We start from the raw sequence: 57,671 nt of genomic DNA on the forward strand, positions 1-57,671 counted from the left end.
CTCGTGTGTGGGGGAGGGTGGGGCGCCGATGCTGGCACATCCGGCGCATCCGGCGGGCAGGCGGGCTGTCCGCGCTTGGGTGGGGGTGGGGTTTGGTTTGGGTCGGAGGACGGCTGATTGCCGAGGGGGCGGAGGATGGGCTCGGGATGGGGACTAGCGGCGGGGGGAGTGAGCTCTATTCTCGTGGGCCACGGGGCGGGGGATCTGCATGTGGGTCGATCCGGGTCGGGTATCGGCGGCGATGTCTATCCGCGGATGGGGTACGTAGGGCTGTTTTAGCCGCGTATGCGCTGGTAAAAGTCGATCAATCGAAAACCCTTGCGATCGAACGCATGTGCCTGGAAGTTGGTGGGCAGACAACGACAGTTCGGGGGGAATTCAATCGGTCGCGACGCGGCCGCCCCGGTATCGAGGCCCCGGGAGGTGACCCCGATGACCGTGACCGCTTCGACCCTCGCCGGTGCCGCCCGTGCTGGGCCGGCGACTCCGCGTGTCCGTCGGGCCGCCTCTCTTGTGCAGACGATCTCGGGCGCCTACGGGGAGCTCGCGGACCTGATCGGCCCGTCGGTGGAGGCCCGGGAGTTCACCGCGATGCTGCCCTCTCTGATCGACCTGGAGAAGACGCAGGGGTCCAAGACCGCTGTGGACGACGCCGTGGCCCATCTCGCCGGCCTGCATCACGCGGGCAACCTGACGGGGACGCGCCGCGTGGACCTCTTCCCCGCGGAGATCTTCGACCTGACCCGTCGTGAGGCCCGCGCGCGTGGACGGGGCGGAGAACATCTACGGCCCGGCCCGTCCGGCGGGCCCCGCTCCGGCGCAGGAGACGGATGGTCTGGATGTTGATGGCCCGGATGTGGGCGATCCCTCCTCGGAGCCGGAGTCGGATGGTTCGGGGTCGGGCGAGGATTCTGGTCCGGGCCAACAGCCGGGATCCGCCGATGCGGCTGGGGCCGGTCGTGGTGCCGATGACGACGCCGTCCCTGGTGGGGTCGGCAGGGACGCGGAGGACGCCTCCGAGCGTGCCCGCAGAGAACGCGAGGAACGCGAGAGCGTCGAGCGGGAACGAGAAGAAGCGGAGCGGGCTGAGCGCGCACGCAAAGAGAAGGAAGAGGCTGAGCGGAAGAAGGCTGAGTGCCGGGCCGCGGAGGAGCGCCGGCGCAAGGCTGAGGCCGACCGTCGGGAGGCCAACCGTCGGGCCCGTGAGAAGAAGCTCGCGGCTGAGGAACTGCGCATCATCAACAACGAGCTGCGCAGTCTCAAGGACGGCGCCAGCGTCGGTGCGGAGGAGCTGCGTCGCCTCGCTGTGGAGGAGGCCGACAAGCGCGGACCGGAGGATCTGCGCGACTGGCTGCGCGCCCGCGTAGCAGAGGCTAACGGCGCCTTCCGCGACCCGCTGACCGCCTACATGGACCGTTGGCCCTGGATGTCGGAGCCTTACGCGGACGGCGGCGCCTGGATCAAGGGCTACATCCCGCCGGCCACCGTGGCCGTACTCAAGCACCTCTTCATCAAGGTGAAGCCGGGCTTCGACCGACCGGGCGAGGGCGATGACACCGTGGACCTCTCCGGGCTGTCTATTCCGGGCCTGTCCGGCGTAGCCGCTACGCACGGTCCCGGCTGTGGCGAGCGGGGCGTGCCGGACCGGCGCACCCCGGGCCAGCGCAGGGCGGACCTGTTCCTGCACATGGCCACCGCCTACGCGTCGGGCCAGACCTGCAACACCGGGTGCGCGAGCATCGTCGCGTCGCTTGTCGCGGAAGATCTCACGAACATCGACATGGCCGCCGGCACGGCGGTGATGGATCCGGAGGCCGCCGGCCGACTCTGGGGGAAGACCTTCCCGACGAACACTGGGGTGCAGGTCAGGCTCTTTGACTTGATTGTGCTCAAAGCCGGGGCGCACGACTTCGTGGTCCTGCACGGAACCGACGGCAACCCGCTGATCGCGGGTAGGGCACGAAGACCGGCGAGCTTCGTCCAAAAAGTCGCGGTATTCGCCAGAGACCAGGTCTGTTCCTATCCGGGGTGTACCGCGTCAGCCGACGAGTCCGAACTCCATCACCTGGTCGCGTGGTTGAACGGTGGGCGCACCGACATCGAGAACCTGACGTTCCGATGTAAGGACCACCACGGAGACAACAACGACAAGCGGGACAGGTATGCCTCGCGCGGCTGGGCCGAGCGGGATCCGGAGACCGGGCGAGTGGGGCACACCCCACCGGCGGTGTCCTCGGACACGACCAACGTGATCGTCAACGAGACCGAGATGGCGTCGACGTCCGCGGGCGAGCGGATCAGGAGGAGGTACCAGAAGAAGTCTGTCTCCGATGAGGAGGAGACGTGGATGGCCGACTACGAGGACTGTCACGCCGAGGAAGCGGGAGAGGGAGCGGCCGGGAGCTATGGCGGAGACGCATCCGGGTGGTCCGGTGGTGCCGTCAGGGACCTCTACGGGGAAAATGACACCTTCGACGACACCGATCCCGAAGACGGTGAGCTCGGCGGGGGAGCGCCTGGAAGCGGAGCGCCGGGAGGTCGAGCGCCGGGAGGCGGCGGCCCGGAAACGGCCGGCGGCCGGCCGACCCTCTTCAGTGCCTGAGATTCAGCGCCTGAGGCGGGATCGCGTCGGGGAGGAGCCGCAATGAGCCAGGATCCGATGTGACAGGATCGGACGGCATCGTTACGTAACCGGATCGGGGTCTGCAACCGTCGTGGGGAGTGCTCCCCGAGACGGCCGAAAAGGTCCATTTTGAAGCTCCGCGGGGCATGTGTGACGAAGCGCACAATATTCGTTCGGATGCATGCCCGCACATTTTCGGCGACGCGCATGCATGCGCGGGGTCGTCAATTTTCCGCGCCGTTCATGCAGTACACGGGCCTATTTCGCTGATGTGTCAGCGGAAGTGAGGGTCGGTGGTCGAGGTTGGTGTAGGAAGTGTCGCGATTTGATAACGGACCGATAACGGCTTCGTGTTTGCCTGTCGGTTGGACACGACTTGTTGCCGTTTCGTAACCTGATCGAGACCTTGCCGCCGGGGGAACGCCCCGGATGCATGAAACGAACGAAGAAGCCAAGCCGCGCTCCGCGAAGAACCAACAACCTTCGGGACCGGTACGCGAGAGCAAGACTTGAGATTGGGAGAATCATTCGTGGCTAAGCACCGTCGGCAGACCAAGACCACCCGCCGTATCGCCATTGCCTCCACCGCCGTCGCGATGGGCGCCACCGCCATCAGCCCCGCCGTCGCGGGCGCCGCCGAGGTCCAGATCCCGAACGCCGGCTACACCGTCGACGTTCCGGGCCTCGAGAACGTTCCGGGCATCCAGGAGGTCCCGGGCTACAGCGACTACGTCGTCCAGAACAACACCGCCGCCGGCTCGGCCGCCCCGGCTTCCCAGAGCCAGCGCATCGTCGAGATCGCGCAGTCCAAGATCGGCTCGCCGTACGTCTACGGCGCCGCCGGCCCGAACGCCTTCGACTGCTCCGGGTTCACCTCCTGGGTCTACGCCCAGGTCGGCAAGCAGATCCCGCGCACCTCGCAGGCCCAGGCCTCCGCGGGCACCCCGGTCGCCTACAACGACCTGCAGCCGGGTGACATCGTCTCCTTCTACGGCGGTGCCTCCCACGTGGGCATCTACATCGGTGACGGCAAGATCATCGACGCCCTGAACTCCGGCACCCCGGTCGGCGTCCGCACGCTCGACTACATGCCGTTCAACAACGCGGTCCGCTTCTAAGAGTCAGGACCCCGCGTCACTGACGCCACCGGCCGAGGCAAGCGGTCGGTGAGCGTGTCGCAGGCCCCCGCATCCCGGGTACGTCCCGGGGCGGGGGTTTCGTGCTGTCCGGGGTCGGCGTCAGTTTCAGAGGGTCGCCTCGGCGTCGGCGTCGCCGTCAGTGTCCGCCTCGGCATCGGCGTTGGCGTCGCGGTCGGGCTCGGCACCGGCGCCAGCGTCGGCGTCGCGGTCGGGCTTTGTGTCGGCGTTGCGGCCGAGCAGTCGCTGGCGCGGCCGCCCGCCGGCGCACCCCTCTGACCTCAATTTTCACACCGGTCACGACGTCCCGGTTCCCGTTAACGTTCCGTGACCTTGCAGGCTATAGTCTCTCTTTGTCCACGCACAGCGTCCCCGTTCCGGACCGACCGGAATCCGACCGGGCCGACCGGCCCACCGGACCCCGCCCGGAACCCCGACCGAAGCCGCAGGCACCTCGGCCGACCACGGCGGACCCGCGTGCCCTAAGTTTTCGTCCCGCCTTCCCGGAGGTAGCCCCCGTGCGCTCTCACTTCATTCGACGCGGCCTGTCCGTCGTCGGCGTCCTCGCCGTCCTCGGCGGCTCTGCCCACGTCGCCCAGGCCGACGAGGTCGACGACCTCCTCTCCGAGATGGACGAGCTCTCCCAGGAGGCCTCCGCGAAGAACGAGGAGGTCAAGGACCTCGAGGACCAGGTCGAGGAGTCCCGCCGCAGCGTCGACGAGCTCGACGGCAAGGTCGCCGCGACCCGCGAGGCCGCCGACCGCGCCCTGGCCGAGGAGCGCGCAGCCCGCGAGGGCGTCGACCTTGTCGCCGGCTCCCGCTACCGCGGCAGCTCCACCGGCGACGCGGTGAGCGTGCTCGGCGCCGACAACCCGCAGATGGCCCTCGACCGCTCCGCCTACCTGTCGACCCTGGGCCGCCAGGCCGAGAAGTCGGTCAAGGCCCTCGAGGACGCCACCGCCACCGCCGACCGGGAGCGCGACCGCGCCGCCCGCGCCCGCGCGGAGGCCGAGTACCGCAGCAACCGCCTGGCCATCCAGCTCGAGGACCTCAACGAGGAGAAGGAGGAGCTCGAGGCGCGCACCGCCGAGCTCAGCGAGCGCATCGACGGCCTCGACGAGGAGGCCCGCGCCCGCTGGGAGAGCAAGTACGGCCCGCTCGCCCCGACCCTCGACCCGGCCGCCGCCGAGGGCGTGGTCGGCGCCGCGCTGAGTAAGCTGGGCTCGCCCTACAGCTGGGGTGCCGCCGGCCCCGACGCCTTCGACTGCTCCGGCCTGATGTTCTGGGCCTACCAGCAGCAGGGCAAGTCGATCCCGCGCACCTCGCAGGCCCAGATCGCCGGCGGCACGCCCGTCTCGCGCGCGGACCTGCAGCCCGGCGACATCGTCGGCTACTACCCGGGCGTCACCCACGTCGCCATGTACATCGGCAACGGCCAGGTCGTCCACGCCTCGGACTACGGCATCCCGGTCCAGGTCGTCTCCGTCGACTCGATGCCCTTCGCCGGCGCGTCCCGCTACTGACCCGTACCCCCTCCGGAGGCTCGCACAGACTGCATGTCCAAGGTCCTGCTGGTCACCAACGACTTCCCGCCGACCGTCGGCGGCATCCAGTCCTACCTGCGTGACTTCGTCGAGCACCTCGGCGCCGACGAGATCGCCGTCTTCGCCTCCACCCAGGACGCCGAGGCCGCCCGCGCCCACGACGCCGCCGTCGGCTACCGCGTGCACCGCTGGCCGCGCCGCGTCATGCTGCCCACCCCGGCCACAGCGCGCGAAATGGCCCGCGTGATCGTCGAGGAGGGCGCCGAGACCGTCTGGTTCGGTGCCGCCGCGCCCCTGGGTCTGCTCGCCGACGCCGCCCGTCGCGCCGGCGCGCGGCGCATCGTCGCCACCACCCACGGCCACGAGGTCGGCTGGTCCATGCTGCCGGGCGCGCGCCGGCTGCTGCGCCGCATCTTCCGCCGCGCCGACGTCGTCACCTACATCTCCGACTACACCCTCCGTCGCCTCGCGCGCCTGCTGAGCGGAACCGAACTCGTCCACCTGCCCTCCGGCGTGGACACTGACCTCTTCCGCCCGATTGACGACGCCGCGCGGGCCGACGTGCGCGCCTCCTTCGGCGTCGGCGCGGACGCGCCGTTGGTGGTGGTCATCTCCCGCCTGGTGCCGCGCAAGGGCCAGGACCAGCTGATCCGCGCCTGGCCGGCCGTGCGCGGCAAGGTGCCCGGCGCCCGCCTGCTGGTCGTCGGCCGCGGCCGCTACGAGTCCACCCTACGCATCCTCGCCCGCCGTGCCGGGGAAGGCGTGGAGTTGACCGGCCCGCTCGACTTCGACCGCATGCGCGCCCTGCTCGCCGCCGCGGACGTGGCCGCCATGCCCGCGCGCACCCGCTTCGGCGGCCTCGACGTCGAGGGGCTCGGCATCGTCTACCTCGAGGCGCAGTCCAGCGGCGTGCCCGTGCTCGCCGGGCGCTCGGGCGGCGCGCCAGAGACCGTCACCCCGGAGACCGGCGTCGTCGTCGACGGCTGCGACCTGCCGGCCATCGAGGAGGCGCTCGTCGGGCTGCTCTCGGACCCGGAGCGCCGCGCGCGGATGGGCCGGGCCGGCCGCGCCCACGCAGAGGGCGCCTGGAGCCGCGGTGAGATGGACCTCCGTCTGCGTCGCGCGTTGGGGCTGGGGGAGGGCCCTGGCCTATAATTTCCACTTTGACCGAACGCGACCCCGCAGCTGCGGGGTCCTGAGGCGAACCGAAACCCTGACCCGACCGGAAAGGTCCAGCCGCACATGATCGCGAGCCCGCGCACCGACGCCCAGGCCCTTTCGGGCCTCACCGTCGGCTTCGACATCGGGGGCACCAACCTGCGTGCCGCCGTCGTCGACGCCGAGGGCCACATCGTCGACTCCGCGGCCATGGCCTCCTCGGGTACCGCCACGGGCCTCGAGGACGGTATCGTCCGGCTCGTCGGCGAGCTCTCCGCGCGCAACCGCATCGAGGCCGTCGGCGTGGCCGTCGCCGGCTTCCTCGACGCCGAGTGCGAGACCGTCCGCTTCGCCCCGCACCTGCCGTGGCGCGACGCGCCGGTGCGCCGCACCTTGGCCGACCGCCTGGGGCTGCCGGTGCGGCTCGAGCACGACGCGAACTCCGCGGCCTGGGGCGAGTACCGCTTCGGCGCCGCGACGGGCGTGCGCGACTGGGTGCTCTTCGCTGTGGGCACCGGCATCGGCACCGCCCAGATGCACGACGGCGAGATCTTCCGCGGCGCCTACGGCACCGCCCCGGAGCTCGGCCACCTGACCGTGGTGCCGGGCGGGCGGCGCTGCCCCTGCGGCAAGCTCGGCTGCCTGGAGCGCTACTGCTCGGGCACCGCGCTCGTCGTCAGTGCCGTCGAGATCGTCCACTCGCACCGCTTCCACGGCTCCAAGCTGGCCGAGCACGTCCGCCGCGACCCCTCGGCCGTGACCGGCGAGCAGGTCATGGCCGCCGCCCGTGCCGGGGACCCGGCCGGCAAGGCCGTCGTCGACGACTTCTCCGACTGGTTCGGCCAGGGCCTCTCCGTGATCGGCGACCTCTTCGACCCGGAGCTGATCCTGCTCGGCGGCGGGGTCTCCCGCGACGCCGACCTCTACCTGCCCGAGGCGATCGAGACCTTCGAGTCCGGGGTGGTGGGCACCGGCTACCGGCCCACCGCGCGCGTGGCAGTCGCGGAGCTGGGCGCCGACGCGGGTATGATCGGTGTGTCCGATCTGGCGCGTCGCGCCGCGCGAGCGTGACCTGGTTCGTGCGACCATGTGGCCAACGTGGCCGTGTCGCAGAAGCACGGGGCAGCGCGGGCACGTGACCTCAAGGAGCGCAACGCGTGCACTCCGACCGCCGAAACCCCCGCGCCGGCGCGGGGCAACGAGGGAGAGCTATGCATAACAAGTGGTACTGGACGTTCAAGCACATCCTGATGGGGCCGTTCCTGCGGGTGTGGAACCGTCCGGTCCTGGAAAACGGGCAGAACATCCCGGAGGAGGGCTCCGCGATTCTGGCCTCCTCGCACCAGGCGGTCATGGACTCCTTCTACTTCCCGCTGCTGTGCGACCGCCAGCTGACCCACCCGGCCAAGAAGGAGTACTTCACCGGCAAGGGGATCAAGGGCGCGATCAAGCGCTGGTTCTTCACCACCGTCGGCCAGGTCCCCGTCGACCGCCAGGCCAAGGGCGCCGGCGAGACTATGGCCGCGGCGGCCCAGAAGGTCTTCGACCGCGGCGACTTGTTCTGTATCTACCCGGAGGGCACCCGCTCGCCCGACGGCCGCATCTACAAGGGCCACACCGGCATGGCGCGCATCGCCCTGTCCACCGGCGAGACCATCATCCCGGTCGGCATGGTCGACACCCGCAAGGCCAACCCGATCGGCACCACCTTCCCGCGGCCGCACAAGGTCCGCGCGATCGTCGGCGCCGGCATCGACCCGCTGGCCTGGGCGCGCAACCGCCGCATGGACCCGGCCGACCACGAGACCGCCCGCGCGCTGACCGACTACGTCATGCACACGCTCTCCAAGATCACCGGCTACGAGTACGTCGACGCCTACGCCTCCGAGGTGCGCGCCTCGCTCGAGGCCGGCAAGGGCTACCCGGCCAGCACCGAGCCGAAGGGCGACCCGGCCGCCCGCCGCCCCGGCCACTACCCGAAGAACGGCGAACACGCCGTCAAGGACGCAGAGAAAGCCGCCGAGAAGGCCGCGGAGAAGTCCTCCGAGAAGGGCGCCGACTAGGGCACAGGTGGCCCGCGCCGCCAAGCGGTGGGCAGCACTCCGCACTCCACCGCGGGGGCGGCCCCCGCCGGGCCCCGCACGCGCCCCGGCACCCCGTCAACCAGGGCGTTCGCGGAGCCGGATAAACCGGCCCGCATGCCCCGGGGCCGCCGAGCCATTTTCCCTGCAAGGGTTCCTGCGGCTATCCTGTGCCCCACGCGCGGCACCGAATCCGCCGCGACAGGTCCAGCACAGCCACCTCGAGGGAGCCCCATGATCCACGCGTCCCGGCCCGCCACCGGGCTCTCCGCCGTGGCTCCCGAGCGTAAGAAAGTGCGCCTGGCCTGGCCGGACGTGGCTAAGGGCCTGTCGATCATCGGCGTGGTCGTCCTGCACGTCTGCCTCGAGGTCCCCAACGGCATGGAGACCGCGATCGCGGGCGTCAACCACGTCCTCGACCCGCTGCGGATGTGCCTGTTCTTCCTCGTCAGCGGCCTGTTCTCCGCGAAGGTCATGCAGATGACCTTCAGCGAGCTCTTCTGCCGCCGCCTCTGGTTCTTCATCGTGCCCTACGTGCTGTGGACGCCGGTGGAGATGTCGCTCAAGCGCCACCAGTGGGAGCTCCTCTTCGACCAGGAGATGCCCGGGCCCGGCACCTATATCGCGGCGGTCGTCTCCAGCGAGAACATGTACTGGTTCCTCTGGGCCCTGATCGCCTTCAACGTCTTCCTGTGGGCCACCCGCCGTCTGCCGCGGTGGGCCGCGCTCGCCCTGACGCTGACCCCGCTGCTGATCCTGCCGCTCAACCAGGAGTTCACGGCGGTGGCCCAGGCGATCATGTTCCTGCCAGTGTTCATGGTCGGCGTCCACTTCAGCCTGGCCATCCGCCAGTTCGCCACCGAGCCGGTCGCCCCGGTCAAGGTCGTCGCCTCGGTCGCGCTCTACATCGCCGGCTTCGCCGTCTACGCGCTGTGGCGCCTGGTCGCCGACTTCGGCCTCGACCCGGTGGCCTGGCCGCTGTGGCCGGGCGCGGTCATCCGCCCCGACGAGATGTGGATCGTCGTGCGCGCCGTCGGCCAGATGCTCATGCTCCCGGCCGCCGTCCTCGGCGCGCTCGCACTGTCGAAGGTCCCGTTCGTCTCGGGCTTCCTGCAGTTCGTCGGCCGCCACACCCTGCCGATCTACCTGGGCCACCCGATCGCGCTGACGCTGATCTTCACCCCGATGTTCCTGGCCACCGACGGCATGGAGATCGGCACCGGCAGCGGCGGGTTCGCCACCCGTACCGGCGTGTGGTTGGTCATCGGCATGCTGGCTGCCGCGCTCGGCTCCTTCGTCCTCTGGGCGCTGGCCCGGGTGCCGGTGATCGGCTGGTCGCTCAAGCCGCCGCCCATCGAGCCGCTGCGGCAGCGTATCCTCGCCCGGGTGCACCACAGCGCCCCGCGAGCCGAGGGCGCACAGCGAATCGGACAGCCCACCGGGAGGCGACACCATGACTGACAAGGCCAAGAAGATCGTCATCGTCAGGCTGGCCCTCGTCGTCGCCTTCACGCTGGCCTACGTCATCCTCGCCGCCCTCGAGTTCCACAAGGAGCTCGTCGGCTCGGTCGCGGTGGTCCTCATCATCGCCGCGATGTTCGTCCCCGTCCCCGGCGAGCGCGCCCGCAGGCACTGAACCCCCCCCAACTGACGACGCCCGCGGCACCCACCGCGGGCGTTTCCCTCACTCCTGGCGCGTGGCGGGCGCCGGGGCGCCCGCGGCCTGCGGCCACAGCAGCACGCGCGGGCTGAGAAGTGCGAGCACGATCAGGGCGACGGCCAGCAGCAGGTAGCTGGAGCCGGCCAGGTGCTGCCAGGCGGACCAGGCCAGCTCGACGTCGCTGCCGCGCGGCAGCCAGGTGTGCGGCTGCACGGCCATCGCGACAACGGCCAGCCCGGCCCAGATCCGTCCGGTAAGGGTGCCGGAGAGCGCGGTGACCAGCGCGGCGGGGATCAGCCACACCCAGTGGTGCGACCAGGAGACCGGCGAGCAGACCAGCGCGATCAGCGAGACAAGCACGAGCGTGCCGGCGGCCGCCCCGCGCGGCCGCGCGCGCTTCGCGGCCTCGGCGGCACCGGCCTCAGGGACCCCGGCACCGGCCCCGGTCGTGGCCGCCGCGCCGAGCGCCGCCGCGCCCCGGGCCCGGCGGGCGAGCAGGATACCGGCGACGGTGACCGCGGCGATGGTGGTCGCCACGGCCACCAGCCACACCCCGGTCTGCCGGTCGCCGGTCAGGCGCACGATCATGCCGGTGGCCGACTGGTTGGTCGAGTACGCCAGTCCGCCGATGCGCTCCGGGGAGCCGAGCGCGGAGAACCAGTACTCCTTCCACACCGCGACGTCCGGCAGGGCCGAGAGGAGGGTGAGCGCCACGGCGGTGGCCACCATGCGCGCCGCGCCGGCCCAGTCGCGGCGCAGCAGGAAGTACAGGCCGAAGACGGCCGGGGTCAGCTTCACCGCGGCGGCCAGGCCGGCGAGTATCCCGCGCGGCACGCGCCCGCGGCCCAGGGCGTCGTAGGCGACGAGCCCCATGAGCAGGATGTTGACCTGGCCGAAGTCGAAGGTCTGCGAGGCGGGCTCCAGGAACGCGCAGACGGGCGCGGCAACCAGCGCCCAGCGGCGCGACGCGACGTCGTCAAGCGGGGTGGCGGAACGCAGGAACAGCGCGATGACCACCCACAGCACCACGGCGCTCGCGAGGTTGAGCAACGCGCCGCCGAGGCCGAGCGGCAGCAGCCGCAGCGGGGCGAAGAGCGCGGCCGCCAGCGGGGGATAGGTGAAGGGCAGCTCGATGCCCTGGGTCTCGAAGCCCATCGAGTAGATCGGCAGGCCCTCCGCGTAGGCGTCGCCGCCGCCGCGGTAGACGCCGAAGTCCACGAGCCTGCGCCACATCAGTCCCTCGCCGCCGCGCAGCGCGCGCATGTCGATCATCCAGTAGACCGCGACGACCACGGCGGCGACCGCGCCGAAGGTCAGCAGGCCGCGCGGCGGCCCGGAGATCGGGCGGTCGCGGCGTGCGGTGGGCTCGGGGACGGGAACGGTGCTCACCCGGGTGAGTATAGGGTGCCCGGCCACGTCTGACGACGCCCCGGCCCGCCCCAGGTGTGACCGGCGCGCGCCTGGTCGTCCACGCGGTGGGACGTGGCCGCTAGACTGTGAGCACGGCCACCGTCTCCGGCCCCGCAGCGAGGTGGGCGGGCGGCCGAACCGCCGAGACGAGACACGGACGACGAGTAAAGGAAGCGGGCAGGCCGTTGCGGTACTTCTACGACACCGAGTTCCTGGAGGACGGTCGGGTCATCGAGCTGGTCTCCATCGGTGTGGTCGCCGAGGACGGCCGCGAGTTCTACGCCGTCTCCACCGAGTTCGACCCGTCCCGGGCCAACCCGTGGGTGCGCGAGCACGTGCTGCCGCAGCTGCCCCCGCCCGAGGACCGCGCCTGGCGCCCGCGCGCCCGCATCCGCAGCGACCTGACGGAGTTCCTCACCGGCGGGGAGGGCGTGCCGCGCCGCGAGCGGCTGCACCCCGAGCTGTGGGCCTGGGTCGGCGCCTACGACCACGTCGTGCTCGCCCAGCTGTGGGGCGACATGTCCGGGCTGCCGCGCTCGATGCCGCGCTACACCCGCGAGCTCAAGCAGCTCTGGGAGATGGCCGGCCGGCCCGGCCTGCCCGATCCGCCGCGCGGCACCCACGACGCCCTGGTCGACGCCCGGTTCAACCTGGTGAAGTTCCGCCGCTGCGTGGCCGCGCTGCCCCTCGGCGAGGACAACCGCGTGCTGCGCGGAGGCGGCGCCGGGTGACGCGGTTGATTCCTTTCGGAGCCAACATGCTTTAATGAATCGCGTGAGCTGGACTGTAGACATCCCCAAAGAAGCCCTGCCGGATCTGCCGCCGTTGCCGGACGGCATCAGGGAGGCGTGGGAGGACGTCATCTCCCGTGAGGCCCACCAGCAGCCGAACTGGGACCGGCGCGACGCCGACCAGGTGCGCAAGATCCTCGAGTCGGTGCCGCCCGTGGTGGTCGCCCCCGAGGTCTACGGCCTGAAGAAGCAGCTGGCCGACGTCGCCAACGGCAAGGCCTTCCTGCTGCAGGGCGGTGACTGCGCCGAGACCTTCGAGTCGAATACCGAGCCGCACATCCGCGCCAACATCAAGACGCTGCTGCAGATGGCCGTCGTGCTGACCTACGGCGCCTCGACCCCGGTCATCAAGGTCGCCCGCATCGCCGGCCAGTACGCCAAGCCGCGCTCCTCGGACCACGACGCCAACGGGCTGCTCAACTACCGCGGCGACATCGTCAACGGCGTGGCCCCCACCGAGGAGGCCCGCCGCCACGACCCGGCCCGCATGGTGCGCGCCTACGCCAACGCCGGTGCGGCGATGAACCTCGTGCGCGCCCTGACCGCCTCGGGCACCGCGGACCTCTACCGGGTCACCGAGTGGAACCGCCAGTTCGTCGCAAAGTCCTCGGCCGGCGCGCGCTACGAGGCGCTGGCCAAGGAGATCGAGCGCGGCCTGCGCTTCATGCAGGCCTGCCAGGTCGACGACTCCTCGCTGCGCACCGCGGAGGTCTTCTGCTCGCACGAGGCGCTGCTGGCCGACTACGAGCGCGCCATGCTGCGCCTGCACGAGGACGAGGACGGCCGCCTGCGCCTGTGGGACCTCTCCGCCCACCAGCTGTGGATCGGCGAGCGCACCCGCGGCCTCGACGACTTCCACATCAACTTCGCCGCCCTGATCGCCAACCCGGTCGGCCTGAAGATCGGCCCGACGATCACCCCGGAGGAGGCCGTCGCCTACGCCGACCGCATCGACCCGAACTACGAGCCCGGTCGCCTGACCTTCGTCTCGCGCATGGGCTACGACAAGGTCCGCGAGGTCCTGCCGGGCATCGTCAAGGCCGTCGAGGAGTCCGGGCACAAGGTCGTCTGGCAGTGCGACCCGATGCACGGCAACACCTTCACCGCCTCCAACGGCTACAAGACCCGCCACTTCGACAAGATCCTCGACGAGGCCCAGGGCTTCTTCGAGGTGCACCGCAGCCTGGGCACCCACCCGGGCGGCCTGCACATCGAGCTGACCGGCGAGGACGTCACCGAGTGCCTCGGCGGCGCCGAGGACATCACCGACGTCGACCTGCCGGGCCGCTACGAGTCCGCCGTCGACCCGCGCCTGAACACCCAGCAGTCCCTCGAGCTGGCCTTCCTGGTCGCCGAGATGCTGCGCCGCTAGGTGCGCCCGGCCCCGCGCGGTGCGTGGGGCCGTGATTGACGACGCCGGCGGTGTGCGCGTGTGCGTGCACCGCCGGCGTAGTCGTGTCCGGGGTGCCTGGGGCACCCCGGGCGCCTGCATCGCCGGCGCCGGGGCCGGCGGAGGAGCTGGGGCGTGCCGGGCGTGCGGCCTGTGGCGGGACCGGCCCGGCGGCGGCTAATCGCCCGTGGTGGAGAGCTTGACCGTGTCGTCGGGGGAGGCCGTGCCGCCCGCGCGCGGCGACTGGCGGTAGACGCGTCCGTCGCCGGTGGCCGGCGAGGGCTTCAGCCCGGCCTCCTCGATGGTCTCGCGGGCGTCGGCGGCCTTCTTGCCCACCACGCGCGGCACCTTCACCTTGCCCGGCAGTGTGACGGTGACCCGCGGGTCGGCGGGGTCGACGAGCTCGCCGGCCGCGGGAGAGACCGCCAGCACCTCGTCGGCGCTGTCCGCGGTGCGCGAGTCGTCGCGCTTGACCTCGACGGTCAGGCCTGCGTCGGCTAGCTTCGTGCGCGCCGCGTCGATCTTCTCGCCGACGACGTCCGGAACCTCCACGGCGTTGGAGACCGTCAGCTGCACCGAGGACCCGCGCGTGGTGGCGGTGCCCGTCGGCGGGTCGGTGGTGATCACGTGGCCGGCCGGGGTCTCGGCGTCGAACTTCTCCACCGTGCCGGAGACCTTCAGGCCCGCGCCCTCGAGCACCTCGGTGGCCTGCTGCGTGGACATGCCCGCCACGTGCGGGACCTCCACCGGGGCGGGCCCCTTGCTCAGGTGAAGCGTGACCATCGAGCCGACCGGCACGGCGTTGCCGGCGGCCGGCTCGGTTTTGGCCAGGTCGCCCTCGGCGACGTCGTCGGAGTGGACCTCCTCGCCGTACTCCCAGTTCAGCGTGCGCTCGGAGAGCAGCTGTTGGTAGCGCGCCGGGTTCGCGCCCTCCTGGATCTCGGGCACGGTGGGTCGGCCCTGGGAGACGAGCACGGTGACCTCCCGGCCGCGGACCTGGCGGTCGGGGAAGTCCGGCTCGGTGCCCGTGGAAAAATCGACCGGGATGTCGTCGTCGTAGACCTCGCGGGTGACCGCGGAGAAGCCGGCCTCCTCCACCTGGGCGACCGCGCTCGAGCGGTCCAGCCCGATGACCTGCGGGATCTCCCCGTAGCGGCCCGAGCCCAGCCACCAGCCGCCCACGGCGACGGCCGCGAGGATCACCGCGACCACGGTCAGCCAGGCCGCCAGTCGCCACGGCGAGCGGTTCGACAGCGGCTTCTCCGCGCGCGTCGCCCGGCCCTCCTCGTCCGGCGGCGCGCCGTCGTAGTCGTCGTAGTCGGCGGGGCGGTCGTCGTAGCGGTCCGGGGAGCGGTCGTCGTAGGTGCCGTCGTAGCCGTCCGGGCCGGCCGCGGGGTAGCCTGCGGTGCCGTAGCTGGCGTCACCGAAGAGCCCGTCGCCGTCGGCCGCCGGCAGCAGCGCGGTGCCGTACCCGCCCGGCCCGGGGCCCACCGGACCGTCGGGCGCGCCGGGGCCGCCCCACCGCGTCTCGCGCGGGTCCCGCCACTCCCCGGGGTGGTCGTCGGCCCCGTAGCCGTCGGCGTAGTCATCGGTCCCGTAGCCGTCGGGCCCGTCGCCGCCTTCGTCGACCTCGCCCTCGCCCTCGGCGGGCAGCAGCATCGTGTCGTCGGCGTCCGGGTCCCGACGGTCCGGGCCGCGGAAGCTGAGCACACCGGTCGGCGCCAGCACCCCGGCCAGCCCGGTGGTGTCCGTGGGCACCGCCGCCGCGCGGTGCGCGGCGGCGTCGTGCGGCACGGGCACGCGGAAGGTCGGCAGCGACAGCTCCCGCGCGACGTCGTCAAGCGCGTCCAGGAACTCGGAGGCGTCCCGGAATCGCTGCTCGGGATCGCGCACGGTGGCCCCGGCGACGAGCTCGTCGAAGAGCCCCGGCACGCCGCTGATGCGGCTCGACGGGGCGGGCACGTCGTCGTCGAGGCGCGCGTAGGCGTGCTCGAGGGCCGTCTCCCCGTTGAACGGGGTGGTGCCCGTGAGCAGCTCGAAGAGCATCACGCCGGCGGAATAGACGTCGCTGGCCGGCGTCAGCTCGTCGCCGCGCACCTGCTCGGGCGAGAGGTAAGCGGCCGTGCCGACGATCTTGTCGGTGCGCCCGGTGGCCACGCTCGCGGCGCGCACCAGGCCGAAGTCGGCGAGCTTGACCGAGTGGTCCGCGCCGATGAGCACGTTGTCCGGCTTGAGGTCGCGGTGGATCATGTCCGCCGCGTGCGCGGCCGCGAGCCCCGTGAGCACCGCGCGCATCACCGCGGCGGCCGCGTGCGGGGGCATCGGCCCGCGCTCGGCGAGCAGCTCGCGCAGGGTGCCTCCCGTGATCAGCTCCATGACCAGGAAGATCACGTCGCCGTCGGAGCCGAAGTCGTAGACGCCGACGAGGTTGGGGTGCGTCAGCTGCGCCATCGCGCGGGCCTCGCGGCGGAAGCGGTGGCGGAAGACGGGGTCGTCGACGTAGCGGTCGTCCATCACCTTCACGGCGACCGCGCGCGCGAGACGCATGTCCACGCAGCGGTAGACGGTGGACATGCCGCCGCGCGCGATGGGGTGGTCGATGCGGTACCGCCCCTCGAGCATGTCGCCGATCTCGAGATGACTCATGGCTACCAGTATGGGGGACGGCGGCGCCGCGGCAAACACCGGAGGCGGGCCGCGCGGCGGGCGCACAGTTTAGAATCGGTGCCGTGAGTATCCAGACAACCTCCCGTGACGCCCTGCCCGCCGACGAGCCGCTGCTCCTCCTCGAGGAGGCCGCCGAGCGCCTCGACGTGCCGGTCACCAGGGTCATCGACCTGCTCAAGGAGCACAAGATCATCGCCGTGCGCGCCGACGGCGCGACCGCCGTGCCCGAGGTCTTCTTCGACGCCAGGCGCGTCAACAAGTTCGTGCCCGGCGTCATCGCGCTGCTCTCCGACGGCGGCTACGACGACGAGGCCATCCTGCGTCACCTCTTCACCGGGGACGACACCCTGCCCGGGCGCCCCGTCGACGCCCTGCACGGGCACAAGGCCCGCGAGGTCATGCGCCGCGCCCAGGCGATGGCGTTCTAGTCCCGGCCCAGTCCCGGCTTAGCGTGCGCCGGCGTCGGTTCTCCCGGCGCCGGCTTTTTCGGCCCCGGGCCGGGCGGGGCTTCGCTTTCCGACGCCGCGCGTCGGCGCGGCGTTGACGGGGGAGCGGTCCGGCACCGCGAGTGCTCCCACGGCGCCCCAGGCGCACAGCGCGGCGATCGCCATGAACGCCACGTTGTAGAGCTGGTGGTTGCCCGAGCCGGTGAAGGCGACGGCGAGGACCACCGAGGCCCCGGCCGTCCACTGCACCAGGGCGCGCGGCACCGGGGTGACCGCGACGAGGGTGAGCAGGCTGGCGTAGTACCAGGGCAGCGAGACCGCGTTGAAGACGAAGGCCACCGCGTAGGCCACGGCGATGCCGCGCACGGCCTGCCGGTCGTTCTCGCGGAAGAGCCACCAGACCACGACCAGGCCGAGCAGCATGAGCACGCTGCCGACCGTGCGGAAGACGCCGAGCGGCTCGTTGAAGGTGAACGAGTCGTCGAGCACGCGCACGCTGTCGGTGACCAGGCCCGCCAGAAGCGACGGCAGGCTCAGCGGGTTGATCACCTTCGAGTTGCCGGAGATCTCGGCGAGCCAGCCCCAGGACGCACCCGAGGCCCAGGTCACCAGCGAGATCACCGCGACGGTGCCGGCGGTGCAGGCCGCGCCGGCGCCGAGGAAGGCGGCGAAGGCGCGGCCGCGCGGGATCGCCGAGAGCGGCAGGTCGGCGGAATCGGGGTCGGTGGCTGCGCTGGGGGAGGCGTCCGCGCCGTCCGCGCGCCGGGTGGCCTCGGCGCCGTCAGCGCGCCGGGTCAGCCGCGTGCCCAGGTGCCGGGTGGCCAACCAGACGACGAAGGGCAGCGCGATCGCCGCGGTCGCCTTCAGCGAGACGGCCACGGCGATGATCGCCACGCCGGCCACGAACCGCCGGTCGAGCGCCGCGACGAGGCCCAGGCTGACCAGCCCGACCATCAGCGACTCGTTGTGCATGCCGCCGACCATGTGCAGCACCAGCACCGGGTTGGCCACGCCCAGCCAGGTCGCCAGCGCGGGGTCGGCGCCCAGCCGGGCGGCGATGCGCGGCACGGCCCACAGGATCGCGGCCATGCCGGCCACCGACACCAGCTTGTAGAGCACCACACCGGCGGTAACGTTGTCGCCGACCAGGCGCGTGATGCCCTCGCCGAGCCACAGGTGCAGCGGCCCGTAGGGGGTGGTGGTGTTGCGCCAGTCGTGCGAGACCTCGAGCAGCATCGGGCCGGGGTTGGCGGCCGCGCCCTGCGTGTAGGGGTCGAAGCCGTCGCGCAGCATCGCGCCCTGCATCAGGTACGAGTAGACGTCGCGCGAGAGGATCGGCGCGGCCAGCAGCAGCGGCAGGGTCCACGCGGTGGTGCCGCGCACCACCGCACCCAGGCGGCGGTCGTCGGCGAGCGGTCCCAGGAACGTGCGGGTGAGATTGCCGACGTCCCGTGCGTCACCGCCGGCCACGTCCGTGGCGGCGCCTGCGGCGAAGACGGTGCGCCGCCCCGCGAGGATCCAGGCGGCGACGAGCAGGAAGATGCCCAGCCACAGGATCGAGCCGCACACCCCGGCCGCGTGGCCGTAGGCGAGCACGTTGAGGCCTAGGGCGTCGAGCACCCCGCCGCGGTTGCGGATGGCGCCGGCCCCGAACGAGGACGTGGCGATCAGCACGGTGGCCACCGTGCCGAGGACCAGCGGCGAGGGCAGGCGGTCCAGGAGGACTCCGAAGCGCGCCGGGACGCCCACCGGCGAGGCGCTCACCGGTGGCGGGCGGTGGCGCGCACCGCCAGGTCGGAGAGCACGTCGCGGGTCTCGTCGGGGAGGCCCTCGAGGTGGGCGAGGCCGGACTCGAGCAGTGCGCTGATGCGCTCCTCGACCTGCTCGCGCGCGCCCGTCGCGGCGATCGCGTCGGTGACCCGGGCGATGACCTCGGGGTCGGCCGAGCCGACGCCGGCGCGCAGCCGGGCGGCGGCCTCGGGGTCGGAGGCGTCGGCGCTGGCCAGCGCCAGGGCCAGCAGCACGGTGCGCTTGCCCTCGCGGATGTCGTCGCCGGCGGGCTTGCCGGTGACCTCCGGGTCGCCGAAGACGCCGAGCAGGTCGTCGCGCAGCTGGAAGGCCACCCCGACGTCGCGGCCGTAGCCGCGCAGCTTGCCGACGGTCCCCTCGTTCGCCCCGGCGAGCGCGGCACCCAGGTGCAGGGGGCGCTCGATGGTGTAGGCGGCCGTCTTGAAGCGGTTGACGGCGTCGGCGTCGGCGGGGTCCTCGCTGCCCAGCGCCTCGAGGGCGATGTCGAGCAGCTGGCCGCCGATGACCTCGGTGCGCATGGCGCGCCAGGGCTCGCGGACGCGACGCAGCGCGGCGTCGGAAAGCCCGGAGTCCTGCAGCATGTCCTCGGCCCACACCAGGGCGAGGTCGCCGGTCAGGATCGCGGCGGACTCACCGAAGTGGCCGGCGTCGCCGAGCCAGTCGCCGTCGTGGTGGCGGCGCTCGACGGCGCGGTGCACGGTGGGCGCGCCGCGGCGGGTGTCCGAGGCGTCGATGATGTCGTCGTGGATGAGCGCGCAGGCCTGGATGAACTCCAGCGAGCTCACGGCGCGGAGCACGGCCTGCGGGTCCTCGTCGCCGGCGAGGCCGTCGGCGGCGGTGAAGCCGACCCAGCCGTAGAGGGGGCGCACGCGCTTGCCACCGTCGAGGACGAAGCGGCTCAGGTGCCCGACGGCGCGGGCGACCGGCTCGCCGACCTTCGCGGCGTCGGGGGTGCGGGCGGAGATGTACCCGCGCAGGACCTCCGTGACCGCGGCGGGTACCTCGGCGGGTCGGAGAGTGCGGGCGTCCGGTGTCGTCATGGCTGTCAGCTGCCGTCCTTTCCCGGGGGAGCCGCCACGCGGGGCGTCAGTGGCGGGTGTGGTCCGCCCCCAAACTTACCGGGTGACCCGGCAGGGGCAGCGGAGCCCCCAGCACGGCGAAGCGGCGCGAGTCGCCGTCGAAGCGGAAGTCGCGCAGTACGTCGCTGAAACCGGCCGAGCGATAGAGGTGGAAGGCGGCGTTGGCCTCGTTCTCGACCTCCGGGGTGGACAGCAGCACGTGCGGGTGCGGCTGGTTCCACACCAGCTCGCGCAGCAGCCCGCGGCCGGTGCCGCGGGACTGGCGGCGCGGGTCGACGTGGATCTCGGCGAGCTCGAAGTAGTCGCGGCCCAGGTCCTCCAGGCCGCGGGGCTTCAGGCCCCGCATCACCTGGTGGTGCCACCACACCCGCGGGGTGCCGGAGAAGCCGTAGGCCAGGCCGGTGATGAACTCGCCGCGGTCGGTGCGCTCGGTGGCGATGACGCTGGTGAAGCCCGCCAGGCGGCACTCCTGGCGCCAGACGGCGATGCGGCCGGAGCGGATGGCGGGGTCGTAGCCCATCGCGTCGATGTAGATGTCCACGAGTTCGGGGGTGAGCAGATGGAACTCGGGAGCCGTCAGGCGGCGCAGGGATACGGTCATGGGCCCATGCAACCACCGTCGGCCACCCCGCGGCACGTGAGGGGGTGGGGTGTGTGGGGAAGAGGGCCGTTTATTCGAACGGATTCGAACAGGTGTGTGAATTATCGGAGGGCTGTGTCGCGGTGGGAGAATACCGTCTACGACATAAGGAAAACCGCAGAAGAGAACACGAAAGAAAGCGACGAGGTGCCCCACGATGCCGCAGCTGATCTCCGCCACCGCCTACCGTTCGAACCGTTCGTCGCGCTCGGCGCTGTTTCTCGCGAAGGCCTCCCGCCTGATGGCCCAGGCGGCCCGCGAGCGCGCCGCCGGGCGCCTGCGCGAGGCCCTCGAGTACGCCTACCAGGCCGGCCTGCGCGCGGCCGGGGCCCGCGTGGCCGACTCCCCGGTCGCCGGGCGGCGCCGCCTGCCCACCGGGGCCTGGGACCGGCTGAGTCTGGTCGGGCCGGGGGAGAAGGAGTGGGCCAAACGTCTCTCGCGGTATTCGACATTGCGGTCCCGCGTGCTCTCGGGGCTAGAATCGGGGGTGGACAAGGTCGTGGTCGACGAGCTGATCGCCGCGGTCGCTGACTTCATCGCCGAGATCGAGTACGGCGAGGGGGATCTTGCCGCCGCCTGAGGCTCATCGGGCGCGGCGGGAACTTTCCACCTCGGTCGGGCGTTGTGTCCAGTGACCGACGTCCCGGCCAAGAACTCACGTGGAGGAATTGTGGCGCTTTCTGAGCAGGAACAGCAGACGCTGCGCGAGATCGAGGAGTCACTGCTCGCCGACGACCCCAAGTTCGGGTCGTCGGTCGGTGACGACTCCGGCTTCACCGGGGGTGCCCCGGGTGGGTCGATCACGCTGCGCGGCGTGGCTCTCGGCGTGCTCGGCCTCCTGATGCTGCTCGGCGGCGCGATGCTCGCCCAGCAGTCCCTGTGGTTCATCGCGCTGAGCGTCACCGGCTTCCTCGTGATGCTCGGCGCCGGCATCTGGATGCTGCGCGGCGGCGGCTCGGCCGGCGGCTCGCGGACCTCCGCGCGCTCCGGCTCGCGCCCGCGCGCGACCACGGGCGGGGGCCGGCAGGGCTCCGGCTTCAGCCGGCGCATGGAGGACGACTTCCGCCGCCGCTTCGAGGGGCACTGACCTCCGTAGACCTTCCCGCCCGTTCCCGGGGGCGGCTTTCCTGACCGGTCGATGACGCTGCGTCATCGACCGGTTTTTCGTGTGTTCGGTGGGTCCCCGGCGCCGGTCACCGCCCCGCCCCACTTCGCCCCACCCAGATCCCCCACTTTGCCCCACCTTCCGCCCCTCGCCGGCGCGCGTGACGTCTCCCGCGCGCCGTTTTCTGGCCCACGGCGCGCCGATCGACGCCTTTCCTGGGCTTTTGGGCTCCGCAACCTGTTGCGAGGGCCGACTCATGGGGATTTTTGACGGCAGTGGGGGAGCTGTTGCGAGACCAGCCGTAACGTGTTGATGTTAAAGATGGGGCTAATGTGACTGAAGTGATTTAAGGTGACGCGCCCGCCCCACTTCGATTTACCCACATCTACCTGCGACTACGTTAAATGACGTCGCTGTAGTTCGCGCTCCCTCTCGTTCTGGTGGGGGGAAGTGGGTTAAAGTGGGGTCCAGCGGTTGGTGGTGGTCGAGATGACGTCACCTCCGTGGAAGGACAACCGGATCCTCTTTATCGGCGAGCGAAGGCAGGTGGTGCCGGGATGTTCCTCGGTACCTACACGCCCAAACTCGACGACAAAGGGCGGCTGACCCTGCCGGCGAAGTTCCGTGACGAGCTCGCCGGTGGGCTGATGATCACCAAGGGGCAGGACCACAGCCTCGCGGTCTACCCCCGGGAGGAGTTCGCGGCCCGCGCCCGTAAGGCCGCCGCGGTCTCCCGTACGAGCCCCCAGGCCCGTGCGTTCATCAGGAACCTGGCTGCCAGCGCCGACGAGCAGCGCCCGGACGGGCACGGGCGGATCACGCTCTCGGCGGCGCACCGCGAGTACGCGGGCCTGACGAAGGACTGCGTGGTCATCGGTTCGGTCGACTTCCTCGAGATCTGGGACTCCGAGTCCTGGGCCGCCTACCAGCGGGAGACGGAGGACGCCTTCTCGGCCGCGGACGCCGACGACGTCCTCGGCGGCCTGCTGTAGACAACTGCACACCGACCCGCGGAGCGCGTGCACGGGCTCCGTCCGGGGTCGACCGGCTCTGGTGTACTTCCCCGACATCAGAACGGTCCCCCGGGCGGGGCCCTGGACGCACCCCGCGAGCCCCGCGCCCCAGGCGACCACACCGCCGGAAGCCACCCACCACGACAACTTCAGCCGACCAGCACGGACAGCAACCGACCCCACGGATCCCCGTGGGCCGGACCCGGGAGAGGGGGAGAACGACCATGACGAAGCACCACGCCGCCGGCACCGACACGGCCGGGGCGCACGAGACCGACGCGGAGGACTACGCCGCCGCGCTGACCGCCAACCGTGGCCACGTCCCCGTGATGATCGACCGGATCACCGACCTGCTGCGCCCCGCCGTCGAGGCGGCGGGCCCCGACGCCGTCCTCGTTGACGCCACCCTCGGCGCCGGCGGGCACACGCTGCGCCTTCTCGAGGAGTTCCCGCAGCTCAACGTCATCGGCCTCGACCGCGACACCCAGGCGCTCGGCGAGGCGTGCGAGCGCCTCGCCCGCTTCGGCGCGCGCTTCGAGGCGTACCACACCCGCTTCGACGGTCTCGGCGAGGTCGCCGACGGACTGCGCAGCCCGTGGTCCCCGGGGGAGATTGACGACGCCGCGCCCGACGACGTCGCCGGTCCCGGCACCGTGGCGCGCATCGCCGCCGAACACGGCCTGGCCGGTGTGCTCTTCGACCTGGGCGTGTCCTCCATGCAGCTGGACCGCCCCGAGCGCGGCTTCGCCTACCGGGTCGACGCCCCGCTGGACATGCGCATGGACCAGAGCGGCGGGATGACCGCCGCCGACGTGCTCAACACCTACGACCACGGCCGGCTGGCCCACGTGCTCAAGACCTACGGTGACGAGCGCTTCGCCGGCAAGATCGCCTCGGCGGTCCTGCGCGAGCGCGAGCGCGAGCCGTTCACCACCTCCGGCCGCCTGGTCGAGCTCCTCTACGAGACGATCCCGGCGCCGGCCCGGCGCACCGGCGGCCACCCCGCCAAGCGCACCTTCCAGGCCCTGCGCGTCGAGGTCAACGGCGAGCTCGACGCCCTCGAGGCGGCCATCCCCGCGGCGACCGACCGGCTGCGCGCCGGCGGTCGTGCGGTGTTCATGAGCTACCAGTCCCTGGAGGACCGCATTGTCAAGCACGCGGTGCGCGAGCTGACCACGTCCACGACCCCGCCCGGCCTGCCCGTCGACCTGCCCGGCACCGCCCCGGACTTCCGCGCCGTCACCCACGGCGCCGAGAAGGCCGACGAGGCGGAGACCGCCGCCAACCCGCGTGCCGCCTCGGTACGTGTCCGTGCCCTGGAACGCCTCAACCCCGAGGGAGAGACCCGATGAGCCCGACTTCCGTCACGTCGCGTCCCCGGACCGCCGCCGGCACGACGTACGCGCCCCCGCGGCCCCGTCACGACGAGCGCCCGCGCCGCACCGTCCCGGCGCCTAAGCCCGCCCCCGGGCGCCGCGAGCGCCTCGACCGGCACGGCTCCGCCCGCCGGCAGTCCGGTCGCCTCGGCTCCCGCCAGGTCGTCTCCGTGCGCGGGCGGCGCGTGGCCACGCAGCGCGCCGACCCGCGCTGGTGGCGCATGGTCACCCTCGCGTTCTGCATGCTCATCGCCGGTGTCGGCGTGTCCATGTGGCTGTCGGGGCTGAGCACCCAGCAGACCTTCGAGATCCAGCAGCTGACCGCCCAGGAGGCGGAGCTGGACAACCGCATCGAGACCCTGGACCGCGACCTCGAGGACGCCCGCTCCACCGCGGGCCTGGCCGAGCGCGCCTCCGCCGAGAAGCTCGGCGTGCCGCTGCAGGCCGGGGTCCTCGCCGTCGACGAGAACGGAGAGGTCTCCGAGCGTCGCCCGGCGGAACAGGAGACGCGGCCTATCATTGACGTCAACGGGGACAGCCCCCGCGGTACGGTCGCTTCCAGCAACCCGGACAAGACGCAGGGGCTCTCCGAGAACCTCGCGCCGGTCCCGCAGGGGCAGACCCCCGGGCAGGCCGAGGCCAGCGACAACCCCGCCGCCCGGTCCAACCCGGTGCCGTACCAGGCGGGCATCGCCCGCTGAGGGCGGGTAGCGCCCGTTTCCGACAGAGGACCATCGAGAAGGAACCCGAGTGAGGTGACCAAGGGGCTGTGACGTCCTGGGACACGCGGGGAGGCCGCCGCCGACCAGGCCGGCCCCGCACACACAAGGAGGCGCTGGACAGGCGCCTGATGTGGGCGACCGTCGTCGTCGTCATCGCGGTCGCCGCGCTGATCGGCAGGCTCGGCTGGGTGCAGGTCGTCTGGGGCCCGGCCCTGGCCGAGCAGGCCCACGAGCAGCGCGCGCGCGTCTACGTCGAGCCCGCCCGCCGCGGCGAGATCACCGACCGCTCCGGCACCCCGATGGCCTACACCATGCAGGCCCGTTCGCTGACCGTCTCGCCGGACCTGCTGCGCAAGGAACTGCGTGAGCAGGACTTCAACGAGATGCGCGCCGAGGGCGCCACCGAGGGCCTCAGCGAGGAGGAGGTCGCCCGCCGTCTCGACGACTCCGTCGAGAAGACGCTGCAGGAGATGGCGGACCAGATCCCCGAGATGATCGCCGCGAGCTCCTCCGACGACGCCGAGACCCCCGGCGCCGCCGACTCGGACAAGGACTCCGACAAGGGCGACAAGGACAAGGACTCCGAAAAGGACTCCGACAAGAAGGACTCCGAGAAGGACGACAAGTCCGACAAGGACAAGGACAAGGACGGCCGGAAGGACGCCGGCGAGGTCGACTCCGACGAGATCCTCGACAAGCTGCACGCCGACACCCACTACGAGGTGCTCGTGCGCAACGTCGACCCGGACGTCGCCACCGGGATCGCCGCGCGCTTCCACGGCGTGGCCGCCGACCACCAGGACGTGCGCCAGTACCCGAACGGCGCGGTGGGCGACAACGTCGTCGGCCGCGTCTCCATGGACGGCCAGGGCCAGTTCGGCCTCGAGGCCTCCGCGGACGCCACGCTGACCGGCATCAACGGTCGCACCACCGAGGACGTCTCCACCGACGGCCAGGTCATCCCGGGCACGCTGCGCGACGCGGTGCCCGCCCAGGACGGCGAGAGCGTCTCGCTGACCCTGGACCTCGAGCTGCAGACCTACGTCCAGCAGCTCCTCGAGCAGGCCAAGGCCAACTCCGGGGCGAAGTCCGCCGAGGCCGTCGTCCTCGACGCGCACACCGCCGAGGTCCTCGCCATGGCCAACACCGGCACCATCGACCCGAACGGCGACGTCGAGAAGCAGGTCGAGCAGGGCAAGGACTTCGAGAACCCGACGATCTCCGCGCCCTACGAGCCCGGCTCCGTGGCCAAGATCATGACGGCCTCGGCCGCCATCGAGGAGGGCAAGACCACCCCGGACGAGGTCCACCAGGTCCCCGGATCCATCGACATGGCCGGCGTCACGGTCCGCGACGCCTGGGACCACGGCACCGTGCCGTACACGACCACGGGCATCTTCGGTAAGTCCTCCAACGTGGGCACGCTGATGCTGGCCCAGCGCGTCGGCGAGGACAAGTTCGCCGACTACCTCAACCGCTTCGGCATCGGCCAGCCCACCGGCGTCGAGCTACCCAACGAGTCCGCCGGCCTCCTGCCGACCCGCGAGCAGTGGTCCGGCGGCACCTTCGCCAACCTGCCCATCGGCCAGGGCATGTCCGTGACGGCCCTGCAGATGGCAGGCATCTTCCAGGCGCTGGCCAACGGCGGCGAACGCGTCGAGCCGCGCATCATCCGCGAGGTCACCGGCCCCGACGGCCAGGTCCGCGAGCAGGAGGCCCCGGCCACCACCCGCGTGGTCAGCCCCGAGACCGCCCGCACCGTCATCGACATGTTCCGCGCGGTCACCCAGGAGGACCCGTCCGGCGCCCAGCAGGGCACCGGCGCCAACGGCGCGATCGAGGGCTACCAGACCTCAGGCAAGACCGGCACCGCCCAGAAGGTCGACCCGAACACGGGCGCGTACTCGATGTCGGACTTCTGGATCACCTTCGGTGGCGTCGTCCCGGCCGACAACCCCCGCTACGTCATCGCGGTCATGGTCGATGACCCGGACCGTGGTGTCGAGCCCGGCGGCTCGGGCGGCCAGTCGGCCGCGCCGATCTACCGGGACATCGGATCCTGGCTGCTCAACCGCGACAACGTCCCGCTGTCCAAACCGATGGAGGGCAAGCTGATACTGCAGGCCGGCTGAGCGGGCTACAATTTCCGCGCCCGAGCCGGCGCCCGAGCCCCGGACAACAGAGACCCCGAGAACCCCGCCCCAAACCAATTCGTCCCGTCAGATACTCACCCGTTTCGTCTGGAGGAAAGACCGTGGCAGAAACCCTCACCCGCATAGCCGAGACCGCCGGAGCCGTCATCCACGCCCCCGGCGGCGCCGCGGCCTGCGGCGACGTCGAGGTCTCCGGGGTGGACCTGGTCTCGGACCGCCTCAACGAGGGCGACCTCTTCGCCGCCCTGCCCGGCACCCACACCCACGGCGCCGTCTTCGCCGCGAAGACCCCGGCCGCCGCGGTCCTCACCGACGCCGCCGGCGCCGAGATCCTGTGCGAGGCCAGCGAGACCCGCCCGGTCCTGGAGGTCGAGGACGTCCGCGCGGTCCTCGGCGACGTCGCCGCCGAGCTCTACGGCCACCCCTCGCGCGAGTTCACCGTCATCGGGGTCACGGGCACCTCCGGCAAGACCACCGTCAGCTACCTCGTCGAGGCCGGCCTCATGGCCGCAGGCGCGAAGGTCGGCCTGATCGGCACCACCGGCACCCGCATCGACGGCCGCAAGATCCCCACCTCGCTGACCACCCCGGAGGCGCCGACCCTGCAGGCGCTCTTCCGCCGCATGGCCGACGAGGGCGTGACCCACCTGGTCATGGAGGTCTCCAGCCACGCGCTGGCCCTGCGCCGCGTGCTCGGCGTGGACTTCGACGTCGCCGGCTTCACCAACCTCTCCCAGGACCACCTCGACTTCCACCCGACGATGGAGGACTACTTCCAGGCCAAGGCCCTCCTCTTCGACCCGGCCTCGCCGATGTCCGCCCGCCGCGCCGTCGTCTGCGTCGACGACGACTGGGGCGCGCGCATGGCCGGCCTCTGCCCGGACACCCTCACCGTGGCCACCCACGGCGAGCCCGGCGACGTCACCGTCGGCGAGGTCACCGCCGCCGCCGACGGCTCCCAGGACTTTCAGCTTTCAATTTCCGACGCCGCGCCCCGCGGCGTCCACCTGCCCCTTCCGGGTGTGTTCAACGTGGCCAATGCGTCGCTGGCCGTCGCGCTCGCCGAGCGCTGCGGCGTCGACCTGGACCGCTTCGTCGCCGGGCTGGGCGGCGTCTCGGTGCCGGGGCGCATGCAGCGCGTGGACCGCGGCCAGGACTTCATCGCCGTCGTCGACTACGCCCACAAGCCGGGCGCGCTGACCGAGGTGCTCGACACCCTGGACCACCAGGTCGACGGCCGGGTGGCCGTCGTCCTCGGCGCCGGCGGCGAGCGCGACCACTCCAAGCGCCCCCTGATGGGCGCGGAGGCGGCCAAGGGCGCCGACCTCGTCGTGGTCACCGACGACAACCCCCGCGACGAGGACCCCGCGCCCATCCGCGCGGCGATCGTCGAGGGCGCCCGCGGCGTCACCGATGGCCGGGCGACGGAGATCCGCGAGATCGGCTCGCGCCGCGAGGCCATCCGCGCCGCGGTGGCCTGGGCGCGCCCCGGCGACGCCGTGATCGTCGCCGGCAAGGGCCACGAGACCGGACAGCTGGTCCGCGGGGTGACCCACCCCTTCGACGACCGTGAGGAACTCGCCGCCGCCCTCGAGGCGCGGGCAGACAACAAGGAGAACGACCGATGATCGAGCTGACACTCGCCGAGGTCGCCGACGCCGTCGGCGGCACCCTCCACGACGGGGCGGACCCCGAGGCTCGGGTGACCGGGCCGGTGGAGTTCGACTCCCGCAAGATCGCCCCCGGCGGGCTCTTCCTGGCCCTGCCGGGCGCCCGCGTCGACGGCCACGACTTCGCCGCGCAGGCCGTCAACGAGGGCGGAGCCGTCGCAGCGCTGACGGCCCGCCCCGTCGGCGTGCCCGCGATCGTCGTCGAGCCGAAGGGCCCGGGCGACGCCACGGCCGAGGCCTACGCCAAAGACGCCGACGGCTCGGCCACCGCGGTCATCGACGCCCTCGGCGCCCTGGCCCGCCGCGTCGTCGACACGCTCGCGAGCGCCGACCGCCCCGAGGCCGAGCGCCTGACCGTCGTGGGCGTGACCGGCTCGGCCGGCAAGACCTCCACCAAGGACCTCATCGCCTCGGTGCTGCGCCGCTCCGGCTCCACCGTGGCGCCCCCGGGCAGCTTCAACAACGAGATCGGCCACCCCTACACCGCGCTGCGCTGCACGGAGGAGACCCGCTACCTGGTCGCCGAGATGTCCGCGCGCAACATCGGCCACATCGCCCACTTGGCGCGCATCGCCCCGCCGGCCGTGGGCGTCGAGCTCAACGTCGGCACCGCGCACCTCGGCGAGTTCGGCTCGCGCGAGAACATCGCCCGCGCCAAGGGCGAGCTCGTCGAGGCGCTGCCCGCGGCCGAGGACGGGGGAGTGGCCGTGCTCAACGGCGACGACCCCTTCGTCGCCGCGATGGCCCCGCGCACCAGGGCCCGCGTGGTGACCTTCTCGGCCGCCGAGCCGCCCGCCCCGGGCGCGGTCTACACCGCCTCCGACATCACGCTCGACGACGTCGCGCGCGCCTCCTTCACCTTCGGGGTGCGCGCCGCCGACGGCACCGTGGAGACCCACCCGGTGCGCCTGCGCGTCTTCGGCGCCCACCAGGTCTCCAACGCCCTGGCGGCCGCCGCGGTCGGCGTCGAGTCCGGCATCGCCCCGGCCGAGGTGGCCGCCGCCCTCAGCGAGCACGTCACCGCCAGCGCCAACCGCATGGACGTCCACACCCGCGCCGACGGCGTCACCCTCATCAACGACGCCTACAACGCCAACCCCGACTCGATGCGCGCCGGCATCGCCGCCCTGGCCTACACCGCGGCGGCCCGCCCGGAGGCCAAGAGCTGGGCCGTGCTCGGCGAGATGGCCGAGCTCGGCGGCGACGCCCTGACCGAGCACGCCCGCATCGGCGACGAGCTCGAGCGCTACCGCGTCGACCACCTCGTCGCCGTCGGCCACTCCGAACCGGTCGCCGAGCTCGCGCGCGCCGCCGAGGCGCGCGGGGTCACCACCCAACGGGTGGGAGACGCGGAGGCGGCCGCCGCGGTCGTCGGCAAGCAACTGCGCCGAGGCGACGTCGTGCTCGTCAAGGCGTCGAACTCGCAGGGCCTGTGGCGCGTGGCCGCGGCCTTGCAGGGACCGCCGGAAGCGCCCGGCGGCGGCGCTGCTAAGACTATTGACGGCAAGAACTAGCTAGACGAGAAGGTTTACCCGTGACCCAGATCATCATTGCGGCGACGATCAGCTTCCTCGTCTCGATATTCACCACCCCGGTGCTGATCCGCTACTTCAGCTCCGAGGGCCTCGGCCAGGAGATCCGCGAGGAGGGCCCCGCCTCCCACCTGCGCAAGCGCGGCACGCCGACGATGGGCGGCATCGCCGTGCTGCTCGGCATCGTCTGCGGCTACTTCGCCACGGCGATCTACGGGCTGGCCACCGGGCGCGACGCCGTCACGGCCAGCGGCCTGCTCGTGCTCGGGCTGACGCTGGCGCTGGGCCTGGTCGGCTTCCTCGACGACTTCATCAAGCTCTTCCGGCACCGCAACCTGGGCCTGAACAAGACCGCCAAGCTGTCCTCGCAGATCGCCATCGGTGTCATCTTCGCGATCCTGATCCTGCTCTTCCCCGACGACCAGGGCATCACCCCGGCCAGCACCAACCTGTCCTTCATCCGCGACATCCCGACCGCGGACATCGCCTTCGGCGGCGGGATCGGCCTGGTCGTCTTCGCCATCTTCATCCTGCTGCTCACCGCGGCCTGGTCGAACGCCGTCAACCTCACCGACGGCCTCGACGGCCTGGCCGCGGGTGTCACCAGCCTGGTGATGGGCGCCTACACGATCCTGACGTTCTGGCAGTACCGCAACTCCTGCGGCGAGACCGTCGTGCCCGGCTGCTACGTCGTGCGTGACCCGCTGGACCTGTCGGTGCTCGCCGCCGCCGGCCTCGGCGCCTGCATGGGCTTCCTGTGGTGGAACGCCGCGCCGGCCAAGATCTTCATGGGCGACACCGGCTCCCTGGCCCTCGGCGGCCTGGTCGCGGGCCTGTCGGTCGCCTCGCGCACAGAGCTGCTCATGGTCGTCATCGGCGCCCTGTTCGTCATGGAGGTCACCTCCGTGGTCATCCAGGTCGCCGTGTTCAAGACCACCGGCCGCCGCTTCTTCCGCATGGCGCCGTTCCACCACCACTTCGAGAACGGCGGCTGGGCCGAGACGACCGTGACGATCCGCTTCTGGCTGATCGCCGCGATGGCCGTCGGCCTCGGCATGTCGATCTTCTACGGCGAGTGGCTCAACGCCGCCGGCGAGGGCGGCCTGATCGACGCCCTGGCCGTCGCCACGCCCACCTGGGGAGTGATCTAGATGCTGCCCGGCCACGTGCTCGTCGCCGGCGCCGGGGTCTCCGGGGCCGGCGCCGCCCGTCTGCTCTCCGGCATCGGCGTGACGGTCACCGTCGCCGACGACGACGCCTCGGCCCGGGAGCGGTTGCTGGCCTCGATTGACGACGTCGCGTCCCAGCCCGGGCGCGCACAGGTGCGCGCCTGCGGGTTGGACGAGGCGCGCTCGCGCTTCGCCGACGTCGACCTCGTGGTCACCTCGCCGGGCTGGCGGCCCGACTCTGCGCTGCTGGTGGCGGCCGCCGAGGCCGGGCTCGACGTCATCGGCGACGTCGAGATGGCCTGGCGCCTCGACCGCGCCGGGCACTTCGGTGCCCCGCGGCGCTGGCTGGCCGTGACGGGCACGAACGGCAAGACCACGACGACGGGCATGCTCGCCGCCTGCATGCAGGCCGCCGGCGAGCGCGCCGTGGCCGTGGGCAACATCGGCGTCGCCGTGGCCGACGCGCTGGACGGGGCGGAGCGCGTCGACGTGCTCGTCGCCGAACTGTCCAGCTTCCAGCTGCACTGGGCGCCGACGCTCACCCCGGACGCCGGGGTGCTGCTCAACCTCGCCGACGACCACCTCGACTGGCACGGCAGCTTCGCCGCCTACGCCGCGTCCAAGGCGCGCGTGCTGCGCGGGCCGGTCGCCGTGGCAGGCGTCGACGACGCCCACGTGCGCGAGCTCCTCGCGGGAGACGCCGGCGCGTCTCCCGCCGCCGCCGGGGAGACCGTGCACGCCGCGCCCGCCGACGGTCACCGCTTCATCGGCTTCACGCTGGGCGAGCCCGCCCTGGGCCAGGTCGGCGTGGTCGACGGCCGCATCGTCGACCACACCGGCGCCGGCCCCGTCGATGTCGCGCCCGCCGAGGGCATCGACCCGCCCGGCCCCGCCGGGGTGCTCGACGCGCTGGCCGCCACCGCCATGGCCCGCAGCCAGGGCGTGGCCCCGGCCGCGATCGCAGAGGCGCTCGCCGGCTTCCACGTCGCCCGCCACCGCGGCCAGACCGTGCTCGTCACCGATGACGTGCGCTGGGTCGACAACTCCAAGGCCACCAACCCGCACGCCGCGGTCGCCGCGCTCAAGGGCGTCGACCGCGTCGTCTGGATCGCCGGCGGCCAGCTCAAGGGCGCCCACGTCGACGACATGGTCGCCGCCCTGGCCCCGCACCTCGACGCCGCGGTCCTCCTCGGCGTCGACCGGGCCATCCTGGCCGAGGCACTCCACCGCCTCGCCCCGCAGGTGCCCGTCGAGACCGTCGAGACCACCGATCCCGAGGCCGCCATGACCGAGGTCTGTCAGGCCGCCGCCCGCCACGCCCGGCGTGGCGGAACCGTCGCGCTCGCGCCCGCCGCGGCATCCTTGGACATGTACACGGGCATGAGCCAGCGCGGGGACCTCTTCGCGGCGGCCGCCCGCGAGGTCACCGGGAAGGACGGGCCCAGATGAGTCTGACGAAGAAGGTCTCCGACGGCCTCTCTGCGCTGGACAGCCGGCCGGGTCTCGATTACCTGATGATCCGCCTGACGGTGCTGCTGCTCACGGGCATCGGCGTCGTGATGGTCATGTCCAGCTCGATGACCTGGTCGGTCATCGAGGGCTCGTCGGTCTGGGGCGGCGCGGCCCGCCAGACCGCGATGGTCTTCGCCGGCCTCGTCGCCTTCTGGGCGATGCTCAAGATCCCCCCGCGGCGCCTGCGCGCGGCCGCCTGGTGGCTGCTCGGCATCGCCGTGGCGCTGCTGATCGCCGTGCTCATCCCGGGCCTCGGCACGGGCCGCGAGGAGGTCGGCTCCCAGTCCTGGCTGGTCCTCGGGCCGTTGCGCCTGCAGCCCTCCGAGGCCGCGAAGATCGCCGTGGCCATCTTCGGCGCCCACCTGCTGGCCGACCGCCGCTCCCGCGGTCTCGGCCTGCGCAGCCCCTTCACCATCTTCATCGCCATCGGCGTCGCCATGACGCTGCTGATCATGGCCGAGGGCGACCTCGGCATGGCCGTCGCCTTCGCGCTGGTCGTCGGCTTCGTGCTCATCTTCGCCGGCGTGGACAAGCGCTGGCTGATCGGCCTGATCAGCGCCGGCGCGATCACGATGGTCGCCGTCTTCGCCGGCGGCGGCTTCCGCTCGCACCGCTTCCACGTCTACTTCGACGCGCTGTTCGGCCGCTTCACCGACACCCGCGGCACGGCGTTCCAGTCCTACCAGGGCTTCCTCTCGCTGGCCGACGGCTCCCTCGGCGGCGTCGGCCTGGGCCAGTCGCGCGCGAAGTGGTTCTACCTGCCCGAGGCCCGCAACGACTTCATCTTCGCCATCATCGGCGAGGAGCTCGGCCTGTGGGGCGGCGCGCTGGTGATCATCCTCTTCGGCACGCTCGGCTTCTTCGGCCTGCGCACCGCTCTGCGCGCCGCGGACCACTACCAGGCGCTGGTCGCCGGCACACTGACTGCCACCGTCGTCAGCCAGGCCTTCATCAACATCGGCTACGTCGTCGGCGTCCTGCCGGTCACGGGCATCCAGCTGCCGCTGATCTCCGCGGGCGGCACCTCGGCGATCATCACCCTGGCGGCGATGGGCATCCTCGCCAACATCGCCCGTCACGAGCCGGCGGCCGTCTCCGCGATGCAGTCCTACGGCCGCCCGGTCTTCGACCGGCTGCTGTTCATCGGCGAGCCCGACACCCCCGCCGTCCGCCGCGACGGTTCCCGACGCCCGCGCCGCACCCGCGGCGAGGCACTGACCTCCGGCCGGCGCAGCCGGATTGACGACGCCCCGGTGCGCGCCGGCGCGCGCACGGGCTCCCGCTCCGGCGGGGGCGAGACCCGCGCCGCGGGCGAAGCCCGCGTCGCCCGCGGCGCGCGCGGCACACGCAGCACCCGTAACTCTCGGACCGGGCGGGACCGACGGGACGTCGGCAATCGAACGCGCAACGCACCCACGAGCCAAAGGAGATACCACCGATCATGAAGCACGTCCTCGTCGCCGGCGGCGGCACCGCCGGGCACATCGAGCCCGCGCTGGCCGTCGCCGACGCGCTGAGCGCGCGCGGGGCGACCGTCGAGGCGCTCGGCACCACGCGCGGTCTGGAGACCGACCTGGTGCCCGCGCGCGGCTACCGGCTGCGGCTGATCGACCCGGTGCCCATCCCGCGCAAGCTCTCGGCGGACCTGCTCAAGGTCCCCGGGCGCGTGACCAAGGCGGTTCGGCAGACCCGCGAGATCCTGCGCGAGAGTGACTTCGACGCCGTCGTCGGCTTCGGCGGCTACGTCGCCGCGCCGGCCTACATGGCCGCGCGCACGCTGAAGATCCCGTTCTACGTCCACGAGGCCAACGCGCGCGCCGGCATGGCCAACAAGCTCGGCGTGCGCCTGGGTGGGGTGGGCTTCAACGCGATGGCCGACTCGGGCATGCCCGGCGAGGTCGTCGGCATCCCGGTGCGCCGCGGCCTGACCGGCGACCGCAGCGGCGAGGCCGCCGCGCGCGGGCGCGAGCAGTGGGGCCTCGACGAGGACCGCTCCACGCTGCTGGTCACCGGCGGCTCGCAGGGCGCGGTGCACCTCAACGCCGCGCTCGCCGACGCGCTGCCGGAGATCCTCGGCGAGGGCTTCCAGGTGCTGCACGCCTACGGCAAGAAGAACCCGGCGCCGGAGCCCGCGGAGCACTACACGGCCGTGCCCTACATCGAGGACATGGCGGCGGCCTACGCGGTGGCGGACCTGGTGGTCTGCCGCTCGGGCGCGATGACCGTCGCCGAGGTCACCGCCGCCGGGCTGCCGGCGGTCTACGTGCCGCTGCCGCACGGCAACGGCGAGCAGGGCCTCAACGCCGCCGACGTCGTCGCCGCCGGGGGCGCGCGGTTGATCGCCGACGCCGACATGACCGGCGAGGTGCTCGCCGAACAGGTCAAGGAGATCCTCGGCCGACCGGACATCTACCAGGACATGCGCAACGCCGCGCACGCCACCGGCGAGGAGGGCGCGGCCGACCGCATCGCCGCGCGCGTGCTCGCCGACCTCGGGGCCGGCGACCCCGGGGTCGCGGAAGGGAAGGACGCTTAAACCATGGCCGAACACCACGACATCTCCCGGGTCCACTTCGTGGGCATCGGCGGGGCCGGCATGTCCGGCCTGGCGCACATCCTGCTCGAGCGCGGCGGGGTCGTCTCCGGCTCCGACCGCTCCGACGGGGAGAACCTGCGCTGGCTGGAGTCCCTCGGCGCGCACGTGGCCGTCGGGCACGCGGCGTCGAACCTGGAGCTCTCCGGGCAGGCGCCGACGGCGGTGGTGACCTCCTTCGCCGCCATCCCCAAGGACAACCCCGAGCTGGTCGCCGCACGCGAGCGGGGCATCCCGGTGCTGCGCCGCTCGGACCTGCTGGCGGAGCTGCTGGCCGGGCACAACCAGGTGCTCGTGGCGGGCACGCACGGCAAGACCTCGACGAGCTCCTTCGTCGTCGCAGCGATGACCGCCGCCGGGCTGGACCCCAGCTTCGCCGTGGGTGGGGTGCTCGGCTCGACGGGCACGAACTCGCACCAGGGCTCGGGGCCCGACTTCGTGGCCGAGGCCGACGAGTCCGACGCCTCGCTTTTGAGCTACCGCCCGGACATCGCGGTGGTGACCAACATCGAGCCGGACCACCTGGACTACTTCGGCGACGCCGAGAGCTACTTCAAGGTCTTCGAGGACTTCTGCGACCTGCTCGGCCCCGAGGGCACCCTGGTCGCCTGCCTGGACGACCCGCACGCCGGGGGACTGGCGGCGCGCCGCCACCACCAGGGCGTGCGCGTGGCCGCCTACGGCACCGCCCGGGCCGCCGCCGAGCACCCGCACGTGCCGCGCCTGGCGCGGATCCTGGCCACGGAGCACACCGCCACGGGCACGCTGGCTCGGGTGGACCTGGACGGCACGACCGTCGAGTTCACCGTGCACACCCCGGGCGAGCACATGGTGCTCAACGCCACCGGCGCCCTGGTGGCCGGCTACCTGTGCGGCGGCGAGCCGGAGAAGCTGGCCGCCGGCATCACGGCGTCCTCCGGGGTGCACCGCCGCTTCGAGTCGCACGGGACGGTGGCCGCCGGGCGCTGCGCCGGCGCCGAGGTCTTCGACGACTACGCCCACCACCCGTCCGAGGTCGACGCCGTGCTGCGCGCCGCGCGCGCCCGGGTCGAGGCCCGCGGGTCGGGGCGCGTCGTCGTGGCCTTCCAGCCGCACCTCTACTCGCGCACCGCGGAGTTCGCCGACGAGTTCGCCGAGGCGCTCTCGCTGGCGGACGAGGTCGTGGTCCTCGACGTCTACGCCGCCCGTGAGGAGCCGGTCGAGGGCGTGGACGGCGGGCTGATCGCCGGGAAGATCGACGGCGCGGTCTTCGAGCCGGACGCCGCGGCCGTGCCCGCGCGCGTGGCCGAGCTGGCCGGGCCGGGGGACGTGGTGATCACCATGGGCGCCGGCTCCGTGACGAAGCTGGCCGACCCGGTATTCGCCGCCCTCGGCGGGGAGGCGGGGGACGCCGCCGGGGCCATCGACGCAGACTCCGCCGACGCTGACGCCGGGGCTGCCCGGTGAAGCGGCGGGTGGCGTTGATCGTCGCGGCCGTGGTGGCCGTGGCGGTGCTCGCGGGCGTGGCGGTGTGGGCGCTCCCGGTCTTCACGGTGCGCGACATCGAGGTCGAGGGCAACACCAACGTCGCGACCGAGCAGGTCGTCGACGCCACCGGGGTCGGCGAACGCCAGAACCTCGTGCGCGTGGACACCACGGCCGCGGCCGGCGGCGTGGCCTCCCTGCCGTGGGTGCGCCAGGCCACCGTGTCCCGCCATCTGCCCGGCACTCTGAAGGTCTCCGTCGTCGAGCGCACCGCCGTGCTCAAGAGCGGCGACAAGCTCATCGACGAAGAGGGCGAGGAGTTCAGCGTGGACAACCCGCCCGAGGGCATCCTCGAGGCCGAGGGCGCGGCCGCCGCCCCCGAGGTCGCGGAGGCCGCCGCCGCACTCGACGGGGAGACCCGCGGGCAGATGGCGAAGGTCTCGGCCGCCTCGCCGGAGGAGATCACCTTCCACACGAAGGACGGCCGCGAGATCTACTGGGGCTCGGCCGAGGCCGCCCACGACAAGGCCCTGGCCACCCGCACCGTGCTCAAGCGCGAGGGCCAGCACTGGAACGTCTCCAACCCGCAGCTGGTCACCGTCCGCTAGCGGCCGGAAAGCACGCCTGGCCCGGAGCTTCGGGTGAGGCACGCCTGAGGGGGCGACAGCCGGGCGGCGTGTCCACCACGCTCGGGTGCACCCACGTCGCGCCCGGGGGAGGGCCGCGCACCCCCACGCGGCAGGCAGCGAAGGCGCCGACGCGTCCCCACACCCGCACCTGCCCCGCGCCCACGCCGCGCCCGCCCCCGCCCCTCACCCACGCGGCGCGGAACCGCGCACCTGCACGGAGGGGGTTGTCGGAAAGCGGCAGGGTACAACCCTCAAGTAGTCATTGAGGGTAGCGACACGCCCGCGAAATGTCCCCCAATTTCGCCCCGCTATCGCGGAAGATGGGGTGCGAACCGCCGGACGTCTTTGGCCGGCCGAGAAGCGTAGTCCCGAAGAATTAGCGAAAGGCGAGCCAGAAGCACATGACCTCTCCGAACAACTACCTCGCCGTCATCAAGGTTGTCGGCGTCGGCGGCGGCGGAGTCAACGCCGTCAACCGCATGATCGAGGAGGGCCTGAAGGGCGTCGAGTTCATCGCCGTCAACACGGACTCCCAGGCCCTGATGTTCTCCGACGCGGACGTCAAGCTCGACATCGGCCGCGAGGCCACCCGCGGGCTCGGCGCCGGCGCCAACCCGGAGGTCGGCCGCGGCTCCGCCGAGGACCACAAGAGCGAGATCGAGGAGTCCCTCAAGGGTGCCGACATGGTCTTCGTCACCGCCGGCGAGGGCGGCGGCACGGGCACGGGCGCGGCGCCGGTCGTGGCGGGCATCGCCAAGAAGATGGGCGCGCTGACCATCGGCGTGGTCACCCGCCCGTTCAAGTTCGAGGGCAAGCGCCGCACGCGCCAGGCCTACGAAGGCATCGACAACCTGCGCGAGGTCTGCGACACCGTCATCGTCATCCCGAACGACCGCCTGCTGCAGCTCGGCGACGCCTCGCTGTCCATGATGGAGGCCTTCCGCGCGGCCGACGAGGTCCTGCACAACGGCGTCCAGGGCATCACCAGCCTGATCACCACCCCGGGCGTGATCAACGTCGACTTCGCCGACGTGCGCTCCGTGATGGCCAACGCCGGCTCCGCCCTGATGGGCGTCGGCTCCTCGCGCGGCGACAACCGCGTGATGGCCGCCGCCGAGCAGGCCATCAACTCGCCGCTGCTCGAGTCCACCATGGACGGCGCGACCGGCGTGCTGCTCTCCATCGCCGGCGGCTCCGACCTGGGCATGATGGAGGTCAACGAGGCCGCCAGCATGGTCCAGGAGCAGGCCGACGACGACGTCAACCTCATCTTCGGCACGATCATCGACGACAACCTGGGCGACGAGGTCCGCGTGACCATCGTCGCGACGGGTTTCGACGCCGCCAACAACCAGGTGGCTGAGGGCGCCGCTTCGTCCGCCTCGGCCGCCCCGGGTGCCGACGCCGCGCAGCACGCCGCGGGCGCGTCCGCTGCGGCGGGCGCGGGTGCGGGCGCCGGCGCAGGCGAAAACCGCCCCGCCGCGGACCCGACCCCGGCCCCGCGCGGCTCACTCTTCGCCGACCGCGGCCGCCACCACCGCGCCGACGAGGGCATGTTCACCGGCGCCGACGACTGGCAGGCCCCGCGCCGCGAGGAGCGCCCCGCCGCCCGCCCGGCCGAGCCGGCCCCGGCCGACGAGGACGACCTGGACGTCCCAGACTTCCTGCGCTGAAGCCCGGACGGTTGAGCCGCTGAAAAGCTGACGCCATGCTGAGGCACCTGTTCACCGCGCGGGCCGGGGGTGTCTCCGCCGCGCCGTACGACTCGCTCAACCTCGGCCACCACGTCGGCGACGACCCGGCCGCGGTGGCCGCCAACCGGGCGCGCCTCGGCGTGGACCCGGAGCGCATCGTGTGGATGGATCAGGTCCACTCCACGACGGTGCGCGTGGTCGACGCCCCGGCCGCGGCGCCGCTGCCGGCCACCGACGCCGTGGTCACGGACCGTCCGGGCGTGGTGCTCGCCGTGCTCGTGGCCGACTGCGTGCCGGTGCTGCTCGGCGACGCCGAGGCCCACGTGGTCGCGGCCGTGCACGCCGGGCGCGAGGGCGCGGCCGGCGGCATCGTGCCCGCCGCGTTGGAGACGATGGTCTCCCTGGGCGCGCGCCCCGAGCGCGTGACCGCCTGGCTCGGCCCGGCCGCCGGGGGTGCGAGCTACGAGGTGCCCGCCGAGATGGCCGCCGACGTCGAGCGCACCCTGCCCGGCTCGCGCTCGACCACCGCGGCCGGCACGTGCGGGTTGGACCTGCGCCGCGGGCTGGCCGCCCAGCTGCGCGCCGCGGGCGTCGCCGAGATCCACGTCGACCCCGCCGACACCATCACCGACGCGCGTTTTTTCTCCCACCGGCGCGAGGGCACCACCGGCCGGCAGGCGGGACTGGTGTGGTGCGAGAGAGGATCCGAAGATGACCGAGATTGACGACGTCGCGCCCGAACGCGTCGCAGAGCTGCGTGCGGCGTTGGCGCGGGTCAAGGCCCGAATTTTTGACGCCGAGCGCGCCGCCGGGCGCGAGCCGGGTTCCGTGCGCCTCCTGCCCGTCTCCAAGTTCCACCCGGCGGGCGACATCGCCGCGCTGGCCGCGGCGGGGGTCGAGGCCTTCGGCGAGAACCGCGAGCAGGAGGCCCGGGAGAAGGCCGCCGCGCTGCCGGGCGTGAAGTTCCACATGATCGGCCAGATCCAGACCAAGAAGGCCAACTCGGTGGCCCGTTGGGCGGCCGTCGTCGAGTCGGTGGACTCGGTGCGCCTGGCCGAGAAGCTCGACCGGGGCGTGGCCCTGGCCGTCGAGCGCGGCGAGCGCGCCGAGGGCGAGCTGCCCTGCCTGGTGCAGTGGTCCGCCGACGGCGACCCCGAGCGCGGCGGCGTGGCCGACGCCGACCTGGACGCGGTGTGCGCCGCGGTCGTGGACGCGGCGCACCTGCGCCTGGCCGGGCTGATGTGTGTGCCGCCGTTGGGCGCCGACGCGGAGGGGACCTTCATGAGGGCACGCGCGATCGTCGATAATTTAGGGGACGGCATGATCCTGTCGGCCGGCATGTCCGCCGACCTGGAGGCCGCGGTCGCGGCGGGCAGCGACCTCGTGCGTGTCGGAACCGGGATCTTCGGGCCGCGCCCGTTAGCCTGAGAACCAACCAATCGCCCTGCCAGCGAGAACCACCACAGACCAACCGGAAGAAGGGGAGAAGATGTCGATCATCAGGAGCGCCCGGGAGTTCTTCGGACTGACGCCGATGGACGAGATCGCGGACGACGAGTACTACGCCGACGAGCCGCGCGAGACCGAGCGTGAGCGCTACTCGGCGCACCGTGAGCCGGCCGCGTCCTACGAGCCGCGCCGCTACGACTACCAGCGCCGCGCCTCCGTGGTGCCGGTCGTGCTGACCTCCTACCGCCAGGCCTCCCGCGTCGGCGAGCCGTTCCGTGACGGCGACGCCGTGGTCTTCGACATCTCCGGCATGGAGCAGAAGGAGGCGACCCGCATCGTCGACTTCGCCGCCGGCATCTGCTTCGCCCTCGAGGGCAAGATGGTCAAGATCGCCCCGCGCGTCTTCGCCGTGACCCCGAAGGGCGCGGACATCGAGCAGTCCGAGCTTGAGCGCGCCGCCCGCGTCCGCTGACGTGGCTGATCGCTGATAGGGTGGCACCTCGTGGAAACCGTCGGAGTGCTGCTGCTGTTTTTGATCGGCCTTTTCCAGCTGGTGCTGGTGGTGCGGATCATCGTCGAGATGATCCACTCGTTTTCCCGCCAATTCAACCCGCCGCGCTGGTTTTACCCGATCGCTGAACCGTTGTTCCGGTTCACCGATCCGCCGGTGAAGGCGCTGCGCAGAATCATTCCCCCGCTGCGTATGGGTGGGGTGGCGCTCGATATTTCCGTCATCGTCCTTTTCATCATCATCCAGCTGATTTCGTTGCTGGTGACGCTGATCTTCTTCCCCGCGCCGGGAATTGCGGTGTAACGGGTCAACGGCCGTTGAGCGGCGTGTTGGTTGGCGAGACGGCTCAATATCAACTAAAGATTAAAGGGGAAGCCCCTGCTTTTCCACTGTTGCCGACGGTACACTGTCGGGGTAGACACGTAAGATATTCACAAACAACCGGTGCGGGCCTGGCAGCTTGCACTCCGTGAACCGAAGGGAACGCCCATGCCGCTGACACCAGCTGATGTGCACAACGTCGCTTTCAGTAAGCCGCCGATCGGCAAGCGTGGCTACAACGAGGACGAGGTCGACCAGTTCCTTGACCTCGTGGAGGACACCCTCGCCCAGTACCAGGACGAGAACGAGGACCTCCGTCAGCGGGTGAGCGAGCTGCAGTCCGGCGAGGGTAAGGACGCGGCCGCCGCGACCCCGGCCCCGGCCCCGGCCGCCAAGACCGAGGACCAGGTCGACGAGGCCGCCCTGCGCAAGGAGATCGAGCAGAAGCTGCGCGCCGAGTACGACGCGAAGCTCGGCGACGCCAAGAAGGCCGCCGACCAGGCCAAGGCCGACGCCGAGAAGGCGCGCAAGGACGCCGAGGAGGCCCGCAAGTCCGCCGCCTCCGCCGGCGAGCAGAAGGCCGCCGCTGCCGCCCCGGCCGCGGGTGCCGCCGGCGCCGCCGGTGGTGCCGCCACGGCCGAGACCCACATGCAGGCCGCCAAGGTGCTCAGCCTGGCCCAGGAGATGGCCGACCGCCTCACCTCCGAGGCCCAGGCCGACTCCTCCTCGATGCTCGAGGAGGCGCGCACCTCCGCCGAGAAGCAGATCTCGGACGCCGAGACCCGCGCCAAGACCCTGGTCTCCGACGCCGAGAAGAAGGCCGAGCAGACCACCTCCGAGGCGAACTCCCGCGCCCAGGCGCAGATCCGCCAGGCCGAGGAGAAGGCCGCGTCCCTGCAGAAGGACGCCGAGCGCAAGCACAACGAGATCATGACCACGGTCAAGCAGCAGCAGAACGCGCTGGAGACCCGGATCGCCGAGCTGCGTACCTTCGAGCGCGAGTACCGCACCCGCCTGAAGACCCTGCTGCAGTCCCAGCTGGACGAGCTGGACTCCCGCGGCAGCGCGGCCCCGAACGCCAACGAGGGCGGCGAGAACTAACCCGCCTCGCGGGGGCGCGCCGCGTCCCGCTGCGTCGACAGCGCGTCGGCGCGCCAACTCAGGCCCGGCCGGTTGAACCCCCACCGCCGGGCTTTCGGCGTGCATGGGGGAGGGGACGAACCGCCGGCGCATGGCGGGCCTGGCCGCAGACCGCGCGCGTGCGCCTTGCCTGGGCGGGCAGCTGGAGCCCCCGCGACTACCCGCACGCCTGGGGCGACTGTGCGCCAAGTGGGCCCGGTGGGTGGATCTTCCACGGAGGCTCGTCCCGCGGGCTCGGCCGGCGGCGTGGGGCCGTGCGCCGCGCTAATCTCGGGGTAGCCCCGAAACACCGTCGAACACCCCGAGGAGAGGCCCCCGATGACGAGCGCCGTGCTGCTGCTTGCCTGCATTTCATTCGTGCTCTTCGTCGCCGTCGTGGCCACCAACAACACCGTGCTCGTGGTGCTGATGTTCATCGCCCTGGCCGCCGCCGTGGCCCTGTGGCTCGTCGACTTCCTCCGGATGCGCCGCAACCGCCGCTGAGACGCTCGACGAGTCCACCGGTCCGGCGCCACGGCCACCCCCGGTGGCGTCGAGGACGGCGATCCGCGGTCCATGGGCTAAACTGTTCGCCATCACGGGCAGTGAGCCGGCCATCACCGGGGAGCCTTCCGGAAGAACACCGGCGCCGCGCAAGCGGCGCCGGCAAGTAGAACCGGACGGGTGGGAACCGTCATCTTCCTCCACAAACGAAGCGGCCGCACCACGGTGCGGCAAGCGGGGTGGTACCGCGGGCCGCACACGGCCCGTCCCCGCGGTCGTCGGAAAGCAATGTGGAGGAAGCGATGAGCAAGAACGACGTGGGGCACGCCTACCCCAAGGTCGACATGACGGACGGGTCCACCCGGTTCGCCGAGATGGAGACCAACGTCCTGGCCTACTGGGACAAGGACGACACCTTCCGGGAGTCGCTGCGCCGGCGTGAGGGCCAGCCCGACTACGTCTTCTACGACGGCCCGCCCTTCGCCAACGGCCTGCCGCACTACGGCCACCTGCTCACCGGCTACGTCAAGGACATCATCCCGCGCTACAAGACCATGCGCGGCTACCACGTCCCGCGCGTCTTCGGCTGGGACACCCACGGCCTGCCCGCCGAGCTCGAGGCCGAGAAGCAGCTCGGAATCACCGACAAGGGCCAGGTCGAGGACATGGGGCTCGCGGAGTTCAACGACTACTGCGCCAAGTCCGTGCTCGCCTACACCGACGAGTGGCAGGAGTACGTCACCCACCAGGCCCGCTGGGTCGACTTCGAGGGCGGCTACAAGACGATGGACCTGACCTACATGGAGTCCGTCATCTGGGCTTTCAAGCAGCTCTACGACAAGGGCCTGATCTACCAGGGCTTCCGCGTGCTGCCGTACTCCTGGGCCGAGCACACCCCGCTGTCCAACCAGGAGACCCGCCTCGACGACTCCTACAAGATGCGCCAGGACCCCACCCTGACCGTCACCATTCCGCTGACCGGCGCCTGGGAGGGCACCGCCGGTGTGCAGACCTGGGCCGAGCACCCCGAGCTGCACGACGCCGCCGCCATCGCCTGGACCACCACCCCGTGGACCCTGCCGTCGAACCTGGCGCTGGCCGTCCACCCCGAGGTCACCTACGAGCTCGTCCGCGTCGGCGAGAAGACCTCCGTCGCCGAGTTCGCCGGCGCCAAGCTGCTCGTCGCCGCCGAGCTGCGCGGTGACTACGCCAAGGAGTTCGGCGAGGATGCCGAGGTGCTCGGCAGCTTCCTCGGTGCCGACCTGGTGGGCCTGACCTACAAGCCCGTCTTCAGCCACTTCGCCGACCGCGCCGAGTCCGGCGCCTTCCGCGTGCTGGCCGCCGACTACGTCACCACCGAGGACGGCACCGGCATCGTCCACACCGCCCCGGCCTTCGGTGAGGATGACATGAACGTCTGCAACGACAACGACATCGACCTGGTCATCCCGGTCGACATGGACGGCAAGTTCACCTCGCTGGTGCCCGAGTACGAGGGCCAGCTGGTCTTCGACGCCAACAAGGAGATCATCCGCGACCTCAAGGCCGCCGGTCGCGTGCTGCGTCACCAGACCATCGAGCACTCCTACCCGCACTCGTGGCGCTCCGGCCAGCCGCTGATCTACATGGCGCTGCCGAGCTGGTTCATCTCCGTGACCAAGTTCCGCGACCTGATGGTCGAGCTCAACCACGACCAGATCGAGTGGATCCCGGACCACGTGCGTGACGGGCAGTTCGGCAAGTGGCTCGAGGGCGCGCGCGACTGGAACATCTCGCGCTCGCGTTACTGGGGCTCGCCGATCCCGGCGTGGGTCTCGGACGACCCGGAGTACCCGCGCGTGGACGTCTACGGCTCCCTCGACGAGCTCGAGGCCGACTTCGGCGTGCGCCCGACCTCGCTGCACCGCCCCTACATCGACGAGCTGACCCGCCCGAACCCGGATGACCCCACGGGCAAGTCCACCATGCGCCGTGTGACCGACGTCCTGGACGTCTGGTTCGACTCCGGCTCGATGCCGTTCGCGCAGAAGCACTACCCGTTCGAGAACAAGGACTGGTTCGAGACCCACTCGCCGGCGGACTTCATCGTCGAGTACATCGGCCAGACCCGCGGCTGGTTCTACGTCATGCACGCGCTGTCGACGGCTCTGTTCGGCCGCCCGGCCTACAAGAAGGTCGTCGCCCACGGCATCGTGCTGGGCAACGACGGGCTGAAGATGTCGAAGTCGAAGGGCAACTACCCGAACGTCAACGAGGTCTTCGACCGCGACGGCTCGGACGCCATGCGCTGGTTCCTGATGAGCTCGCCGATCCTGCGCGGCGGCAACCTCATCGTCACCGAGCAGGGCATCCGCGAGGGCGTGCGCCAGGCGCTGCTGCCGATGTGGAACGCCTACTCCTTCCTGCGGCTGTACTCCTCGAAGCCGGCCGAGTGGTCCGTGGAGTCGACCAACGTGCTGGACCGCTACATCCTGGCCAAGCTTCACGACGTCGTGGCCGGCGTGCGCGACGCGCTCGACGCGACGGACATCTCGCGTGCGTGCGACGAGGTGCGCTGGTTCTGCGACGCGTTGACGAACTGGTACGTGCGCCGCTCCCGCGACCGCTTCTGGACGGGCGACGACGAGTTCCCGGAGGCCTTCAACACCCTGTACACGGTGTTGGAGACCCTGACGCGCACCGCGGCGCCGCTGCTGCCGATGATCTCCGAGGTCATCTGGCGCGGCCTGACCGGTGGGCGCTCGGTGCACCTGACGGACTTCCCGGACCCGGAGAACATCCCGGCCGACGCGGACCTGGTCGCCGCGATGGACGCGGCCCGGGCGGTGTGCAGCGCGGCGTCGTCGATCCGCAAGGCACACAAGATGCGCAACCGTCTGCCGCTGGCGAAGCTGACCGTCGCGCTGCCGGACACCGCGGCGCTCGAGCCGTTCGCCGACGTCATCCGCGACGAGGTCAATGTCAAGAACGTCGAGTTCACCGACGACGTCGACTCGGTGGGCTCCTTCCAGGTCGTCGTCAACGCGAAGGTCGCCGGCCCGCGCCTGGGCGGCGACGTGCAGAAGGCGATCAAGGCCGTCAAGGCGGGCAACTACACCCGCGAGGGTGACGACGTTATCGCCGACGGCGTGCGCCTGAGCGGCGACGAGTACACCGAGCGCCTGGTCGCGGAGAACCCGGACTCCACCGCGCGCGTCGAGGGCCTCGACGGCCTGGTGGTGCTCGACATGGAGCTGACCGAGGAGCTCGAGTCCGAGGGCTGGGCCGCCGACGTGGTCCGCGGCCTGCAGGACGCGCGCAAGGCCGCCGGCCTCGAGGTCTCCGACCGCATCTCGGTCGAGCTGTCCGTGCCGGAGGAGAAGGCCGAGTGGGCGCACCGCCACGAGTCCTGGATCGCCGAGGAGGTGCTGGCGACCTCGTTCCAGGTGGTCACCGACGGTCTCGGCGAGGACGCGCACGAGGTCATCGACGGCGTCTCCGCGGTGATCGCGAAGGCATAGCCACGTCGGCTCGGGCACGGTGTCTCCGGCACCGTGCCTCGGGCGCAGTGCCTTGAGCGCAACGGCTCAGGCGCAGTCGCCCAGAGCCCGGGAGGGGCGCACCGTCAGGAGCGCCCCTTTTCGCTTGCCGACGCCGCGCCTTCCGCCACTTGGCGCCGGACTCCCGCCGGGTGCGCCGAGACGTCGGCGCAGGGACGCCGAGGGGCCGTGTACGGGGTGCGCCGCACGGTCCCGCCGGCGTCACACGACGGGTCGTGCGAAGGTCTTCGCAACGCCCACCGCAACCGGGGGCGCCGGGCGGGGCGTACGGGACGTCGGCAATTGGGGGAGTGAATATAACTGCGCTCAAAATAGACCGCTTGGTACGCGACGGGGAGATAATCACAGACATGACAGTCTCCAGTCGACCAGGCGTCGCGCCCGCGCGCGACGAACACGCAGCGGAGACCGCGGGGTACCGCCGCGACCTCAAGCACCGCCACATCCAGATGATCGCCCTGGGCGGGGCGCTCGGCACGGGGCTCTTCCTCGGCGCCGGCGGCCGCCTGCACGCCGGCGGGCCCGGCCTGGCGATCGTCTACGCGGTGTGCGGGCTGATCGGGTACCTGATGCTGCGCTCGCTCGGCGAGATGGTCGTCCACCGGCCGACGTCGGGGTCCTTCACGAGCTACTCACGGGAGTTCCTCGGCGACAAGGCCGCCTTCTTCGCCGGCTGGATCTACTTCATGGCGTGGGTGACCGTCGGCATCGCCGAGCTGACCGCCATCGCCGTCTACCTGCGCTACTGGCCCGTCTTCCAGTCGGTGCCGCAGTGGGCGCTGGTGGCCGTCGCGCTCGTCGTGGTGGTCGGGGTGAACCTGGCGGGGGTGAAGGTCTTCGGCGAGGCGGAGTTCTGGTTCGCGTTCATCAAGGTCGCGGCGCTGGTGGTCTTCATGGTCGTCGGCGTGGCCGTGATCGTCACCGGCCACCACGTCGGCGGGCACGAGCCCGGGCTGGCCACGCTCGCCGAGGGCGGCGGCTGGTTCCCCAACGGGGTCGTGCCGCTGGTCGTGATGACCCAGGGCGTGATCTTCGCCTACGCGGGCATCGACATGATCGGCGTGGCCGCCGGCGAGACCGAGGAGCCCGCCCGCGAGATCCCGCGCGGTTAAAAACACGGTCTGGCGCATCGTGCTCTTCTACGTCGGCAGCGTCTTCCTGCTGGCCGTGCTGCTGCCGGCGGACGTCTACTCCGGCGACGAGAGCCCGTTCGTGACGTTCATGACCGCGCTCGGGGTGCCGGTCGCCGGCGACATCATGAACCTGGTCGTGCTCACCGCCGCGCTCTCCAGCGTCAACGCGGGGCTCTACGCGACCGCGCGCATCCTCAAGCCGCTGGCGCACACCGGGTCCGCGCCGGCGTTCCTGGGGCGCATGTCGCCCAGCGGCGTGCCGCGCAACGGGGTGTGGCTGACCGCCGGGCTGATGGTCGCGGGCATCGTGCTCAACTACGTGGTGCCGCACCAGGCCTTCGAGATCGTGCTGAACCTGGGGTCGGTGGGGATCCTGGGGATGTGGCTGATGATCGTCGCCAGCCACGCCGGCATGATGCGCCAGGTGCGCGCCGGGCGGCTCGAGCGGCCGGCCTTCCGCAACCCGCTGGGCACGGCGAGCGACGTGGTCGTCGGGGCGTTCCTGCTCGGGGTGGTCGTGCTCATGGGCTTCGACTACCCGGTGGGCACGTGGACGCTGGCCACGGCGGCCGTCGCGCTGCCGCCGCTGTTCGTCGGCGGGTGGTGGGCGCTGCACCGGCGTCGGTGACGCGCGCGGGTGCCGATACCCTGGGGGCATGCAGCGCTGGGTCCTCCACATCGACATGGACGCGTTCTTCGCGTCCTGCGAGCAGCTGACCCGGCCCACCCTGCGCGGGCGCCCGGTGCTCGTCGGCGGGGTGTCGGGCCGCGGCGTGGTCGCGGGCGCGTCCTACGAGGCCCGCCGCTACGGTGCCCACTCCGCGATGCCGATGCACCGGGCCACCGCGCTGGTCGGCGCGAAGGCCGTGCTCGTCGCCCCGCGCCGCATTGTCTACTCCACGGCCTCGCGCCGCGTCTTCGCCACGGTGGCGCGCTTCGTGCCGGCCGACAAGATCGAGCAGCTGTCCATCGACGAGGCCTTCCTCGAGCCGCCCGCCCTGGTCGGCGCCACCGCCGAGGAGGTCACGGAGTGGGCTGAGGAGCTGCGCGCCGCGATCCGCGAGGAGACGGGGCTGCCGGCGTCGGTGGGCGCGGGCTCGGGCAAGCAGTTCGCCAAGATCGGCTCCGGCGAGGCCAAGCCCGACGGCCACCGTGTCATCCCGCACGCCGAGGAGCTCGACTTCCTGCACCCGCTGGGCGTCGACAAGCTCTGGGGTGTGGGGCCGGTGACCGGTGCGAATCTCCGCACCGCCGGGGTGGAGACGATCGGGGACCTGGCGGCGATGTCGCGCCGCGAGGTCGAGCTGACCCTCGGCGCGACGGTGGGCGTGCAGCTGTGGCAGCTGGCGCGCGGCCACGACGACCGCCCCGTCGAGCCGCGCGCCGAGGCCAAGTCCGTCTCCGCCGAGCACACCTACCCGCGCGACCTGGTCACGCGCGCGCAGGTCGACGCCGCCGTAAAGAGGGCCGCCGAGGACGCGCACCGTCGCCTGCTTAACGACGGTCGCGGGGCGCGCACGGTGACGGTCAAGTTGCGCATGGCGGACTTCCACATCGAGTCCCGTTCGGCGACGCTGGGCCACGCCACCGACGACGAGGCGACGCTGGGGGCGGTGGCGCGCCGGCTGACCCGTTACCCGGACGAGGTCGGCCCGGTGCGCCTGGTCGGGGTGGGCTACTCCGGTCTGGAGGACGCGCGTCAGGACGTGCTCTTCCCGGAGCTCGACGAGCTGCTGGTGGCCACGCCGGTCAGCTCGGCGGCCACCGACGACTACGAGGTGGGCGCGGCGGCCCCGGCCGACGGCGCCGGCCTGGAGATCACCGTGGAGTCCGAGGCCGCCGAGAGCGGCTGGCGGGCCACGGAGGACGTGGTGCACAGCGAGTTCGGGCACGGCTGGGTGCAGGGCACGGGCTCCGGGGTGGTCACGGTGCGCTTCGAGACGCGCGCGACGGGGCCGGGCCGGGCGCGAACCTTCGCCGTCGACGACCCGGACCTCGCCCCGGGCGATCCGTTGGCCTCGCTGGACTGGGGCGACTGGCTCGCGGCGCAGGAGGAGCAGGAGGAGTGAGAGGCGTGCGAGGCGAAAATATCTTCACACGTCACTCGCGTGTACCCTGTTAACGGAAATCTCCCCGGTGGCGCCGCCGGGGAAGGACTGAACCGAGGAGAGATCTTGAAGTTTTCCACGATCACCGCCGCGACCGTCGTCGTCGGACTCGGCCTGACCCTGAGCGCCTGCTCGGACGACTCCGACAACGGCGAGGCCACCTCGTCGTCCGCGGCGACCTCGTCGCCGACGCAGGCCAGCGTCGAGCCGCCGACCGCCGAGGAGCTCAACGCGGTGCTGCAGCGCGCCACCGACCCGAACGTGCCGCTGGAGGAGAAGACCCAGACCGTGCAGGGCGGCGAGACCGCCCCGGAGCTTTTCGACGTCATGACCGCCTCGCAGCAGGACTCGGGCGCGAAGTTCACCGTGGTCGACCCGATCCTGCCGGGCTACACCCCGGAGTACGTCATCGCGAAGGTCGTCTTCAGCGTGCCCGACCAGGAGGACCAGGTCGCCGAAGACGTCGAGTTCGTCCACGAGGACGGCGTCTGGAAGCTCTCCCAGTCCTGGGCGTGCATGCTGGTCTCCAACACCGTCGAGCCGGAGCAGGTCCCGGCGATGTGCCAGGGTGACGCCCCGGCCGAGGACCCCGCCGAGGGTGCTCCTGAGGGTGCGCCCGCCGAGGAGGCTCCGGAGGGTGCGCCCGCCGAGGCCCCCGTCGAGGAGGCCCCGGCGCAGTAGTAAGCGCCGCCGCGCCACGTCGCTTGCCGACGTCGCGCCCCACCCGACCCCGCGTACCGTGCGGTATGCGGGGCCTTCGGCGTTGTGTGCGCTGTCTCGGCTCCAGAGACCCCGGCCTCCGACGGCCATTACGGCGACGGCGCGCCGCGGGAGAGAACTAGGCGCGGCCGTCGACCGGCTCGAGGTGCAGGACCTTGCCCTGCCAGCGGCGGCGCACCCAGCGGTCGTGGGTGGCCATGAGCACGGTGCCCTCGAAGTCGGCCAGCGCGTCCTCGAGCTCCTCGGCCAGAGCCAGGGAGAGGTGGTTGGTCGGCTCGTCGAGAAGCAGCAGGTCCGGGGGAGAGGCCAGCACCGCGCCGAGTGCCACACGGCGGCGCTGCCCGAAGGACAGGGCGCGCAGCGGGCGCGCGGCGTCCTCCTCGGAGAGCAGCCCCAGCTCGGCCAGCGTCGGCGGGGTCTTCGCCTTCCTCGACCGGCCCCACGGCCCCTTGGCGACCTCCCGCTCGAAGGCCACCGCAGCCGGCAGGTCCAGGTCCTCCCAGTGGTCGTCCTGGCGCAGCCGGGCGATCGTGACCTCCTCGGGGATGCGCACCTCGCCCGCGGTCGGCGCCACGGTGCCCTCGATGACCGAGAGCAGCGTCGACTTGCCGGCCCCGTTGGGCCCCTCGATCAGCCAGTGCGCGCCGGGCTGCACCTTCAGGTTCACCGGCGCCAGCCGCCCCGCGACCGCCACGGACCGCGCCGTCACCGTCGGCTCACCGAGGCTGGCCAGGTGGCTGTCCGGCACGCCGCGGAAGCGCAGCCGCTCCGGCGGCGCCGGGATCTCGTCGCGCTCCAGGTCCGCCAGCCGCGACTTCGCCGAGCGCACCCGCGCCCCCACCGTCTTGGCCGCCCGGTCCGCCTGGAACTTCGCGGCCATGCGCACCTCGGACTTGGCCACCTGCGAGTGGAAGACGTCCTCGCCGGTCTGCCGTGCGCGCGACTCGAGCCGCTCGCGCTCCTGCTCCTGGGCGTTGTAGCGCTCCCGCCACAGCCGCCGGGCCTTCTCGCGCGCCTTCAGGTAGTCGGAGAACCCGCCGCCGAAGAGCGTGTCCTGGCGCGTCAGCCCCTCCTCGGCCCGCCCCTCCGGGTCCAGCGAGGGGTCCATGTCCACGATGAAGTCGGCCACCTCGTCGAGGAAGTAACGGTCGTGGCTGGCCACCAGCACCGGCCCGGGGAAGGCCCGCAGCTCGTCGATGAGGAAGTCCACCGCGTCGTCGTCCAGGTGGTTGGTGGGCTCGTCGAGCACCATCGCGTCCAGCGGTCGCAGCAGCAGCGCCGCCAGCGCGAAGCGGCGGCGTTGCCCGCCGGACAGGTCGCCCAGCGGCGTCTTCAGGTCCACCCCCGCCAGCCCCAGCCCGGCGAGCACCTCGGCGATGCGGGCGTCCAACTCCCACACACCTGCCTCGGCCGCACGCGCCAGTGCGGCGTCGAAGGCCGCGGCGTCGTCAATTCCGGCGGTGCCGGCGGCCATGGCCTCGGACAGGCGCGTGATCTCGGCCTCGATGCCGCGCAGCTCGGCGACGGCGGCGTCGATAAGCTCGTGCGCCGGTGCGGTGGCCGGCAGCGAGGTCTCCTGCTCCATGAAGCCGGTCACCGGCGGGCGCACCACCGAGCCGGTGTCTCGGTGGCGCTGCTTGCTGATCAGCGAGATCAGCGTCGACTTGCCGCTGCCGTTCTCGCCGATCAGCCCGATCACGCGGCCGGCGGGCACGGTGAACGTCACGTCCGTGAGCACGCGGTGGGTGGGGTAGGAGAAGCCCACCCCGTCCAGCTTGATGTGGTGGTACCTGGTCTCGGTCACGGTTCCTGCCGTTCTAGCCGAAGGAGAGGGCGGTGGTGGTGTCCTGCATGACGCGGTTGTCGCCGTCGCCGCCGTAGGTCACGCGGGTGGTCGCCGCGACCGTGCCGGCCACCGGCAGCGGCCGGGTCAGGTCGACGTTCAGCGAACCGCGCGAGGACGTGGTGGAGTGCAGCACCCGCAGCTCGCCGTCGGGGGCGTCGGGCACCCCGGACATGTCGAGCGCGCCGACCGCCGGGCGCTGTTGGACGGCCACGGACAGCTCGACACGGTCGCCGTCGACGTTGTCCAGCGTGTAGGTCGTCGTCTGCAGCAGCGTCGACTGGCCGGTCACCCGCGAGTCGACGGTCCAGGACGCGCCGGGGCCGACGGGGTCGGCGGGGAAGACGACCGGCAGCGAGGCGATGCCCATCACGGCGTCCTCGGCGGCGGCGCGGGTGTCGTCGTCGGCGTCGACGGGCGGGGCGAGGCGGACGGTGGAGACCTTGCCGGAGGCCTCCGCGGTCCAGCCGGCCTCGAAACCGGCCGCGCCGGGCAGGTCGTCGGTCTCGCCGAGGCGGAACTGGACGCGCCGGGTGCCGTTGTCCTCCGCGGCGGCCTCCGTGGTCGCGGCGGTGAGCGGCAGCGAGGTCGCCTTCAGCCCCGGTGCGTCGAGGCTCTCCGGCGCGGCGGGCGCGGCCGGGTCGGCCTTTTCCGCGGGGGCGACGGACTGCGCGAAGCCGCGTGCGACCGTCGCCGTCGTCTCCTGCGCCGGATTGTCGACGTCCCGGAACTCCAGGTTGGCGCGCGGCTCGGCGCCGGCGTCCTGGACGGTGACGCGCACGGGGTCGACCTCGAGGCCGACGGCCTGCTCGGTGCGGGTGTCGTCGTCGGGCAGACCCGCCTCCGAGCCGCAGCCGACCAGGGCGAGGCTCAGCGACGCCGCCAGGGCGAGCAGGGCGCGCCGGCGCGGGAATTGCGGTCGAGGGGTTTCAGACACGGTGACTAATTTACCGTGCGTGCCGGGTGCGGTTGGCCACGGGCGCACCGCGGCGGTGATAATGGTCGCGTGAGTACGAAGCCGAGAGAGAACGGGGGCGGATACGCCGCCATGATGGCCGCGGTGGTGGTCGCCGTCGCCGTGGTCGACCAGTCGGTCAAGACGCTGATGCTCGGGTGGCTGGAACCCGGGCAGCCGGTGGCGGTGATCGGCGACTGGTTCCGCTTCACGCTCCTGTTCAACTCCGGCGCGGCCTTCTCCATGGGCAGCGACTCGACGTGGCTGTTCACCTGCATCCAGATCGCGTTCGTCGTCGGCGTGGCCGCCGCCGCGCCGCGGGTGCACGACCGGTGGACCGCGGTGGGGCTGGCCCTGATCGCCGGGGGAGCGGCCGGCAACCTCGTCGACCGGCTCTTCCGCGAGCCCGCGTTCTTCGTCGGCCACGTCGTCGACTTCATCTCCGTGGGCAACTTCGCCGTGTTCAACCTCGCCGACTCCGCGATCACGGTCGGGGTGGTCGTCTTCGTGCTGGGCATGTTCTTCGGCGAGCAGGCCGGCGAGCAGCCGGGCGACGACGAGGCCGACGCGGGGGAGACCGATGCGGGGTCCGGCGAGACCGGTGCACCGGACGCGGGCGCCACCGCCGCCGGCGCAGCCACTGCCGCCACCGCCGCAGAAACCGACGCCGAGGGAGAGGAGCCCGCCCGTGCGTGAGGTCCGCCAACTTCCCGTCCCCGAGGGCCTGGCCGGCATGCGCGCCGACGCCGGCGTCGCCCGCCTCTTCGGCGTCTCACGCGCCGTCGCCGCACAATTGGCGGAGGACGGTGACGTGCTCGTCGAAAATTCGCCCGTGGGCAAGTCCGCGCGCCTGGCGGAGGGTGCCTGGCTGGAGGTCACCCTCCCGGAGCCGGCGCGCCCGCTGGAGGCCGAGACGCCGCGCGAGGTCGAGGGCATGGACATCCTGTACTCGGACGCGGACGTCATCGCCGTCAACAAGCCGGTGGGCGTGGCCGCGCACCCGACGGTCGGCTGGGACGGGCCCACCGTCACCGGCGGGCTGGCCGCGGCGGGCTTCCGCATCTCCACCTCGGGCCCGCCGGAGCGCAAGGGCATCGTCCAGCGCCTGGACGTGGGCACCTCCGGGGTGATGGTCGTGGCCGCCAGCGAGCGCGGCTACTCGATGCTCAAGCGCGCCTTCCGCGAGCGCACGGTCTCCAAGACCTACCACGCGCTGGTGCAGGGCCACCCGGACCCGTTCAACGGCACGGTCGACGCGCCGATCGGCCGCCACCCGAAGGCCGGCTGGCGCTTCGCGGTGGTCTCCGACGGCAAGCCGGCGGTCACGCACTACAAGACCCTGGAGGCCTTCCCCGAGGCGACGCTGCTGGAGGTGCACCTGGAGACGGGCCGCACGCACCAGATCCGCGTGCACATGTCCGCGTTGCGCCACCCGTGCGTGGGCGACCCGATGTACGGCGGCGACCCGAGGCTCGCTGAGCGCCTCGGCCTGAACCACCAGTGGCTGCACGCGGTGTGCCTGGGCTTCGACCACCCGGCCGACGGCCGCCGCATGGAGATCACCGCGCCCTACCCGGAGGACCTCTCGCGGGCGCTGGAGATGGTCCGGCGGTGAGGCGGGGCGTCGTCGCGGCGGCGGTGCTGGCGCTGATCGCCCTGGCGGTGGTGCTGCTGGCGTCGCGTTCGGACCTGACCGACCGCCCGGACCCCGTCAACGGCGACCAGCTGGGCATGGACTCCCACGAGTCCGTGGCGGACTACCGCTCGCGTGCCGCCGACTCGCTCGCCGAGGCCCCCGCCGACCAGCCCGTGTGGGCCCTCGTGACCTTCGCCGCGCCGCTGGACACCGAGGCCGCGGACGAGGCGACGCGCGGCCTGGGGCGGGTCTCGGCGGTCGTGGCCCACGAGGCCGGCCTGATCCAGATTCCCGAACCCGTCGCCGGTGCCACCCGCGCCGACGTCTTCGCCCGCGAGCTGGCCCGCGCCCCGTTCGAGGCCGACCGCCTCGACGGCGTCGTCGCCTACGACTCCGGTTCTGCGTTGCGTGCGCTCACCCAGATTGACGACGTCGCGGTGGTCGAGGCCCTGCCCTCCGATGCGGCGTGGGGCCGCACCGGCGTGCGCCCCGTCGTACTGGACTGACTGAGCCGCGTTCACTGTGCCGCGCTGACTACGCTGTGCTGACCACGCTGTGCTGACCACGCTGTGCTGACAGCGCTCCCCCTGCTGGCTGTGGCGCAGCTCCGTGCGGTTGCGCACTGACTCCGGGCACGCCGAGGCCCGGCCTGCTCCGGCGTGTGGGGAGGGCCGGTGGCGTCGGGCATGCCGGATTCCCGGTTCCTCCCCCCCTCGTGGAGGAACCGGTCCGGGTGTCTCCCCGCGATATATGCAGGGGCGCGTGGAGCGCGGGGCCGTGTGGCCGACTCGGCTCGGTGCGTCGCGCGCGGGGCGCGGCTGGCTCGGGGCGCGCGCGGGGTGCGGCCGGCTCGGGGCCGGCGCCGGGTCAGGCGCCGGGGCAGGCGGCGGCGCTGGCCTCGGCGTGGGCGTTCAGGATGCGCCGTGCCATCGTCGGCGTGTGGTCCCGCTGCCGCCTCCCGCCCGGCAGCCGCCGGTAGACGTCGAGCCCGTCGGACTCGATGCGGCCGTGCCGGGCGGGGGCGTCCGGGTCGTCGTCGTTGGCGGCGTTGTGCCAAGGGCAGAGCAGCAGCAGGTTGTCCAGGTTGGTCATCCCGCCGCGGGCGAAGCTGCCCTTGTGGTGCGCCTCGCTGTAGGCGCCCGGCCGGTTGCACTCCGGGTGGGCGCAGACCCCGTAGACCTGCTGGAGGATCTCGCGCTGCTTGGGCGAGGCGAAACGCTCCAACCGGTAGAGGTCGACCGGCCCCTTGACCGGGTGGACCAGCACGGCCCGGTCGACCACCGCGCGGTCCCGGAGCATGAGCCGGACGAACTCGGAGCCGGTCATCCGGGCGCCGTCGGAGGCGAGCAGCTGGACGTCGTCGCCGTCGCCGGCGAGGACCTGCGTGTACTCGTCAAGCACGATGCCGACCCCCGCGTGATAGACGGTCTCCGGGACACCCCGGGCGAGCACCTCGGCGAAGGCCTCGCCGAGATCGAACCGGTCGATCCGGGCGCCGTCCTGCCCGTCGGCCTGCGTACCCGGCTGCGGTGCCGGCCGGCCGCCGGTGACGGCGTCGGCAGCGCCGTGGAGATCCGTCTGGACGTCGGACCGGCCATCCGACTCGGCGTCATCCTGGGCGGCGGCCCGGGCGAGGTTCTGCCGGGCCTGCTCGAAGGCGGCCCGGTAGATCGTGGAGACCTGGGTGGAGGAACCGTGGAAGATGAGCCCGGGGCCGCGCGTCTTCGAGTTGATCAGGCGCAGCGACGCCCGCCGCTCCGGTTCCGGGGCCTCCGGCCCGTTGAACTCGAGGAGCAGACGCTCGCAGGCCTCCTTGACGGCCTGGTGGTCGCCGGCCGTGCCGCAGGCCCGCCTGCGGAAGCCCCAGGCACGGCGCTGGTCGGTGACTTTGCGTGCGTAGTTCTCGATCATGTCGAGGGTGGCCAGCGAGTGGCGGTTCTCGTGGGCCGCGGCGATCGCCGGGGACGTGGTGCGGTTGGCGGGGAAGTAGATCGCGGAGACGCGGGCGATCTTCTGCGCGTCCGCCGGCACGACGCCGAGATCGATGAGTCGGTGCCGGCTCAGCCCGGCGGCGGCCTCGGCTACGGCGATGCCCCGGCCGGAGACTTCGATGAATTGGTCGAGCGGGTTCATGGCCCCCAGCATCCCGGCCGCCGCCCCGCTCCGCGAGAGCACGGCCGCCCGGCTGTGGAACACCCCCGGGCATCCACACCCCGGCCCGCCCCGCAGTGGCGCAGCCCGGCTGTCTCAGCTAAGGGCCCGGGAATCCGCGAGGCGGATCGACGGAGCTCGGAGGCCCGGAATCCGGTGTGCTCCGGAGATAAAGGGAAGCAGGAGAGCGGCGGCAGGGCCGCGGCGGGGTGAGGACACGGGGGGGGACGAGGAGACGGGTGTCTAACCCGCAGCGTCGCCACGCGGGGCGTCGTCAATCGGGGCGGCGCCCGCACAGCGGGCGCGTCGGGCGCGACGGGCGGTGCGCGCGATGTCCGCAATGAATACGGCGACGGCCACCCAGATGATCACGAAGCCCGCCCAGCGCGCCGGGCTGAGCTGCTCGTCGACCACGAACAGCGCCCACAGCATCTGCATCGTCGGCGTGAGGAACTGCAGCATGCCGATCGTCGCCAGGGGCAGGCGGTGCGCCGCCGCGCCGAAGAGCAGCAGCGGCAGCGCCGTCACCACGCCGGAGACCGCCAGCAACGCCGCATTCGTCGCACCCGCGTTGCCGAACGTCGCCTGCCCGCCCACGGCGAGCACCGCCAGATAC

49 protein-coding genes and 1 pseudogene (1 of these 50 running past the window's edge) are annotated in these 57,671 nt (G+C 72.2%); 40 read left to right on the plus strand and 10 right to left on the minus strand.

Annotated elements, in window-relative coordinates; all coding sequences use genetic code 11:
• Nucleotides 1-432 precede the first annotated feature (432 nt).
• The 3 genes from QP119_RS01085 (at nucleotide 433) to QP119_RS01095 (ending at nucleotide 3,741) form a co-directional block, all read left to right on the plus strand.
• Nucleotides 433-846, plus strand: a complete 414-nt coding sequence (locus QP119_RS01085; RefSeq protein WP_284773073.1) for a hypothetical protein — start codon at nucleotides 433-435, stop codon at nucleotides 844-846.
• A gap of 10 nt (nucleotides 847-856) precedes the next feature.
• The gene (locus QP119_RS01090) at nucleotides 857-2,602 is read left to right on the plus strand and encodes an HNH endonuclease signature motif containing protein (protein WP_284773075.1); all 1,746 of its coding nucleotides are present in this window, start codon (nucleotides 857-859) and stop codon (nucleotides 2,600-2,602) included.
• A 551-nt stretch (nucleotides 2,603-3,153) separates the two neighbouring features.
• Nucleotides 3,154-3,741, plus strand: coding sequence for a C40 family peptidase (locus QP119_RS01095; protein WP_284773076.1), 588 nt, complete (start codon nucleotides 3,154-3,156; stop codon nucleotides 3,739-3,741).
• Nucleotides 3,742-3,867: 126 nt separating this feature from the next.
• Here the strand turns inward: QP119_RS01095 and QP119_RS01100 are convergent, their stop codons facing one another.
• On the minus strand, nucleotides 3,868-4,044 hold the full coding sequence (locus tag QP119_RS01100) for a hypothetical protein (RefSeq protein WP_284773077.1): 177 nt from the start codon (nucleotides 4,042-4,044) through the stop codon (nucleotides 3,868-3,870).
• Nucleotides 4,045-4,277: 233 nt separating this feature from the next.
• Between QP119_RS01100 and QP119_RS01105 the strand changes: the two genes are divergently transcribed.
• The 6 genes from QP119_RS01105 (at nucleotide 4,278) to QP119_RS01130 (ending at nucleotide 10,178) form a co-directional block, all read left to right on the plus strand.
• Complete coding sequence (locus QP119_RS01105; protein ID WP_284773078.1) at nucleotides 4,278-5,282, plus strand: NlpC/P60 family protein; 1,005 nt, start codon at nucleotides 4,278-4,280, stop codon at nucleotides 5,280-5,282.
• A gap of 33 nt (nucleotides 5,283-5,315) precedes the next feature.
• On the plus strand, nucleotides 5,316-6,458 hold the full coding sequence (locus QP119_RS01110; protein ID WP_284773080.1) for a glycosyltransferase family 4 protein: 1,143 nt from the start codon (nucleotides 5,316-5,318) through the stop codon (nucleotides 6,456-6,458).
• A gap of 87 nt (nucleotides 6,459-6,545) precedes the next feature.
• Nucleotides 6,546-7,532, plus strand: a complete 987-nt coding sequence (locus QP119_RS01115) for an ROK family protein (protein ID WP_284773081.1) — start codon at nucleotides 6,546-6,548, stop codon at nucleotides 7,530-7,532.
• 140 nt (nucleotides 7,533-7,672) lie between these two features.
• Complete coding sequence (locus tag QP119_RS01120; RefSeq protein WP_284773083.1) at nucleotides 7,673-8,524, plus strand: lysophospholipid acyltransferase family protein; 852 nt, start codon at nucleotides 7,673-7,675, stop codon at nucleotides 8,522-8,524.
• Between the two features lie 252 nt (nucleotides 8,525-8,776).
• Nucleotides 8,777-10,003 (plus strand): acyltransferase family protein, encoded by a 1,227-nt coding sequence (locus QP119_RS01125; protein ID WP_284773084.1) that lies wholly within the window; start codon nucleotides 8,777-8,779, stop codon nucleotides 10,001-10,003.
• Nucleotides 9,996-10,178, plus strand: a complete 183-nt coding sequence (locus tag QP119_RS01130; protein ID WP_284773085.1) for a hypothetical protein — start codon at nucleotides 9,996-9,998, stop codon at nucleotides 10,176-10,178. Before QP119_RS01125 ends, QP119_RS01130 begins: the two co-directional genes overlap by 8 nt.
• A gap of 48 nt (nucleotides 10,179-10,226) precedes the next feature.
• Here QP119_RS01130 and QP119_RS01135 read toward each other — a convergent pair whose 3' ends face one another.
• The gene (locus QP119_RS01135) at nucleotides 10,227-11,591 is read right to left on the minus strand and encodes a glycosyltransferase 87 family protein (protein WP_284773086.1); all 1,365 of its coding nucleotides are present in this window, start codon (nucleotides 11,589-11,591) and stop codon (nucleotides 10,227-10,229) included.
• Between the two features lie 206 nt (nucleotides 11,592-11,797).
• Here QP119_RS01135 and QP119_RS01140 point away from each other — a divergent pair, with 206 nt between their 5' ends.
• Both QP119_RS01140 and QP119_RS01145 read left to right on the plus strand, forming a co-directional pair.
• The gene (locus QP119_RS01140) at nucleotides 11,798-12,343 is read left to right on the plus strand and encodes a polyadenylate-specific 3'-exoribonuclease AS (protein ID WP_284773087.1); all 546 of its coding nucleotides are present in this window, start codon (nucleotides 11,798-11,800) and stop codon (nucleotides 12,341-12,343) included.
• Between the two features lie 43 nt (nucleotides 12,344-12,386).
• Nucleotides 12,387-13,775, plus strand: a complete 1,389-nt coding sequence (locus QP119_RS01145) for a class II 3-deoxy-7-phosphoheptulonate synthase (protein WP_284773088.1) — start codon at nucleotides 12,387-12,389, stop codon at nucleotides 13,773-13,775.
• Between the two features lie 195 nt (nucleotides 13,776-13,970).
• Here QP119_RS01145 and QP119_RS01150 read toward each other — a convergent pair whose 3' ends face one another.
• Nucleotides 13,971-16,439 carry a protein kinase domain-containing protein gene (locus QP119_RS01150; RefSeq protein WP_284773090.1) on the minus strand — a complete coding sequence of 823 codons (2,469 nt, stop codon included), beginning with the start codon at nucleotides 16,437-16,439 and terminating at the stop codon, nucleotides 13,971-13,973.
• An 83-nt stretch (nucleotides 16,440-16,522) separates the two neighbouring features.
• Here QP119_RS01150 and QP119_RS01155 point away from each other — a divergent pair, with 83 nt between their 5' ends.
• The gene (locus tag QP119_RS01155; RefSeq protein WP_284773092.1) at nucleotides 16,523-16,888 is read left to right on the plus strand and encodes an Rv2175c family DNA-binding protein; all 366 of its coding nucleotides are present in this window, start codon (nucleotides 16,523-16,525) and stop codon (nucleotides 16,886-16,888) included.
• A gap of 18 nt (nucleotides 16,889-16,906) precedes the next feature.
• Here QP119_RS01155 and QP119_RS01160 read toward each other — a convergent pair whose 3' ends face one another.
• From QP119_RS01160 to QP119_RS01170, 3 genes are read right to left on the minus strand one after another with little or no spacing between them, the layout of a single operon-like run.
• Nucleotides 16,907-18,670, minus strand: a complete 1,764-nt coding sequence (locus QP119_RS01160; protein ID WP_284773094.1) for an alpha-(1->6)-mannopyranosyltransferase A — start codon at nucleotides 18,668-18,670, stop codon at nucleotides 16,907-16,909.
• Nucleotides 18,667-19,755 (minus strand): polyprenyl synthetase family protein, encoded by a 1,089-nt coding sequence (locus QP119_RS01165; protein WP_284773095.1) that lies wholly within the window; start codon nucleotides 19,753-19,755, stop codon nucleotides 18,667-18,669. Before QP119_RS01165 ends, QP119_RS01160 begins: the two co-directional genes overlap by 4 nt.
• Nucleotides 19,756-19,801: 46 nt before the next feature.
• Nucleotides 19,802-20,395, minus strand: a complete 594-nt coding sequence (locus tag QP119_RS01170) for a GNAT family N-acetyltransferase (RefSeq protein ID WP_284773096.1) — start codon at nucleotides 20,393-20,395, stop codon at nucleotides 19,802-19,804.
• A 196-nt stretch (nucleotides 20,396-20,591) separates the two neighbouring features.
• Between QP119_RS01170 and QP119_RS01175 the strand changes: the two genes are divergently transcribed.
• From QP119_RS01175 to QP119_RS01295, 25 genes and pseudogenes are all read left to right on the plus strand, one after another.
• Complete coding sequence (locus QP119_RS01175) at nucleotides 20,592-21,014, plus strand: SAV_6107 family HEPN domain-containing protein (protein ID WP_284773097.1); 423 nt, start codon at nucleotides 20,592-20,594, stop codon at nucleotides 21,012-21,014.
• 90 nt (nucleotides 21,015-21,104) lie between these two features.
• Entirely contained in the window at nucleotides 21,105-21,521 is a 417-nt protein-coding gene (locus tag QP119_RS01180) for a DUF3040 domain-containing protein (RefSeq protein WP_284773098.1), read from the plus strand.
• Nucleotides 21,522-22,096: 575 nt separating this feature from the next.
• Complete coding sequence (gene mraZ / locus QP119_RS01185) at nucleotides 22,097-22,531, plus strand: division/cell wall cluster transcriptional repressor MraZ (protein ID WP_075664213.1); 435 nt, start codon at nucleotides 22,097-22,099, stop codon at nucleotides 22,529-22,531.
• 245 nt (nucleotides 22,532-22,776) lie between these two features.
• Complete coding sequence (gene rsmH / locus QP119_RS01190; RefSeq protein ID WP_284773099.1) at nucleotides 22,777-23,904, plus strand: 16S rRNA (cytosine(1402)-N(4))-methyltransferase RsmH; 1,128 nt, start codon at nucleotides 22,777-22,779, stop codon at nucleotides 23,902-23,904.
• A complete protein-coding gene (locus tag QP119_RS01195) occupies nucleotides 23,901-24,629 on the plus strand; it encodes a hypothetical protein (RefSeq protein ID WP_284773102.1) in 729 nt (242 codons plus the stop codon). The genes rsmH and QP119_RS01195 overlap by 4 nt, the downstream gene beginning before the upstream one ends.
• A 149-nt stretch (nucleotides 24,630-24,778) precedes the next feature.
• Nucleotides 24,779-26,782, plus strand: coding sequence for a peptidoglycan D,D-transpeptidase FtsI family protein (locus QP119_RS01200; RefSeq protein ID WP_284773104.1), 2,004 nt, complete (start codon nucleotides 24,779-24,781; stop codon nucleotides 26,780-26,782).
• Nucleotides 26,783-26,904: 122 nt separating this feature from the next.
• Nucleotides 26,905-28,431 (plus strand): UDP-N-acetylmuramoyl-L-alanyl-D-glutamate--2,6-diaminopimelate ligase, encoded by a 1,527-nt coding sequence (locus QP119_RS01205; protein ID WP_284773106.1) that lies wholly within the window; start codon nucleotides 26,905-26,907, stop codon nucleotides 28,429-28,431.
• A complete protein-coding gene (locus QP119_RS01210; protein ID WP_284773108.1) occupies nucleotides 28,428-29,987 on the plus strand; it encodes a UDP-N-acetylmuramoyl-tripeptide--D-alanyl-D-alanine ligase in 1,560 nt (519 codons plus the stop codon). The genes QP119_RS01205 and QP119_RS01210 overlap by 4 nt, the downstream gene beginning before the upstream one ends.
• A 20-nt stretch (nucleotides 29,988-30,007) precedes the next feature.
• Nucleotides 30,008-31,156, plus strand: coding sequence for a phospho-N-acetylmuramoyl-pentapeptide-transferase (mraY, locus tag QP119_RS01215; RefSeq protein ID WP_284773110.1), 1,149 nt, complete (start codon nucleotides 30,008-30,010; stop codon nucleotides 31,154-31,156).
• Nucleotides 31,157-32,623: a UDP-N-acetylmuramoyl-L-alanine--D-glutamate ligase gene (gene murD / locus QP119_RS01220; RefSeq protein WP_284773111.1), complete on the plus strand. Its 1,467-nt coding sequence runs from the start codon at nucleotides 31,157-31,159 to the stop codon at nucleotides 32,621-32,623.
• Nucleotides 32,620-34,131: an FtsW/RodA/SpoVE family cell cycle protein gene (locus QP119_RS01225; RefSeq protein ID WP_284773112.1), complete on the plus strand. Its 1,512-nt coding sequence runs from the start codon at nucleotides 32,620-32,622 to the stop codon at nucleotides 34,129-34,131. Before murD ends, QP119_RS01225 begins: the two co-directional genes overlap by 4 nt.
• Nucleotides 34,128-35,222 (plus strand): undecaprenyldiphospho-muramoylpentapeptide beta-N-acetylglucosaminyltransferase, encoded by a 1,095-nt coding sequence (murG, locus tag QP119_RS01230; RefSeq protein ID WP_284773113.1) that lies wholly within the window; start codon nucleotides 34,128-34,130, stop codon nucleotides 35,220-35,222. Before QP119_RS01225 ends, murG begins: the two co-directional genes overlap by 4 nt.
• A gap of 3 nt (nucleotides 35,223-35,225) precedes the next feature.
• Nucleotides 35,226-36,725: a UDP-N-acetylmuramate--L-alanine ligase gene (gene murC / locus QP119_RS01235; protein ID WP_284773114.1), complete on the plus strand. Its 1,500-nt coding sequence runs from the start codon at nucleotides 35,226-35,228 to the stop codon at nucleotides 36,723-36,725.
• A gap of 8 nt (nucleotides 36,726-36,733) precedes the next feature.
• Nucleotides 36,734-37,351 carry a cell division protein FtsQ/DivIB gene (locus QP119_RS01240; RefSeq protein WP_284773115.1) on the plus strand — a complete coding sequence of 206 codons (618 nt, stop codon included), beginning with the start codon at nucleotides 36,734-36,736 and terminating at the stop codon, nucleotides 37,349-37,351.
• 422 nt (nucleotides 37,352-37,773) lie between these two features.
• Nucleotides 37,774-39,045, plus strand: coding sequence for a cell division protein FtsZ (gene ftsZ / locus QP119_RS01245; RefSeq protein ID WP_284773117.1), 1,272 nt, complete (start codon nucleotides 37,774-37,776; stop codon nucleotides 39,043-39,045).
• A 35-nt stretch (nucleotides 39,046-39,080) separates the two neighbouring features.
• Nucleotides 39,081-39,791, plus strand: coding sequence for a peptidoglycan editing factor PgeF (gene pgeF, locus QP119_RS01250; protein ID WP_284773118.1), 711 nt, complete (start codon nucleotides 39,081-39,083; stop codon nucleotides 39,789-39,791).
• Nucleotides 39,778-40,494 (plus strand): YggS family pyridoxal phosphate-dependent enzyme, encoded by a 717-nt coding sequence (locus QP119_RS01255; RefSeq protein WP_284773119.1) that lies wholly within the window; start codon nucleotides 39,778-39,780, stop codon nucleotides 40,492-40,494. The genes pgeF and QP119_RS01255 overlap by 14 nt, the downstream gene beginning before the upstream one ends.
• 61 nt (nucleotides 40,495-40,555) lie before the next feature.
• A complete protein-coding gene (locus tag QP119_RS01260) occupies nucleotides 40,556-40,987 on the plus strand; it encodes a cell division protein SepF (protein ID WP_284773120.1) in 432 nt (143 codons plus the stop codon).
• A 30-nt stretch (nucleotides 40,988-41,017) separates the two neighbouring features.
• Nucleotides 41,018-41,329 (plus strand): YggT family protein, encoded by a 312-nt coding sequence (locus QP119_RS01265; RefSeq protein WP_284773121.1) that lies wholly within the window; start codon nucleotides 41,018-41,020, stop codon nucleotides 41,327-41,329.
• Nucleotides 41,330-41,515: 186 nt separating this feature from the next.
• The gene (locus QP119_RS01270) at nucleotides 41,516-42,448 is read left to right on the plus strand and encodes a DivIVA domain-containing protein (protein ID WP_284773122.1); all 933 of its coding nucleotides are present in this window, start codon (nucleotides 41,516-41,518) and stop codon (nucleotides 42,446-42,448) included.
• 357 nt (nucleotides 42,449-42,805) lie between these two features.
• Nucleotides 42,806-42,970 carry a hypothetical protein gene (locus QP119_RS01275; RefSeq protein ID WP_284773124.1) on the plus strand — a complete coding sequence of 55 codons (165 nt, stop codon included), beginning with the start codon at nucleotides 42,806-42,808 and terminating at the stop codon, nucleotides 42,968-42,970.
• Between the two features lie 302 nt (nucleotides 42,971-43,272).
• On the plus strand, nucleotides 43,273-46,470 hold the full coding sequence (ileS, locus tag QP119_RS01280; protein WP_284773125.1) for an isoleucine--tRNA ligase: 3,198 nt from the start codon (nucleotides 43,273-43,275) through the stop codon (nucleotides 46,468-46,470).
• Between the two features lie 488 nt (nucleotides 46,471-46,958).
• Nucleotides 46,959-48,270: pseudogene (locus QP119_RS01285) on the plus strand (amino acid permease).
• Nucleotides 48,271-48,298: 28 nt separating this feature from the next.
• Complete coding sequence (locus tag QP119_RS01290; RefSeq protein WP_284773126.1) at nucleotides 48,299-49,711, plus strand: DNA polymerase IV; 1,413 nt, start codon at nucleotides 48,299-48,301, stop codon at nucleotides 49,709-49,711.
• Nucleotides 49,712-49,816: 105 nt separating this feature from the next.
• Nucleotides 49,817-50,431 (plus strand): hypothetical protein, encoded by a 615-nt coding sequence (locus QP119_RS01295; protein WP_284773127.1) that lies wholly within the window; start codon nucleotides 49,817-49,819, stop codon nucleotides 50,429-50,431.
• A gap of 157 nt (nucleotides 50,432-50,588) precedes the next feature.
• Here QP119_RS01295 and QP119_RS01300 read toward each other — a convergent pair whose 3' ends face one another.
• Nucleotides 50,589-52,274, minus strand: coding sequence for an ABC-F family ATP-binding cassette domain-containing protein (locus tag QP119_RS01300; RefSeq protein WP_284773128.1), 1,686 nt, complete (start codon nucleotides 52,272-52,274; stop codon nucleotides 50,589-50,591).
• Nucleotides 52,275-52,287: 13 nt separating this feature from the next.
• Nucleotides 52,288-53,250: a hypothetical protein gene (locus QP119_RS01305; protein WP_284773130.1), complete on the minus strand. Its 963-nt coding sequence runs from the start codon at nucleotides 53,248-53,250 to the stop codon at nucleotides 52,288-52,290.
• Between the two features lie 111 nt (nucleotides 53,251-53,361).
• On the opposite strand from QP119_RS01305, the gene lspA reads away from it, so the two are divergent.
• From lspA to QP119_RS01320, 3 genes are read left to right on the plus strand one after another with little or no spacing between them, the layout of a single operon-like run.
• Entirely contained in the window at nucleotides 53,362-53,964 is a 603-nt protein-coding gene (lspA, locus tag QP119_RS01310) for a signal peptidase II (protein ID WP_336620394.1), read from the plus strand.
• Nucleotides 53,957-54,883, plus strand: coding sequence for an RluA family pseudouridine synthase (locus QP119_RS01315; RefSeq protein ID WP_284773131.1), 927 nt, complete (start codon nucleotides 53,957-53,959; stop codon nucleotides 54,881-54,883). The genes lspA and QP119_RS01315 overlap by 8 nt, the downstream gene beginning before the upstream one ends.
• On the plus strand, nucleotides 54,880-55,410 hold the full coding sequence (locus tag QP119_RS01320; RefSeq protein ID WP_284773134.1) for a hypothetical protein: 531 nt from the start codon (nucleotides 54,880-54,882) through the stop codon (nucleotides 55,408-55,410). Before QP119_RS01315 ends, QP119_RS01320 begins: the two co-directional genes overlap by 4 nt.
• A 361-nt stretch (nucleotides 55,411-55,771) precedes the next feature.
• On the opposite strand, the gene QP119_RS01325 is transcribed toward QP119_RS01320, so the two are convergent.
• The gene (locus QP119_RS01325) at nucleotides 55,772-57,037 is read right to left on the minus strand and encodes an HNH endonuclease signature motif containing protein (protein WP_284773136.1); all 1,266 of its coding nucleotides are present in this window, start codon (nucleotides 57,035-57,037) and stop codon (nucleotides 55,772-55,774) included.
• A gap of 261 nt (nucleotides 57,038-57,298) precedes the next feature.
• Nucleotides 57,299-57,671, minus strand: the 3' end of a protein-coding gene (gene rarD, locus QP119_RS01330; RefSeq protein ID WP_284773137.1) for an EamA family transporter RarD. 542 nt of this gene lie beyond the right edge of the window; only the last 373 of its 915 coding nucleotides appear in the window; its start codon lies off the right edge, out of view; its stop codon occupies nucleotides 57,299-57,301.

This window comes from Corynebacterium frankenforstense (assembly GCF_030211955.1).
GTDB classification, from domain to species: Bacteria; Actinomycetota; Actinomycetes; order Mycobacteriales; family Mycobacteriaceae; genus Corynebacterium; species Corynebacterium frankenforstense_A.

Bases quoted from the DNA above. Each gene is read 5' to 3' on its own strand.
- QP119_RS01085 (WP_284773073.1), top strand. From the start codon at position 433: ATGACCGTGACCGCTTCGACCCTCGCCGGTGCCGCCCGTGCTGGGCCG.
- QP119_RS01110 (WP_284773080.1), top strand. From the start codon at position 5,316: ATGTCCAAGGTCCTGCTGGTCACCAACGACTTCCCGCCGACCGTCGGC.
- QP119_RS01115 (WP_284773081.1), top strand. From the start codon at position 6,546: ATGATCGCGAGCCCGCGCACCGACGCCCAGGCCCTTTCGGGCCTCACC.
- QP119_RS01120 (WP_284773083.1), top strand. From the start codon at position 7,673: ATGCATAACAAGTGGTACTGGACGTTCAAGCACATCCTGATGGGGCCG.
- QP119_RS01125 (WP_284773084.1), top strand. From the start codon at position 8,777: ATGATCCACGCGTCCCGGCCCGCCACCGGGCTCTCCGCCGTGGCTCCC.
- QP119_RS01130 (WP_284773085.1), top strand. From the start codon at position 9,996: ATGACTGACAAGGCCAAGAAGATCGTCATCGTCAGGCTGGCCCTCGTC.
- QP119_RS01150 (WP_284773090.1), bottom strand. From the start codon at position 16,439: ATGAGTCATCTCGAGATCGGCGACATGCTCGAGGGGCGGTACCGCATC.
- QP119_RS01165 (WP_284773095.1), bottom strand. From the start codon at position 19,755: ATGACGACACCGGACGCCCGCACTCTCCGACCCGCCGAGGTACCCGCC.
- QP119_RS01170 (WP_284773096.1), bottom strand. From the start codon at position 20,395: ATGACCGTATCCCTGCGCCGCCTGACGGCTCCCGAGTTCCATCTGCTC.
- QP119_RS01175 (WP_284773097.1), top strand. From the start codon at position 20,592: ATGCCGCAGCTGATCTCCGCCACCGCCTACCGTTCGAACCGTTCGTCG.
- mraZ (WP_075664213.1), top strand. From the start codon at position 22,097: ATGTTCCTCGGTACCTACACGCCCAAACTCGACGACAAAGGGCGGCTG.
- rsmH (WP_284773099.1), top strand. From the start codon at position 22,777: ATGACGAAGCACCACGCCGCCGGCACCGACACGGCCGGGGCGCACGAG.
- QP119_RS01195 (WP_284773102.1), top strand. From the start codon at position 23,901: ATGAGCCCGACTTCCGTCACGTCGCGTCCCCGGACCGCCGCCGGCACG.
- QP119_RS01200 (WP_284773104.1), top strand. From the start codon at position 24,779: ATGTGGGCGACCGTCGTCGTCGTCATCGCGGTCGCCGCGCTGATCGGC.
- QP119_RS01210 (WP_284773108.1), top strand. From the start codon at position 28,428: ATGATCGAGCTGACACTCGCCGAGGTCGCCGACGCCGTCGGCGGCACC.
- murD (WP_284773111.1), top strand. From the start codon at position 31,157: ATGCTGCCCGGCCACGTGCTCGTCGCCGGCGCCGGGGTCTCCGGGGCC.
- QP119_RS01225 (WP_284773112.1), top strand. From the start codon at position 32,620: ATGAGTCTGACGAAGAAGGTCTCCGACGGCCTCTCTGCGCTGGACAGC.
- murG (WP_284773113.1), top strand. From the start codon at position 34,128: ATGAAGCACGTCCTCGTCGCCGGCGGCGGCACCGCCGGGCACATCGAG.
- murC (WP_284773114.1), top strand. From the start codon at position 35,226: ATGGCCGAACACCACGACATCTCCCGGGTCCACTTCGTGGGCATCGGC.
- ftsZ (WP_284773117.1), top strand. From the start codon at position 37,774: ATGACCTCTCCGAACAACTACCTCGCCGTCATCAAGGTTGTCGGCGTC.
- pgeF (WP_284773118.1), top strand. From the start codon at position 39,081: ATGCTGAGGCACCTGTTCACCGCGCGGGCCGGGGGTGTCTCCGCCGCG.
- QP119_RS01255 (WP_284773119.1), top strand. From the start codon at position 39,778: ATGACCGAGATTGACGACGTCGCGCCCGAACGCGTCGCAGAGCTGCGT.
- QP119_RS01260 (WP_284773120.1), top strand. From the start codon at position 40,556: ATGTCGATCATCAGGAGCGCCCGGGAGTTCTTCGGACTGACGCCGATG.
- QP119_RS01270 (WP_284773122.1), top strand. From the start codon at position 41,516: ATGCCGCTGACACCAGCTGATGTGCACAACGTCGCTTTCAGTAAGCCG.
- QP119_RS01275 (WP_284773124.1), top strand. From the start codon at position 42,806: ATGACGAGCGCCGTGCTGCTGCTTGCCTGCATTTCATTCGTGCTCTTC.
- ileS (WP_284773125.1), top strand. From the start codon at position 43,273: ATGAGCAAGAACGACGTGGGGCACGCCTACCCCAAGGTCGACATGACG.
- QP119_RS01290 (WP_284773126.1), top strand. From the start codon at position 48,299: ATGCAGCGCTGGGTCCTCCACATCGACATGGACGCGTTCTTCGCGTCC.
- lspA (WP_336620394.1), top strand. From the start codon at position 53,362: ATGATGGCCGCGGTGGTGGTCGCCGTCGCCGTGGTCGACCAGTCGGTC.
- QP119_RS01325 (WP_284773136.1), bottom strand. From the start codon at position 57,037: ATGAACCCGCTCGACCAATTCATCGAAGTCTCCGGCCGGGGCATCGCC.